This window comes from Psychromonas sp. KJ10-2, assembly GCF_047323255.1.
GTDB lineage: Bacteria > Pseudomonadota > Gammaproteobacteria > Enterobacterales > Psychromonadaceae > Psychromonas.
This window is the reverse complement of sequence record NZ_CP178827.1, coordinates 749,727-807,397: the sequence shown is the minus strand read 5'-3', so window position 1 is coordinate 807,397 and position 57,671 is coordinate 749,727. Positions and strand designations below refer to the sequence as shown.

General features: G+C 38.2%; 51 protein-coding genes and 8 pseudogenes (2 of these 59 cut by a window edge). 37 read left to right on the top strand and 22 right to left on the bottom strand.

Going from position 1 to position 57,671, the window contains the following annotated elements; genetic code table 11:
- The 10 genes and pseudogenes from ACLKL2_RS03870 to ACLKL2_RS03825 form a co-directional block, all read left to right on the top strand.
- Window positions 1-173, top strand: the 3' end of a protein-coding gene (locus tag ACLKL2_RS03870; protein ID WP_413693443.1) for an efflux RND transporter periplasmic adaptor subunit. It extends 1,168 nt beyond the left edge of the window; 173 of the gene's 1,341 nt are visible here — the last part of the coding sequence; the start codon falls outside the window, past its left edge; it ends in the stop codon at window positions 171-173.
- Window positions 170-3,300 (top strand): annotated as a pseudogene (locus ACLKL2_RS03865) (efflux RND transporter permease subunit). The gene ACLKL2_RS03870 and the pseudogene ACLKL2_RS03865 overlap by 4 nt, the downstream one beginning before the upstream one ends.
- Before the next feature lie 85 nt (window positions 3,301-3,385).
- Window positions 3,386-3,718, top strand: coding sequence for a hypothetical protein (locus tag ACLKL2_RS03860; protein ID WP_413693442.1), 333 nt, complete (start codon window positions 3,386-3,388; stop codon window positions 3,716-3,718).
- Window positions 3,700-4,146 carry a hypothetical protein gene (locus ACLKL2_RS03855; RefSeq protein ID WP_413693441.1) on the top strand — a complete coding sequence of 149 codons (447 nt, stop codon included), beginning with the start codon at window positions 3,700-3,702 and terminating at the stop codon, window positions 4,144-4,146. Before ACLKL2_RS03860 ends, ACLKL2_RS03855 begins: the two co-directional genes overlap by 19 nt.
- A 210-nt stretch (window positions 4,147-4,356) precedes the next feature.
- Window positions 4,357-4,902 carry a DUF1285 domain-containing protein gene (locus ACLKL2_RS03850; protein WP_413693440.1) on the top strand — a complete coding sequence of 182 codons (546 nt, stop codon included), beginning with the start codon at window positions 4,357-4,359 and terminating at the stop codon, window positions 4,900-4,902.
- Window positions 4,903-4,941: 39 nt separating this feature from the next.
- Window positions 4,942-5,103, top strand: coding sequence for a hypothetical protein (locus ACLKL2_RS03845; RefSeq protein ID WP_413693439.1), 162 nt, complete (start codon window positions 4,942-4,944; stop codon window positions 5,101-5,103).
- A gap of 670 nt (window positions 5,104-5,773) precedes the next feature.
- On the top strand, window positions 5,774-6,751 hold the full coding sequence (locus ACLKL2_RS03840; RefSeq protein WP_413693438.1) for a TAXI family TRAP transporter solute-binding subunit: 978 nt from the start codon (window positions 5,774-5,776) through the stop codon (window positions 6,749-6,751).
- An 87-nt stretch (window positions 6,752-6,838) separates the two neighbouring features.
- Window positions 6,839-7,360, top strand: a complete 522-nt coding sequence (locus tag ACLKL2_RS03835) for a hypothetical protein (RefSeq protein ID WP_413693437.1) — start codon at window positions 6,839-6,841, stop codon at window positions 7,358-7,360.
- On the top strand, window positions 7,357-9,435 hold the full coding sequence (locus tag ACLKL2_RS03830; RefSeq protein WP_413693436.1) for a TRAP transporter permease: 2,079 nt from the start codon (window positions 7,357-7,359) through the stop codon (window positions 9,433-9,435). The genes ACLKL2_RS03835 and ACLKL2_RS03830 overlap by 4 nt, the downstream gene beginning before the upstream one ends.
- A 139-nt stretch (window positions 9,436-9,574) precedes the next feature.
- Entirely contained in the window at window positions 9,575-9,865 is a 291-nt protein-coding gene (locus ACLKL2_RS03825; RefSeq protein WP_413693435.1) for a universal stress protein, read from the top strand.
- 80 nt (window positions 9,866-9,945) lie between these two features.
- On the opposite strand, the gene ACLKL2_RS03820 is transcribed toward ACLKL2_RS03825, so the two are convergent.
- Both ACLKL2_RS03820 and ACLKL2_RS03815 read right to left on the bottom strand, forming a co-directional pair.
- Window positions 9,946-10,854, bottom strand: coding sequence for a MurR/RpiR family transcriptional regulator (locus tag ACLKL2_RS03820; protein ID WP_413693434.1), 909 nt, complete (start codon window positions 10,852-10,854; stop codon window positions 9,946-9,948).
- An 87-nt stretch (window positions 10,855-10,941) separates the two neighbouring features.
- Window positions 10,942-11,817 (bottom strand): MurR/RpiR family transcriptional regulator, encoded by an 876-nt coding sequence (locus tag ACLKL2_RS03815; protein WP_413693433.1) that lies wholly within the window; start codon window positions 11,815-11,817, stop codon window positions 10,942-10,944.
- Window positions 11,818-11,962: 145 nt separating this feature from the next.
- On the opposite strand from ACLKL2_RS03815, the pseudogene ACLKL2_RS03810 reads away from it, so the two are divergent.
- From ACLKL2_RS03810 to ACLKL2_RS03760, 11 genes and pseudogenes are all read left to right on the top strand, one after another.
- Window positions 11,963-12,999, top strand: a pseudogene (locus ACLKL2_RS03810) (NAD(P)/FAD-dependent oxidoreductase); the annotation flags it as partial.
- Window positions 13,000-13,002: 3 nt separating this feature from the next.
- On the top strand, window positions 13,003-14,355 hold the full coding sequence (locus tag ACLKL2_RS03805; protein ID WP_413694242.1) for a glycine cleavage T C-terminal barrel domain-containing protein: 1,353 nt from the start codon (window positions 13,003-13,005) through the stop codon (window positions 14,353-14,355).
- Window positions 14,356-14,359: 4 nt separating this feature from the next.
- Entirely contained in the window at window positions 14,360-15,115 is a 756-nt protein-coding gene (locus ACLKL2_RS03800; RefSeq protein WP_413693432.1) for a 3-keto-5-aminohexanoate cleavage protein, read from the top strand.
- Between the two features lie 25 nt (window positions 15,116-15,140).
- A complete protein-coding gene (locus ACLKL2_RS03795) occupies window positions 15,141-16,466 on the top strand; it encodes an aspartate aminotransferase family protein (RefSeq protein ID WP_413693431.1) in 1,326 nt (441 codons plus the stop codon).
- A 40-nt stretch (window positions 16,467-16,506) separates the two neighbouring features.
- Window positions 16,507-17,267: pseudogene (locus ACLKL2_RS03790) on the top strand (electron transfer flavoprotein subunit beta/FixA family protein).
- Window positions 17,267-18,196 carry an electron transfer flavoprotein subunit alpha/FixB family protein gene (locus ACLKL2_RS03785; protein WP_413693430.1) on the top strand — a complete coding sequence of 310 codons (930 nt, stop codon included), beginning with the start codon at window positions 17,267-17,269 and terminating at the stop codon, window positions 18,194-18,196. The pseudogene ACLKL2_RS03790 and the gene ACLKL2_RS03785 overlap by 1 nt, the downstream one beginning before the upstream one ends.
- A gap of 99 nt (window positions 18,197-18,295) precedes the next feature.
- Window positions 18,296-19,180 carry a formyltetrahydrofolate deformylase gene (purU, locus tag ACLKL2_RS03780; protein ID WP_413693429.1) on the top strand — a complete coding sequence of 295 codons (885 nt, stop codon included), beginning with the start codon at window positions 18,296-18,298 and terminating at the stop codon, window positions 19,178-19,180.
- A 42-nt stretch (window positions 19,181-19,222) separates the two neighbouring features.
- Window positions 19,223-20,862, top strand: a pseudogene (locus ACLKL2_RS03775) (electron transfer flavoprotein-ubiquinone oxidoreductase).
- 541 nt (window positions 20,863-21,403) lie between these two features.
- Window positions 21,404-21,949, top strand: coding sequence for a DUF1285 domain-containing protein (locus ACLKL2_RS03770; RefSeq protein WP_413693428.1), 546 nt, complete (start codon window positions 21,404-21,406; stop codon window positions 21,947-21,949).
- 394 nt (window positions 21,950-22,343) lie between these two features.
- Complete coding sequence (locus ACLKL2_RS03765) at window positions 22,344-23,153, top strand: PDC sensor domain-containing protein (protein ID WP_413693427.1); 810 nt, start codon at window positions 22,344-22,346, stop codon at window positions 23,151-23,153.
- Between the two features lie 4 nt (window positions 23,154-23,157).
- Window positions 23,158-23,841: a GGDEF domain-containing protein gene (locus ACLKL2_RS03760; protein WP_413693426.1), complete on the top strand. Its 684-nt coding sequence runs from the start codon at window positions 23,158-23,160 to the stop codon at window positions 23,839-23,841.
- Between the two features lie 93 nt (window positions 23,842-23,934).
- On the opposite strand, the gene ACLKL2_RS03755 is transcribed toward ACLKL2_RS03760, so the two are convergent.
- A complete protein-coding gene (locus ACLKL2_RS03755) occupies window positions 23,935-25,353 on the bottom strand; it encodes an exonuclease domain-containing protein (RefSeq protein WP_413693425.1) in 1,419 nt (472 codons plus the stop codon).
- Window positions 25,354-25,636: 283 nt separating this feature from the next.
- Between ACLKL2_RS03755 and ACLKL2_RS03750 the strand changes: the two are divergent.
- Window positions 25,637-25,901 (top strand): annotated as a pseudogene (locus tag ACLKL2_RS03750) (DUF1285 domain-containing protein).
- Window positions 25,902-25,952: 51 nt separating this feature from the next.
- Window positions 25,953-26,237: a GNAT family N-acetyltransferase gene (locus tag ACLKL2_RS03745; RefSeq protein ID WP_413693424.1), complete on the top strand. Its 285-nt coding sequence runs from the start codon at window positions 25,953-25,955 to the stop codon at window positions 26,235-26,237.
- Window positions 26,238-26,378: 141 nt separating this feature from the next.
- On the opposite strand, the gene gpmI is transcribed toward ACLKL2_RS03745, so the two are convergent.
- The 4 genes from gpmI to ACLKL2_RS03725 form a co-directional block, all read right to left on the bottom strand.
- Window positions 26,379-27,896 carry a 2,3-bisphosphoglycerate-independent phosphoglycerate mutase gene (gene gpmI, locus ACLKL2_RS03740; protein WP_413693423.1) on the bottom strand — a complete coding sequence of 506 codons (1,518 nt, stop codon included), beginning with the start codon at window positions 27,894-27,896 and terminating at the stop codon, window positions 26,379-26,381.
- A gap of 334 nt (window positions 27,897-28,230) precedes the next feature.
- Window positions 28,231-29,043 (bottom strand): TauD/TfdA family dioxygenase, encoded by an 813-nt coding sequence (locus tag ACLKL2_RS03735; RefSeq protein ID WP_413693422.1) that lies wholly within the window; start codon window positions 29,041-29,043, stop codon window positions 28,231-28,233.
- Between the two features lie 377 nt (window positions 29,044-29,420).
- Window positions 29,421-30,335, bottom strand: coding sequence for a B12-binding domain-containing radical SAM protein (locus tag ACLKL2_RS03730; RefSeq protein ID WP_413693421.1), 915 nt, complete (start codon window positions 30,333-30,335; stop codon window positions 29,421-29,423).
- On the bottom strand, window positions 30,272-31,018 hold the full coding sequence (locus tag ACLKL2_RS03725; RefSeq protein WP_413693420.1) for a B12-binding domain-containing radical SAM protein: 747 nt from the start codon (window positions 31,016-31,018) through the stop codon (window positions 30,272-30,274). The genes ACLKL2_RS03730 and ACLKL2_RS03725 overlap by 64 nt, the downstream gene beginning before the upstream one ends.
- 385 nt (window positions 31,019-31,403) lie before the next feature.
- Between ACLKL2_RS03725 and ACLKL2_RS03720 the strand changes: the two genes are divergently transcribed.
- The 3 genes from ACLKL2_RS03720 (at window position 31,404) to ACLKL2_RS03710 (ending at window position 34,081) form a co-directional block, all read left to right on the top strand.
- Window positions 31,404-32,366 (top strand): 5'-nucleotidase, encoded by a 963-nt coding sequence (locus tag ACLKL2_RS03720; protein WP_413693419.1) that lies wholly within the window; start codon window positions 31,404-31,406, stop codon window positions 32,364-32,366.
- On the top strand, window positions 32,366-33,073 hold the full coding sequence (locus ACLKL2_RS03715) for an AraC family transcriptional regulator (RefSeq protein WP_113818861.1): 708 nt from the start codon (window positions 32,366-32,368) through the stop codon (window positions 33,071-33,073). The genes ACLKL2_RS03720 and ACLKL2_RS03715 overlap by 1 nt, the downstream gene beginning before the upstream one ends.
- Window positions 33,074-33,172: 99 nt before the next feature.
- Window positions 33,173-34,081, top strand: coding sequence for a DMT family transporter (locus ACLKL2_RS03710; protein WP_413693418.1), 909 nt, complete (start codon window positions 33,173-33,175; stop codon window positions 34,079-34,081).
- 57 nt (window positions 34,082-34,138) lie between these two features.
- Here ACLKL2_RS03710 and ACLKL2_RS03705 read toward each other — a convergent pair whose 3' ends face one another.
- The 3 genes from ACLKL2_RS03705 to ACLKL2_RS03695 all read right to left on the bottom strand — a co-directional run bounded on the left by ACLKL2_RS03705 (window position 34,139) and on the right by ACLKL2_RS03695 (window position 36,322).
- Window positions 34,139-34,750, bottom strand: a complete 612-nt coding sequence (locus ACLKL2_RS03705; protein WP_413693417.1) for a hypothetical protein — start codon at window positions 34,748-34,750, stop codon at window positions 34,139-34,141.
- Window positions 34,751-34,785: 35 nt separating this feature from the next.
- The gene (locus ACLKL2_RS03700; protein ID WP_413693416.1) at window positions 34,786-35,496 is read right to left on the bottom strand and encodes a M20/M25/M40 family metallo-hydrolase; all 711 of its coding nucleotides are present in this window, start codon (window positions 35,494-35,496) and stop codon (window positions 34,786-34,788) included.
- A gap of 70 nt (window positions 35,497-35,566) precedes the next feature.
- Window positions 35,567-36,322, bottom strand: a complete 756-nt coding sequence (locus ACLKL2_RS03695; RefSeq protein ID WP_413693415.1) for a transporter substrate-binding domain-containing protein — start codon at window positions 36,320-36,322, stop codon at window positions 35,567-35,569.
- 575 nt (window positions 36,323-36,897) lie between these two features.
- Between ACLKL2_RS03695 and ACLKL2_RS03690 the strand changes: the two genes are divergently transcribed.
- Window positions 36,898-37,194, top strand: coding sequence for a hypothetical protein (locus ACLKL2_RS03690; RefSeq protein ID WP_413693414.1), 297 nt, complete (start codon window positions 36,898-36,900; stop codon window positions 37,192-37,194).
- Between the two features lie 33 nt (window positions 37,195-37,227).
- On the opposite strand, the gene ACLKL2_RS03685 is transcribed toward ACLKL2_RS03690, so the two are convergent.
- Entirely contained in the window at window positions 37,228-38,460 is a 1,233-nt protein-coding gene (locus ACLKL2_RS03685; protein ID WP_413693413.1) for a multidrug effflux MFS transporter, read from the bottom strand.
- 312 nt (window positions 38,461-38,772) lie between these two features.
- Between ACLKL2_RS03685 and ACLKL2_RS03680 the strand changes: the two genes are divergently transcribed.
- The 6 genes and pseudogenes from ACLKL2_RS03680 to ACLKL2_RS03655 all read left to right on the top strand — a co-directional run bounded on the left by ACLKL2_RS03680 (window position 38,773) and on the right by ACLKL2_RS03655 (window position 44,615).
- Complete coding sequence (locus tag ACLKL2_RS03680) at window positions 38,773-40,683, top strand: RecQ family ATP-dependent DNA helicase (RefSeq protein ID WP_413693412.1); 1,911 nt, start codon at window positions 38,773-38,775, stop codon at window positions 40,681-40,683.
- Between the two features lie 52 nt (window positions 40,684-40,735).
- Window positions 40,736-40,894: an HAD hydrolase family protein gene (locus ACLKL2_RS03675; RefSeq protein ID WP_413693411.1), complete on the top strand. Its 159-nt coding sequence runs from the start codon at window positions 40,736-40,738 to the stop codon at window positions 40,892-40,894.
- Between the two features lie 11 nt (window positions 40,895-40,905).
- Entirely contained in the window at window positions 40,906-41,544 is a 639-nt protein-coding gene (locus tag ACLKL2_RS03670) for an HAD hydrolase family protein (RefSeq protein ID WP_413693410.1), read from the top strand.
- Window positions 41,545-41,605: 61 nt separating this feature from the next.
- A pseudogene (locus ACLKL2_RS03665) lies at window positions 41,606-42,263 on the top strand (NADPH-dependent FMN reductase).
- A 120-nt stretch (window positions 42,264-42,383) separates the two neighbouring features.
- Window positions 42,384-42,899 (top strand): methyltransferase family protein, encoded by a 516-nt coding sequence (locus tag ACLKL2_RS03660; protein ID WP_413693409.1) that lies wholly within the window; start codon window positions 42,384-42,386, stop codon window positions 42,897-42,899.
- A gap of 444 nt (window positions 42,900-43,343) precedes the next feature.
- Entirely contained in the window at window positions 43,344-44,615 is a 1,272-nt protein-coding gene (locus ACLKL2_RS03655; RefSeq protein WP_413693408.1) for an O-acetylhomoserine aminocarboxypropyltransferase/cysteine synthase family protein, read from the top strand.
- Window positions 44,616-44,673: 58 nt separating this feature from the next.
- Here the strand turns inward: ACLKL2_RS03655 and ACLKL2_RS03650 are convergent.
- The 6 genes and pseudogenes from ACLKL2_RS03650 to ACLKL2_RS03625 form a co-directional block, all read right to left on the bottom strand.
- A pseudogene (locus ACLKL2_RS03650) lies at window positions 44,674-45,632 on the bottom strand (SMP-30/gluconolactonase/LRE family protein).
- A gap of 178 nt (window positions 45,633-45,810) precedes the next feature.
- A complete protein-coding gene (locus ACLKL2_RS03645; RefSeq protein ID WP_413694241.1) occupies window positions 45,811-46,215 on the bottom strand; it encodes a hypothetical protein in 405 nt (134 codons plus the stop codon).
- Window positions 46,197-46,610, bottom strand: coding sequence for a hypothetical protein (locus tag ACLKL2_RS03640; RefSeq protein WP_413693407.1), 414 nt, complete (start codon window positions 46,608-46,610; stop codon window positions 46,197-46,199). The genes ACLKL2_RS03645 and ACLKL2_RS03640 overlap by 19 nt, the downstream gene beginning before the upstream one ends.
- 75 nt (window positions 46,611-46,685) lie before the next feature.
- Window positions 46,686-47,075, bottom strand: coding sequence for a hypothetical protein (locus ACLKL2_RS03635; protein ID WP_413693406.1), 390 nt, complete (start codon window positions 47,073-47,075; stop codon window positions 46,686-46,688).
- 16 nt (window positions 47,076-47,091) lie between these two features.
- Entirely contained in the window at window positions 47,092-47,709 is a 618-nt protein-coding gene (locus ACLKL2_RS03630; protein ID WP_413693405.1) for a PLP-dependent aminotransferase family protein, read from the bottom strand.
- Between the two features lie 108 nt (window positions 47,710-47,817).
- Complete coding sequence (locus ACLKL2_RS03625) at window positions 47,818-48,114, bottom strand: GntR family transcriptional regulator (protein ID WP_413693403.1); 297 nt, start codon at window positions 48,112-48,114, stop codon at window positions 47,818-47,820.
- A 436-nt stretch (window positions 48,115-48,550) separates the two neighbouring features.
- Between ACLKL2_RS03625 and ACLKL2_RS03620 the strand changes: the two genes are divergently transcribed.
- Complete coding sequence (locus ACLKL2_RS03620; protein WP_413693402.1) at window positions 48,551-49,159, top strand: LysE family translocator; 609 nt, start codon at window positions 48,551-48,553, stop codon at window positions 49,157-49,159.
- A gap of 57 nt (window positions 49,160-49,216) precedes the next feature.
- Here the strand turns inward: ACLKL2_RS03620 and ACLKL2_RS03615 are convergent, their stop codons facing one another.
- A complete protein-coding gene (locus ACLKL2_RS03615) occupies window positions 49,217-49,690 on the bottom strand; it encodes a peptide-methionine (S)-S-oxide reductase (RefSeq protein ID WP_413693401.1) in 474 nt (157 codons plus the stop codon).
- Window positions 49,691-50,133: 443 nt separating this feature from the next.
- Here ACLKL2_RS03615 and ACLKL2_RS03610 point away from each other — a divergent pair.
- A pseudogene (locus ACLKL2_RS03610) lies at window positions 50,134-52,934 on the top strand (bifunctional aconitate hydratase 2/2-methylisocitrate dehydratase).
- A 148-nt stretch (window positions 52,935-53,082) separates the two neighbouring features.
- Here the strand turns inward: ACLKL2_RS03610 and ACLKL2_RS03605 are convergent.
- The 3 genes from ACLKL2_RS03605 to ACLKL2_RS03595 all read right to left on the bottom strand — a co-directional run bounded on the left by ACLKL2_RS03605 (window position 53,083) and on the right by ACLKL2_RS03595 (window position 55,616).
- Window positions 53,083-53,721 carry a haloacid dehalogenase type II gene (locus ACLKL2_RS03605; RefSeq protein ID WP_413693400.1) on the bottom strand — a complete coding sequence of 213 codons (639 nt, stop codon included), beginning with the start codon at window positions 53,719-53,721 and terminating at the stop codon, window positions 53,083-53,085.
- Window positions 53,722-53,861: 140 nt separating this feature from the next.
- Window positions 53,862-54,404 (bottom strand): TetR/AcrR family transcriptional regulator, encoded by a 543-nt coding sequence (locus ACLKL2_RS03600; protein ID WP_413694240.1) that lies wholly within the window; start codon window positions 54,402-54,404, stop codon window positions 53,862-53,864.
- A gap of 213 nt (window positions 54,405-54,617) precedes the next feature.
- Window positions 54,618-55,616: an NADP-dependent oxidoreductase gene (locus ACLKL2_RS03595; RefSeq protein WP_413693399.1), complete on the bottom strand. Its 999-nt coding sequence runs from the start codon at window positions 55,614-55,616 to the stop codon at window positions 54,618-54,620.
- A 160-nt stretch (window positions 55,617-55,776) separates the two neighbouring features.
- Between ACLKL2_RS03595 and ACLKL2_RS03590 the strand changes: the two genes are divergently transcribed.
- Window positions 55,777-56,685, top strand: a complete 909-nt coding sequence (locus tag ACLKL2_RS03590; protein ID WP_413693398.1) for a LysR family transcriptional regulator — start codon at window positions 55,777-55,779, stop codon at window positions 56,683-56,685.
- Between the two features lie 27 nt (window positions 56,686-56,712).
- Window positions 56,713-57,561 (top strand): M50 family metallopeptidase, encoded by an 849-nt coding sequence (locus ACLKL2_RS03585; RefSeq protein WP_413693397.1) that lies wholly within the window; start codon window positions 56,713-56,715, stop codon window positions 57,559-57,561.
- Window positions 57,562-57,600: 39 nt separating this feature from the next.
- On the opposite strand, the gene ACLKL2_RS03580 is transcribed toward ACLKL2_RS03585, so the two are convergent.
- A protein-coding gene (locus ACLKL2_RS03580) for an MATE family efflux transporter (RefSeq protein ID WP_413693396.1) crosses the window boundary here: on the bottom strand, window positions 57,601-57,671 show its final stretch. Its footprint extends 1,279 nt past the window's final position; the window shows 71 of its 1,350 coding nt (coding positions 1,280-1,350); its start codon lies off the right edge, out of view; the stop codon is at window positions 57,601-57,603.

Here is a 57,671-nt window from a genome sequence, read left to right as displayed (position 1 = left end):
AATCAAGTATCAGTGCTGATTTTGAACGTATGTTGGAGGATCAAAATAAAAAAGAAGAACAAGAATACGATCCAAACAAAGAGGATGAAGATTTAGATTGGCTTGATTTCAGTGCGTTAGGTATTCATAACGTAAAGCCTTTTATGATTAATATTCAAGGGGAGGTTTTATGATCCCTAATATTATTAGCTGGTCAGTAAAAAACCGAATGCTTGTTTTATTGATCACCGTTGTGACTGTGCTCTATGGGGTGTATTCCTTACAAAAAACACCGATCGATGCAATACCCGATCTCTCTGATGTACAGGTTATTATTAAAACCACTTATCCTGGTCAAGTACCTCAAGTAGTAGAAGATCAAGTCACTTATCCATTAACCACTGCTATGTTGAGTGTGCCGGGCGCAGTGACCGTTCGTGGTTATTCGTTCTTTGGGGCTTCTTATACTTATATCATCTTTGATGATGAGACTGATATATATTGGGCTCGTTCTCGTGTTTTAGAGTATCTTTCACAAGTGGCTCCGGACCTGCCGGAACAAGCTAGATCCGCCTTAGGTCCCGATGCTACTGGCGTGGGTTGGATTTTTAGTTATGCCTTGGTGGATAAAAGTGGAAAGCATGATTTAAGCGAGTTGCGTAGCTTGCAAGATTGGTTTTTAAAATATGAATTACAAACAGTCGAAGGTATTTCTGAGGTGGCGACTGTAGGCGGTATGGTTAAACAGTATCAGGTGCGTGTTGATCCCAATAAATTACGGGCTTATAACATCTCTTTAAATACTGTTAGTGGCGCGATTAAAGCAGCAAATCAAGAGTCTGGCGCAAGTGTACTTGAAATGGCGGAAGCTGAGTATATGGTACGCACCACTGGTTATATCACTTCAATCGACGATTTACGGTTAATTCCATTACAAGTGAATGATAAAGGAACGCCACTTTTATTGGGGGATGTAGCAGAGATCCGTTTAGGGCCACAAATGCGTAGAGGCATCACAGAGCTTAACGGTGAGGGCGAAGTGGTAAGTGGTATTATTGTGATGCGTTATGGTGAGAATGCACAAGGGGTCATTTCAGCAGTCAAAGAAAAGCTCAATACATTGCAAAAAAGCTTGCCTGAAGGTGTTGAAATCATCCCTACTTATGATCGCTCAGAGTTGATCAACGCAGCGGTAGATAATTTATACGATAAGTTACTGGAAGAATTTATCGTAGTGGTGTTAGTGTGTGCCGCATTTTTATTTCATTTTCGATCATCTTTAGTAGTTTTACTCAGCTTACCTGTGGGTATCTTTGTTGCCTTCATTATTATGTCGTGGCAAGGGATTAACGCAAATATCATGTCACTCGGAGGAATTGCCATTGCTATCGGCGCCATGGTTGATGGGGCGATAGTAATGATTGAAAACGTACATAAACACATGGAGAAAACAGAGCTGACCGATGATAACCGTTGGCAGGTGATTGTGAAGGCATCAAGTGAAGTTGGGCCTGCCTTGTTTTTTTCATTACTTATTATTACCTTTAGTTTTTTGCCCGTATTTGCTCTGGAAGGTCAGTCAGGCAAGATGTTTTCACCATTAGCCTTCACTAAAACATATGCAATGGCAGCATCAGCTGGTTTAGCAATTACCTTAATACCTGTTTTAATGGGCTATTTCATTCGCGGCAAAGTATTACCGGAGCATAAAAACCCATTAAACCGATTAGTGGTTGCCCTCTATAAACCCTTTTTAACCTTTAGTTTACGTTTTCCTAAACAACTTATCATAATGGCATTAGTCCTGCTCGTGGTTGGATTTTATCCGATCAACAAAATTGGTAGTGAGTTTATTCCTCCACTTGATGAAGGGGATTTAATGTATATGCCGACTACCTATCCGGGTATTTCAATAGGTAAAGCAAGGCAGTTATTACAACAAACCAACAAGCTGATTAAAACAGTACCTGAAGTGAAAACTGTATGGGGAAAGGTTGGTCGTGCTGAAACGGCAACCGATCCCGCTCCTTTAACCATGATTGAAACGGTTATTCAATTCAAGCCTAAAGCGGAATGGCGAACAGGCATGACCAAGGTGTTATTAAAACAAGAGTTGGATAACTTAATTCAATTTCCAGGGTTAACCAATGCATGGGTGATGCCGATTAAAACACGTATTGATATGTTAGCAACCGGCATTAAAACGCCCATAGGGATAAAAATTGCGGGGGGCGATCTGGTTGAAATTGAAAGCATTGGCAAGCAAATTGAGCAGATATTAACCTCAGTGGAAGGAACTGCTTCTGTTTATGCTGAGCGAGTCAGTGGTGGACGATACATTAACGTGGACATTGACCGTCAAAAAGCAGCTCGTTATGAGCTGAGTGTGGCACAAATTCAACAATTATCTGCCGTCGCAATTGGTGGACAAGATATCACTGAAACCATTGAAGGTTTAGAACGTTACCCTGTCAATTTACGGTACCCTAACTATTACCGGATTCCGTATCGGCACTTAAAGCATTACCTATCATTACGCCATCTAAAATAGCGATCAGTTTAAATGACATCGCAGCGGTCACTATCGAAACAGGTGCTCCAATGATAAAAACAGAAAATGCACGTTTAAATGGTTGGATATTTGTTGATATTGAAGACCGTGATTTAGGTTCCTATGTAAAAGAAGCAAGGGAAATTGTTAATCAGAAAATTAACTTACCCGCGGGTTATTCACTGATTTGGTCTGGGCAGTATGAGTATATGGAAAAAGCCAACGCGCGTTTGGCGAAAGTGATCCCTATTACAATAGCCATCATTATTGTTTTACTTTACTTGGCCTTTAGACGTGTCGGTGAAGTCCTGCTGATTCTCTCGACCTTACCTTTTGCCCTGATGGGAGGAGTTTGGTTGATGTTCCTACTAGGGTTTAATTTCTCGATTGCCGTCGGCGTTGGCTTTATTGCATTAGCAGGCGTATCGATTGAAATTGGCGTTATTATGCTTATCTATTTAAATCAATCATTAGCCGACAAAAAATCAAAGCGTCTCAATCAATTTAATAGGCAAGACTTAAGAGATGCTGTCATAGAGGGTGCAGGTTTACGCGTTAGGCCTGTCATGATGACAGTGGCAACTGTAGTGATTGGTTTGGTACCTATTATGTATGGCGATGGAACTGGCTCAGAAGTGATGCAACGCATTGCTGCACCTATGATCGGGGGAATGGTCAGCGCCATCATTTTAACCCTATTGATATTGCCTGCAGTCTATTTCCAGTGGAAAAAGTTCTCAATGCGTCAACAGTTAATCAACCAAAAGTAAGCATTATTTAATCAGCTATATGATGTTTTATCAGCACATTAAATAGCTGAATATTTTTGTTACATATAATGAAAAAGGAAAAATCATGAATATTAAAAAAACAACGGTAGCCACTTTGATATCTGGCGTTTTATTGCTAGGTCTCCCAATTAGCTCAACAGTTGCACATGAAAATCACTGTGAAATTAAGGAGACTGAGCTAGGGCAGTTAATGAAGCATATGAAGAGTGAACTAAGGGGATATGTAAAGGGCTTCAAGAGTGAAGACCAAGCAAAGATGCAAGCACATCTCAATGAATTATTAACACTAGCTGAAAAGGCACATCAATTTATACCTGTGACTATCTCCAATTTGAAGGAGATGGATCATCCAAAAATGGCGGGGAAGAGGTGGAAGGCATGGTTCATAGCAATATGAACATGGCTGAAATGGAAGGCATGGATCATAGCAATATGAATATGACTGAGATGGAAGGCATGGATCATAGTAATATGAGCATGGCTGAAATGAAAGGCATGGATCATAGCAATATGAACATGGCTGAAATGAAAGGCATGGATCATAGCAATATGAATATGACTGAGATGGAAGGCATGGACCATGATATGTCGGCAATGAACAACATGAAAGGGATGGATACACAGCAGCACCAACAACATTTAAAATACATGCAAGGAATGGACGAACTACAACGTTTATTTAAGGCCCTAAATGAAACACAAGAGAGAGATGAAGTAAAAGTTATTTTAGGGAAAATAAAAGAGCATAGTAAAAGAGTCATCAGCAATTTCGTCAAGATTGCTCATGAATTGAGTAACATAATGAAAACATTTTTAATTTTTTAGTTGTATTAGTCCATATTTTAAGAGCCAAGACCCGTAATGCTATGTTAATTGAGGATTACGGGTTTTTATCATAGATCTATATAACTCTGATTTAATGCTTTTGTATTTTTTGTGATTGCATCTTATTAAAAAAATGTGTGTACTTAAGTCATACTATTTTTGATAAATTTGATATTTACTTATTAGCACATTAATGAGGCAGGAAGGGATATGTTAAAAGGTTTAGAAAGTACAAAGTATGATTCACTACCACCTGTTGATCAGTGGACGCCGCCTTTTTGTGGCGATATGGATTTGGTTATTAAATCAAACGGCGATTGGATCCATGAAGGCGGTAAAATAAATCGTCCTGCGATGGTGAAAATGTTCAGTCGTATTCTTTGGTTAGAGAAGGGTGAACACTTTCTCGTGACGCCGGTTGAGAAAGTACGTATACAAGTTGAAGATGCGCCGTTTATGATCACGCATTGGCAATGGATTGAAACGGATCGAGGAAGTGCAATTGAGTTTAGAACACATACCGATGATGTCATGACGCTTGGCACAGATTGCGATATTTGGATTGCGCCCTTTGAAGGTAATGAACGCCCATACGTTTCTATGCGCTATGGAATGAAAGCGATTATTGCTCGTCAAGTTTATTATGATTTAGCAAACCAATTAGAAATATTAGAGACGGTGGATGGAACTGGCTATGGCTTAACGAGTGCGGGTAAGCCTTATCTGTTAATGCTTGAAGACTCATCTTCCCGCTAATAATTGCTCTGGATTTTTTAATCGCTGATAGCTTTATCTGTGGGTGTTATTTATATCAGTTTGATAGTGCCTTTTTATGAATGTTATAAAGAAGATGAAATTGGTGACTTGATTGTTGGTTTTAAAGCCGCTATTGATATGGTTAATGACAGAAATGAAGCGCAAGAGAAATCCAATTCAGCTTTAGAATCCTTGTCGTAAATAGATAGATTAACTGAGGTTTATAATAGAAGATGGTTAGATAAAACACTCACCATTACAAAATGGGTAACTGTCAGAACAAGTCTGAGCTAGTACATCTTAAGTGTTGCTCTTCTGTATTTGCTTAAAAATATAACTAGACTGTTATTTTTATTAAGTACTCCAATTAACTTCTATTACACCTAGTTCATTCAGTCTTAATGTATTTTTTCAATGCTCTAACATAGTGCAGTAAAAATGAACAAAATAAGTATACGAAGGGGTTATTGCTTTAAAAATATGAACATTCTGTCTGTCTTCAATTGTATTGCTATCTTTCGTTATTAATAATTAAACGTGTCATTAAGTATAAATACTATACAAAACAAAGATGAATAATGCGGTTTTATTTTCATTATTTAACTAAACCTCTTCAAGCATAAATACAAAATACCAACGTATATTTACATTTTTATTGACGAACCATAATGGGGCTTAAGATTTGCTTTTGCACCAACTTTGGACACAAAAAAATTATTTAAATGTCTTCGTTGACACATTTGTATCGGTCGTGATATCTATTAATTACATTGATTTATCGATGACAAGGATGACACCATGGATTGATGCAGATAACTCTGCTCAACGTGATGTTTTTTATAAAACACTATACAAGTTAGGAGTTACCAGAATGTTGAAATTAAGTGTATTAGCAACAGCTGTGCTGTCTGTATCAATAGGATTAAGTGCTGCACTTCCTGCTCAAGCTGAAGAGCCTAAATTTATTACCATTGGTACTGGTGGAGTAACGGGGGTGTATTACCCAACTGGTGGTGCAATATGTCGTTTAGTAAATAAAGGTCGTAAAGACCATGGTGTACGTTGTTCTGTTGAGTCAACAGGCGGGTCTGTCTATAACACGCGTACTATTCGTGGTGGTGAATTAGATTTTGGCGTGGTTCAATCTGATGTTCAGTCTGCGGCAATTGATGCTACTCGTGCATTTAAAGACGATGAGCCTTATGCTGATTTACGTGCTGTATTTTCTGTTCATTCTGAGCCGCTACATGTAATGGTACGTGCAGATGCGGGTATCAACTCTGTTGCTGATATGAAAGGTAAGCGCGTTAATATTGGTAATCCAGGTTCTGGGCAACGTGTATTAGCAGATGTTTTATTAGATGCGGCTGGTATTACTTCTGATGATTTATCTCTTGCTGCTGAACTTAAATCGTCAGAGCAAGCAGCTGCTTTGTGTGATGGGAAGATTGAAGCTGCTATCTGGGCTGCCGGTTTACCGAATGGCTCTACCATGGAAGCTACATCGACTTGTGCGGTGAAAATTCTTGATTTAACAACATCTGGTACAGATAAAGTATTAAAAGCTAATCCTGCCTATGCAGCAGCAACTATTCCGGGCGGTTTATACTCTGGTAATGACGATGACATTGCGTCATGGGGCCCAAAAGCAACGTTTGTGACAGATGCAAATACTTCTGATGAAGTGGTCTATGTACTCGTTAAATCTATTTTCGATAACTTTGCTGCTTTCAAAAAGTTACATCCTGCTTTTAAATCCTTAAAAGAAGAAAATATGATTAAAGATGGGTTGAGTGCTCCACTTCACCCTGGTGCTATTAAATACTATAAAGAACGTGGTTGGTTATAGTTTTAGGAAGCAGTTTCATCACGCCTTATAAATGCCTGTCAGTCACCATATTGGCAGGTATTTTTTTAACTTTTTATAGGAAAATTTATGTCTGATAAAACCTTAGCTGATAACGATTTGGATGACATCATTGGTGATGCGGATACTGGCGGCCGAAAACCCCATGGTGCATTTAGTAAAGGTGTTTTATGGTATCTGCCACTTATCTGGGCGCTTTATCAATTATGGATAGCATCGCCGTTACCATATTTGTTGGGAGTAGGTGTTTTAAATGATACCCAAACCCGTGCTATTCACCTTGCCTTTGCTGTTGGTCTTGCATTTTTAGCTTTTCCTGCTTTTAAAAATAGCCCTCGACATCATATTAGAAAAATCACATGGCTCATTGCTATTGTTGCTGCTGTCAGTGCTTCATATTTATGGTGGGATTATAGAGGAATAGCGCAACGAACTGGTGCTCCTAATCTAACTGATTTGATTATAGCTGGTGTTGGTATTGTTTTATTACTAGAAGCTGCAAGGCGCTCTCTTGGTTTTCCTTTAATGGGAGTTGCGTTATTTTTCCTTGCTTATGTTTTTTTGGTTCATGGAGTGGCCTGCCCGAAATGATCCAATGGAAGGGCGCATCTTACGAAAAAGCGATGAGCCATATGTGGCTGACTAGTGAAGGGGTTTTTGGTGTAGCGCTTGGTGTGTCGTCTGGTTTTGTATTTTTATTTGTGTTGTTTGGTTCTTTATTAAACCAGGCTGGTGCGGGTAACTATTTTTTACAACTTGCCTTTGCTTCTTTAGGTCATTTACGAGGTGGGCCTGCGAAGGCTGCTGTTATTGCGTCTGCAGCAACGGGTCTTGTTTCTGGTTCTTCAATTGCCAACGTAGTCACCACCGGAACCTTTACAATTCCTTTGATGAAAAAGGTAGGGTTTTCTGCCACAAAAGCAGGTGCAATTGAAGTTTCATCGTCAATTAATGGCGTATTAACACCTCCTGTAATGGGAGCGGTTGCATTTTTGATGACTGAGTATGTTGGCATTTCATACGTTGAAGTGGTCAAAACAGCGATTCTTCCTGCTGCTATTTCTTATATTGCATTAGTCTATATCGTGCATTTAGAAGCCTTGAAAATGGGAATGAAAGCCACTTCAAAAACACATCCTGTTAAAGTAATTTTAGCGGCGATTTTAATTATTGCATTATCGATTATCTTTTTCGGCGGAGCTTTGTATTTAGCTGGATTAGCAGTGGGGGTATTAGGTAGTGTTACTGGCAGTGCTTCTATATGGATCATCGCAGCTATTATGTTATCTGGATATGTTGCTGCAGTGCGTTATGCAGCAAAGGGGCCTGATTTGAATATGAGTTTAGATGCCATTGAGCATTTACCACCGACCAAAGAGATCTTCAAAACGGGCATTCATTATTTAATGCCAATTATGTTACTCATGTACTTGTTGATGGTTGAGCGTAAATCACCTGGGTTATCTGCGTTTTGGTCAACCTTGAGTATGTTATTTATATTATTAACTCAAAATCCATTAAAAGCTTATTTCCGTGGTAAAGGAGAAATAAAGCGTCATGTTAAAGAAGGTATCGCTGATATTGCTGAAGGCATGATCTCTGGTGCGCGAAATATGATTGGACTTGCCGCTGCGATGGGTGTGGCAGGAATTATTGTTGGTGCTGTTACTTTGACGGGTATCGGGCAAGTTATGGCTGAGTTTGTAGAGTTTCTATCCGGTGGTAATTTACTCGCGATGTTATTTTTTGTTGCGCTTATCTCTATTATTCTGGGGATGGGCTTGCCAACTACAGCAAACTATATTGTTGTATCGTCGCTAATGGCTAGTGTCGTTGTTGAATTAGGTGCTCAGGGAGGATTAATTGTACCGTTAGTTGCTGTACATATGTTTGTGTTTTACTTTGGAATTATGGCAGACGTAACACCTCCCGTTGGCTTAGCTAGCTTTGCTGCCGCGGCTATCTCTAAAGGAGATCCATTAAAAACAGGCTTTCAAGCTTTCTTTTATTCCATTAGAACTGCTTTATTACCTTTCTTATTCATTTTTAATACTGATTTATTATTAATTGATGTTGGGCCGATACAAGCTATTTTTGTCTTTATTTTTGCGTTAATCGCTATGTTATTGTTTGCTGCTGGCACCATGAACTTCTTTGTCGTTAAGTCGAAAATTTGGGAAAGTGCGATGCTTTTATTAGCAGCGTTTGTTTTATTTCAACCTGGTTATTTCTTAAATAAATTTTCACCTGAGTTCGAAACACGTCCTGGTAGCTCAATAGTACAAATGGCTGAAGCTGCCGAAAGTAATACCTCACTTCGTGTACGATTAGTTGGTGAAAACCTTAATGGTGATCCTATTGATGCACGCTACTTATTACCCCTTGGTGCTAAAGGTGAGTCGGGAGAAAGTCGTTTATTAGATACAGCAGGTATTGTGCTTCGTGATGAAGACGGTCAGTATTTTATTGATGATGTAAGTTTTGGCGGAGCAGCGGAACAATTAGGTATCGATTTTGATTGGGAAGTCGTAGAATTAGACGTAGCAACAGAGCGTCCTCCAAAAGAGTTGTTTTATATTCCAGCGTTTTTACTTGTTGCAGTGGTTATTTGGTTACAGGTGGGCCGAAAACGTAAACAAGCATTAATGGTAGAGGAAACAATATAATGGCTAAACATATTCTCTGTTCAATCGATCTTACGCATATAGAAGATGCAAAAGGTTTGATACTTGAAGCTAAAAGACAAGCTAGTTTGGACGATGCGAAGATAACTATCATGACCGTAATCCCCGATTATGGCTCATCATGGGTCGGCTCTTTTTTAAGGAAGGCACATTACTAAAAGCAACAGAGGTAGCGAATCAAACATTAATTAAATTAATTGCTGAAGTGTTACCCGATAATCAAAATGTACATCGACGTGTGAAAGTAGGTGTTGTATATGAAAAAGTATTGCTTACCATTAAAAAGCTAGATGTTGATCTTGTTATTATTGGCGCACATAAACCCACTGTTATTGATCATTTAATGGGACCAAATGCAGCGAGAATAGTGCGAGTCTCTCCAGTATCAACAATGGTTGTGAGACTGAATTAACAACCATAAAGCCTATTTAATCATTACAAAAACCGACAATGATGTCGGTTTTTTTATCGCTATTATTTAACAATAATCAATTAATTTTTTGGTGCGTAATAACCGCCGAAATGACGAAGTGTCTCTTGGTATCGACTGATATTTTGTAATACTTCCTGACCTCCCATAGTCACACATTCAGATAATAATGCTTCAGCTAAAACAATAGTCGATGAGATAGAAGGGAAAAAGTGTGGGGTATCTGTTTCAACCACAAACACTTCATTTACGTTAGCTGCAAGTGGTGAGCGTAAATCATCAGTAATGGAGATAATTTGAGCTCCTTGTGTTTTGAGTAGTTCTATTGAGTTAATAGTATCAATTGCATAAGGATCAGAACCAAATACCACGACCACATCATTAGGCGTTATTTTAACTAACTCGCTCAACAAATTACCTTCATTACTACGGATTAAGCTAAAATTTGGGAAAGCGATATGCCCAACATAAGCAAAGTGGTGAGCGCAAGCAAACGCATCCAGAAACCCCAATGCGTATACTTTTTTTGCTTTTACAATTAATTGTGCAGCAGATTGTAGTTTCTTTAACGTTTCATTGTTAAATAAGTTTTCAAGGTCTTTAAACGAAGACTGCGCAAAGTTATGAAGTAATCCATTACTTGGGCTTGCACCTGATAGTGTTTGAAGTAATTGTGCTCGATTACCATAATTGACCGGTGCTTTAGTATGAACGGCTTTTTTAAACACATCTTTAAAGTGGTTATAACGCTCGAATCCTAGTTTTTTTGCTAGCCTAGTTAATGTTGAAGGAGTTACACCTGCTGCATCGCTACTTTTACGAATAGGTAAAAGAGCAATATCGACAGGGTTTTCTAACACGAAGTCAGCAGCCTTTCGCAGTTGAGGTGTTAGCGTCAAATAAAAATCCGAAATATTTTTATTTATTAACTCCACGTCAGTGTTTTCAAGTGTTAGCGGCAATAAAGACATATTAGAAAAAGCACTCCTAGTAAATTACACTCAATAGCATAAATTTATTTTACCGAATTGCCACATAAATAAAAACTAATGTTTTTTTTAGCCAATCCAATAAGCATTTGTTTCTTTACGAAGTGCTTCATAAGAAGCGATCCGTTTTTGTGCATCCTCTGCACCTTGAGCGACTAATACTGCTAATAAAGTTTCAATAACAGCCATCATTCCCGTGTAGCAACCAAAATGATGAGTAGAAAGTACAGACGCAATTAATGTTTCATCTGCACTAAAGTCCGGTGAAATAATCTCACTATCCGAGATCAGTACAAGCTTGATCCCTTTTCGTTGTGCAAATTGACAAGCCTCAATCGTTTCACGTGAATAAGGCGTTAAAGTAATGGCAATTAACACGTCGCCCTTACCGGCCATGTGCAAATCATCGATGGCACTGGCCATGTTTCTAGGGATGAGTTGCATAGAAGGTAGCGCCATTCTTCCTACGTAATGTAAGTAAAATGCCATGCCGTAACTTGCGCGAACAGCGGTTAAATAGACATTATTAGCATTTAATAATAAGTCTACGACACGTTGCATTTTTTCTTGGTTAAGGTGCTCTAATGAGCGTTGTACAATCGCCATGCTATTAATGGCTGAGTCAGCCTGTATTTGTCCTAATTCTCCACAGGATCTTAAGCCTGCTATCCATTCCGGTTGGTCGACACTGGCAGCTGCTGAAACTAAGGAAAGCCTGAAGGGTTCCCTTAATTCATCATAACTACTAACGCCCATTCTTTCAGCTAAACGAATCAGAGTATAAGTACTTACACTCGCTTTTTGAGCGGTTTCACGAATAGGATCTAATCCAAAATCAGAGGGATGATCAATAATGTATTTAGCTGCGGATCTTAACCCTTTCGGAAGTTCAGGGATTGCCTCTTTTAAGTGCATTAAAATTTTATTTTTTAACGTCGGGTCCATCAGCTTTTTTCCTTAATATTGAGATTACAAATAATTACATTTGTTATTTTTTGTTATTATTGACTATAAATGTAATTGGTGCAAAATAAAATCACAAATAAATAATTTTCACTTATTTAACTGCTTACATTTAGGGAATATAAACATGTCCGATACTCTTCCTTCTCACGCTTCAGTCGTCGTTATTGGCGGCGGTATTATGGGATGTTCTACGCTTTATCATCTTGCAAAAATGGGGGTAACCGATGCAGTGTTAGTTGAACGAAATGCATTAACATCTGGTACAACATGGCATTCAGCCGCTCAAGTACGTGCTCTCCGAAACTCGCGTAATTTAACGCAAATGATTCAATACTCAGTGGATTTATATTCTCAACTAGAAAAAGAAACGGGACAATCGGTAGGTTGGATACAAGAAGGGTCATTATCTATCGCGACTAACCCTGGCCGTCTCAGTCATATTAAACGTCAAGAAGCGTTAGCACATGCCTACGGCATTGATGCTACTTCTATTTCTGCTGATGAAGCCAAAGAGCGTTGGCCATTAATGAATCACAAAGATGTATTAGGTGCTGTTTGGTCCCCTGATGATGGTCGTGTCTCTCCTTCTGATGTTTGTTCTGCTTTGGTTAAGGGGCTAAATCCTTAGGCGCTAAAATCTTTGAACAAACAGGTGTAACAGGCATCTTAACTGAAAACGGTAAAGTGAAAGGGGTTGAAACTAGTCAAGGCACCATTATGTGTGATGCAATTGCTGTTTGTGCGGGTCTTTGGTCACGTGAAATTGGCGAAATGGCCGGTGCTGAAGTGCCTGTACTTGCTTGTGAACACTTTTACTTATTAACTAAACCTATTGAAGGCATTAATGGCAATATTCCTACCTTATCAGACCATGATAATCACCTTTATATGCGTGATGACTCAGGTGGTTTGTTAGTGGGTTGTTTTGAGCCAATGGGTAAACCTATTGCACCTGGAGTATTGACTGAGTCATTTGAATTTGGCTTGTTACCTGAAGATTGGGATCATTTTGAACCTATGATGATGAACGCGCTTCACCGTCTACCTGCTTTAGAAACTGCTGAAGTTAAAATGCTACTTAATGGTCCTGAGAGTTTTACGCCTGATGGTACTTTTATGTTAGGTGAAACGGCTGAAACTAAAGGTTTATTTCTCGGTTGTGGCATGAATTCTGTGGGCATTGCCTCTGGTGGCGGTGCTGGGATGAACTTGGCGAAACTAATTGTGGAAGGGCGAACAGAGTACGACCTTGGTGAAGCTGATGCAAAACGCTTTGCACCTATTTTTAACAGCGTAGAGCACTTAATGGCACGTGCTCCTGAGATTTTAGGCACACATTACGATATTGCTTATCCAGGTAAACAACTTAAAACTGCACGTAACTTACGTAAATTACCTTTAGACAGTGAATATCGTGAAGCAAAAGCACATATGGGACAATTTTATGGATGGGAACGCCCACTTTATTTCAATAAAGCCTGTGAACCAGAATTAAGATTTGAACGTCCAGATTGGCATGAAAATGTACGTGATGAAGTAATGGCTGCACATACACTTGCTGCTATTTTTGATGCATCTCCGTTTGGCAAAATTGAAATTGAAGGCCCTGATGCTGAAGCTTTTATGCGCCACGTTTGTGCCGGACAAATGGGACGAGCTCCGGGCTCTGTTATCTATAGTGCGTTATTAAATGACCGTGGCACGTTTGAGTCTGATGTGACTGCTCAACGTATTAGTGATGAGCATTACCGTTTGTTTGTAGGTACAAATGCCATTAAACGTGATCTAACTTGGTTACAACGTCACTCTGACGATTTTAAAGTGACATTAACTGACAGTACTGAAAAATATGCCGTACTCGGATTAATGGGACCTAGAGCGGCTGAGTTCGCATCAAAATGTGGTGCCGAAGGGCTTAATGAAATTGCTTACTTTAAACATGCTGAAGCTAAACTTGCTGGTAAAAAAGTTCGCGCTGCACGTATGTCATACGTTGGTGAAGCAGGTTGGGAAATCACTTGTGATATTGCTGATGTTAAAGAAATCTATGCAGCTTTAACTGCGCAAGGTGCACAACCTGCAGGTATGTTTGCACAGAGTTCAATGCGTATTGAGAAAGGTTTCTGTGCAATGGGTCATGAGTTAGATGGTGACGTAACTCCTATTACAACGGGTCTTGATTTCGCAACACGTAAAGCCGGAGGTTTTATTGGTGCAGAAGCATTAGCAAAATCGCGTGCAGCTGGTGATACGTGTCATATTGTTTCATTAGCATTTGATGACGAGTCTGCTGTGCCGCTAGGTCATGAACCAATTTATTTTAAAGGTAAAATTGTAGGGCAAACGTCTTCTTGTGCATTTGGATTCCGTATTGGTAAACCTGTTGCATTAGGGCACAGTGAAGTGACATTAAATAATGGTGACCGTATTCAAGTCGACATTGCACGTACTCTTCACGATGCAACAGTGACTATTGGACCGCTATTTGACCCAACTAGCTCGCGCATGAAGGTTTAATTCAATGACTCGTCCTTTTATTATGGTTGCTCCGAATGGGGCTAGACGTGGCAAAGCGGATCACGATGCTTTGCCAATTTCAGTCCCTGAGATCATTCATACAGCGACTAGCTGTTATAACGCAGGTGCGAATGGTTTACATCTTCACGTGCGAGATGAGCAAGGTCTGCATTCGTTAGATGTTGGTCTTTATAAAGAAGCTACTAGTGAACTAGCACTTGTACTACCGAAATTAAAGGTACAAGTGACAACGGAAGCGGCGGGTATATTTGATGTACCTGAACAATTAAAATGCTTACAAGAATTGAAGCCCAAGTGGGCTTCAATCTCTATCCGAGAAATGGCAAGGGATTTAAGCCTGGCTCCTCAAGTTTATGATCTTTGTGCTGAAAGTGGCACTGAGGTTCAACACATTCTTTACAACACTGACGATATTCAGTTGCTACATGAGTGGCAACAACAAGGCATTGTCAAAGCAACTCAAGGTAGCGTGCTGTTTGTGCTTGGCCGTTATACACAAGGGCAAATATCATCACCAGATGACCTAATGCCATTTCGCGAAGCAATGCCCAATGTAAAAGATTGGATGGTTTGTGCTTTTGGACCCCAAGAACATGCTTGTTTAGCTAATGCTGCACAGCAAGGTGGCTCTGTAAGAGTTGGCTTTGAAAATAGTTTAGTGACACCAGAAGGGATGCAACATGCCGATAATGCTGCATCTATATCAAGATTAATTAAAACGATTGATCAACTTAAATAAGATTAGTGATACAGGGGTATTTTGTATGAGCCATATTTTTCCAAGACATTGTCATGTTTCTCTTCCCACCGCGGTTGCAGGTGATGGTTGTTATTTGATCGACAAAAATGGCAAACGTTATTTTGATGGGTCTGGTGGTGCAGCTGTTTCTTGTCTTGGTCATTCTAACCAACGAGTGATCAACGCTATTCAAGAGCAAGCTGGTAAATTGGCTTTTGCGCACACTGGTTTTTTCACTTCAAACCCTGCTGAAGCACTTGCGGATTTATTAATTGAGAATGCACCTGGCGACCTTGATCGCGTTTATCTTGTCTCAGGTGGTTCAGAAGCAGTTGAGTCAGCTATTAAATTAGCTCGTCAATACTTTGTTGAGCGTGGTGAAACACAACGTCGTCATATTATCGCTCGTCGTCAAAGCTATCATGGTAATACATTAGGTGCTTTATCTGCTGGTGGTAATGCATTACGTCGTGAAAAATTTGCCCCGATCCTCGTTGAAATGAGCCACGTTGCACCTTGTTATGAATATGCCGAACGTCCAAGTGATGAAAGCCTTGAAGCTTATGGCTTAAGTGTTGCTAATGATTTAGAAAATGAAATTAAACGCCTTGGCGCAGAGTCGGTTATAGCCTTTATCGCAGAGCCTGTTGTAGGAGCTACATTGGGCGCTGTTCCTGCTGTGCCGGGATATTTTAAACGCGTTCGTGAAATCTGTAATGAGCAGGGCATTCTACTGATTCTTGATGAAGTGATGTGTGGCATGGGCCGTACAGGTTATTTATTTGCACATGAAGCAGAAGATATTACTGCTGACATTGTGTGTATCGCAAAAGGGTTAGGAGCAGGTTACCAACCGATTGGTGCAATGTTATGTACTAGCCATATCTACGATACGATCAAAGATAACTCAGGTTTTTTCCAGCATGGGCATACTTATTTAGCACACCCTATTGCAGCAGCGACAGGTTTAGCCGTCGTCAGTGAAATTATTGAAAACGGTTTAGTTGACCAAGTTAAAGCGCGTGGTGAATTTCTTGGAAAAGCATTACAAGCTAAGTTCGGAGACCACCCTCATATTGGTGACTTACGTGGTCGCGGTTTATTTCGTGGCATTGAAATTGTTGCCGACCGTGAGACAAAAACACCATTTGCACCAGAGTTAAGTATTTCTGCGAAGTTTAAAAAAGCCGTATTAGCTGAAGGATTAATTTGCTATCCGGGAAGTGGTACTCGTGATGGCAAGCACGGAGATCATATTTTATTAGCCCCTCCATTTATTGCATCAGAAGAGCAGTTGACTGAAATGGTTGAAACGTTAAGCCGTGCTTTAGAAGCTGTTTTACCTAAATAACTAGATATTTTAAAAGTATATAACTTAAAAAGGATTGACCATGAAAGTTTTAGTACCTGTAAAAGGGTGATTGATTACAACGTAAAAGTACGAGTTAAATCGGATGGTTCAGGTGTTGATTTAGCCAATATTAAAATGTCTATTAACCCATTTGATGAAATTGCTGTTGAAGAAGCTATCCGCTTAAAAGAGAAAGGTATTGCTTCTGAGGTTGTTGTTGTATCGATAGGTGTTAAGCAGGCTCAAGATACGCTCCGTACCGCACTAGCAATGGGGGCTGACCGCGCTATTTTAATTGTGGCAACAGACGATGTTAATCAAGATATCGAACCGTTAGCCGTTGCTAAATTACTGAAAAAAGTCATTGAAGATGAAGCGCCAGGGTTAATTATTGCTGGTAAACAAGCCATTGATAACGATATGAATGCAACAGGTCAAATGTTGTCTGCATTATTAGGTTGGAGCCAAGCAACTTTTGCTTCTGAGCTAGAAGTTAATAATGATATCGCTCGTGTTACACGTGAAATCGACGGTGGGTTACAAACAATTGAAGTGAAATTACCATCAATTATCACTGTTGATTTACGTATGAATGAACCTCGCTTTGCTTCTTTACCAAATATCATGAAAGCAAAACGTAAACCATTAGAAGAAAAAACAGCAGCAGATTTAGGCGTTGATATCACCCCTCGTTTAACTATTAAATCAACAACTGAACCAGCTCCTCGTGCAGAGGGCGTTATTTTAAATTCTGCTGCTGAGTTACTTGATAAATTAAAAAATGAAGCGGAGGTAATCTAATGTCTATTTTATTATTAGCTGAAATTACAGATTCAACACTTTCATTAGATATCACAGCTCGCGCAGTTGCTGCAGCAAGTAAACTAGGTGATGTTACTTTATTATGTGTTGGTTCATCGGTTGCTGATGCTGCTGCAGAAGCGGCTACAATTGATGGTGTCTCCAAAGTGATCACTGCTGAAAGTGATGCGCTTGCATATCGTATAGCAGAGCCAACTGCCTCATTTATCGTATCAATTGCTGATGGTTATAGTCACATTATTGCCCCTGCAACAAACGATGCAAAAAATATATTACCGCGTGTTGCAGCCTTACTTGATGTGATGGTAATTAGTGATGTTATTGAAATTGAAAGTGAAGATACTTTCCAACGTCCTATTTATGCTGGTAATGCAATTCAAACGGTTCAATCGTCTGATGCAACAAAAGTATTAACAGTGCGAACTGCTTCTTTTGAACCTGCACAATTAACAAATTCCGCTCCAATTGAAGCAATCAATACACCGACTTTACCAACACTTTCAACTTGGGTTGAAGATAAAGTTGAGGTAACTAAAGGACCTGAATTATCGTCAGCTAAAATTGTTGTTTCAGCAGGTCGACCCATTGGTTCTCTTGACAACTTTGATATCGTGAAAGCATTAGCTGGTAAGTTAGATGCCGCTGTTGGGGCTTCTCGTGCTGCTGTTGATGCGGGGTTTGCACCGAATGATTGGCAAGTTGGTCAAACAGGCAAAGTGGTTGCTCCAAATTTATATATTGCTTGTGGTATCTCAGGTGCAATTCAGCATTTAGCCGGCATGAAAGGTTCTAAAGTGATTGTTGCAATCAATAAAGACCCTGATGCACCGATTTTTAAAGTAGCTGATTACGGCTTAGTAGGGGACTTATTTGAGATTGTTCCTGAATTAACAGAACAGCTTTCATAAGCATATTTTGATGGCCGATAAGGCAATATTCATTGCGAATCGGTCATTCACTTTTATTTAGCTAACAGCAAATTAACTCTCTTTTGGAGCCATTTTAAAATGTCTAAGTATTGTTTAACAATTACCTGTTCTTCTCGTCGTGGCGTAGTTGCTGCGGTATCAGGTTTTTTGTCTGAAAAAGGTTGTACCATCATAGATAGTGCTCAATTTGATGATACAAATACGAATCGTTTTTTCACACGTATAAGTTTAATAAGTGAAATGGGGGCTGAACTAGCAGATCTTGAAAGTGATTTTACCCAGATAGCTGCAAATTTTGATATGCAATGGGACCTTCGCGGTGAAGAAGAAAGAATGAAAGTTATGATCATGGTCTCTCGTTATGGGCATTGTCTTAATGATTTGTTATACCGAAGTCGCATTGGTACTTTACCAATAGAAATTGTCGGTGTGGTGTCGAATCACTTAGATTATCAAAAGCTGGTGGTAAATAACGATATACCATTCCATTACGTTAAAGTAACCAAACAAAATAAAGTAGAAGCTGAAGCCAAACTATTAAGTTTGGTAGAAGAAAGCGAAGCTGAGTTAATTGTACTCGCCCGTTATATGCAGATCCTTTCCGATATTTTATGTCAAAAAATGTCCGGACGTATTATCAATATCCATCATTCATTTTTACCTTCTTTTAAAGGGGCTAATCCTTATAAGCAAGCCTTCGATAAAGGTGTGAAGCTAATTGGCGCTACCTCGCATTATGTTACCGCTGATTTAGATGAAGGACCGATCATTGAGCAAGAGACAATACGTGTCACACATGCTCAGTCGATAGAAGATTACGTCAGTATCGGTCGCGAAGTTGAAGCGTCAGTATTGGCTCGAGCAGTCCATGCACATGCACGTCGCCGTGTTTTTCTAAATGATACAAAGACAATTGTTTTCCCTGCTTCACCGGGTAGTTACTCTGCAAAATTTATGGGTTAAGTAATAAAAAATTGGGCAAAATAAAGTTTAAGGAAAAGAATCATGATTGAACGAGAAAGTATGGACTACGACGTAGTCATTGTTGGTGGTGGGCCATCCGGGTTATCAGCAGCTATTCGCATAAAGCAACTTGACTCTGACATGTCTGTTATTTTATTAGAAAAAGGCTCTGAAATTGGTGCTCATATTCTCTCGGGAGCGGTGATTGATCCATCAGGACTTGATGCGTTATTGCCTAATTGGCGAGATATGAATGCGCCTATCAGTACTGAAGTCACAGAAGACAACTTCCTAATGTTAACTGAGACAGGTAAAACTAAACTGCCTAATGCAAGCATGCCTAAGTTAATGAGTAATCATGGGAACTATATTGTTTCAATGGGAAATGTTTGTCGTTGGTTAGCTGAGCAAGCTGAAACGCTTGGCGTGGATATTTTTCCTGGCATGGCTTGTTCTGAACTCATCTATGATGGTGAACGAGTGAGCGGTGTTATTGCTGGTGAGTTTGGTTTAAATAGTGACGGTACACAAGGTCCAGCTTATGAACCGGGTATGGAATTACGTGGTAAATATGTTTTATTAGGTGAGGGCGTTCGTGGTTCGTTATCTAAACAAGTGATCAATAAATACAATTTATCTGAAGGGCACGAACCACAAAAATTTGGCCTTGGATTAAAAGAAGTATGGGAAGTTGATCCTGCCAATCATAAAGAGGGCACAGTTACTCATACGATGGGGTGGCCGCTTAATAATAATGCAGGTGGTGGTTCTTTTATTTATCATGCTGAAAACAAGCAAATATTCATTGGTTTTGTAGTACACCTCAACTATGCAAATCCTTATTTATCACCCTATGAAGAATTTCAACGCTTTAAACATCATCCTGAAGTTGCAAAGCTACTAACCGGCGGTAAACGTGTTGCGTATGGTGCACGTGCTATTTCAGAAGGTGGTTATCAATCTATTCCTAAAGTGACTTTCCGGGTGGTGTGTTATTGGGTTGTTCTGTAGGTTTAGTGAATGTGCCTCGTATCAAAGGTAATCATAATGCTATGTTGTCTGGCAAAGCTGCTGCAGAAGCTGTATTTGAAGCTATTAACGCAGGCCGCGAAGGTGATGAGCTTGTAAGCTATGAAAAAGAGTTAAGAGAAGGGCCAGTAGGTCAAGATTTAAAACCAGTACGTAATGTTAAACCACTTTGGTCTAAATACGGCCTTTGGATTGGTATGCCGTTAGGTGGCTTGGATATGTGGTGTGCTAGCTTAATGGGCAAGCCACTATTTGGTACATTAAAACATGGTAAAACAGATGCTGAATCATTGAAACATGCTGATAAGTTTGAGCCGATTACGTATCCCAAACCCGATGGTGTATTAAGTTTTGATAGGCTAACTAGCGTCTCATTTTCTGCAACAAATCATGACGATAATCAGCCTTGTCATTTGCAATTAAAAGATACAACAGTACCCATTACCATTAACTTAGCTAAATTTGCTGAGCCAGCACAACGCTATTGCCCAGCAGGGGTTTATGAAATTGTAGAACAGGAAGAGAAACCACATCTTCAGATTAATTTCCAAAACTGTGTACACTGTAAAACCTGTGATATCAAAGATCCAACACAAAATATTAATTGGCATACACCTCAAGGTGGCAACGGACCTAATTATCCCAATATGTAGATAAAATCAATTAAGCTGTAGTTTTCACGGTAATAAAGGCAGTGCAAAAATTTTAGTAAGTAATGTCTTGTGGATTTTCGGTAACCTATTGATAAAAAATAACTATGCAGGGTGCCGCCACTCTCCCAACTGTTAAGTAGTGAAAAGCAAGCTTATCAATATATCATTGTTTAATATGAGATTTAGAGAGCATAGCGATTTATACCAATTGTATTAAATAACTGATCTAAATTTTGCGCCTGAAAAATGGCTTAGTTTGAGGCGTAAGTTGATGTAAATGGTTGTTCCCTATACGAAACTTACAACGAAAAAATAAGTTGTTTTAACAAGTAAAATAGATCAGTTACTTACTATGATTGGTATTAGTTGGTTGCATGATGAATTAACGTTTCTTAATTTAGAAAGGCTAGCAATATATTTTTTAAAACAATAGGAACTGATTGTATCGTTTTATTGTGATTGCATCTCCTCAGAAAAGTTGCTGTACTGTTTTATAAATCAATTGTTAATTCGTTAGTATGTATACAAGGAAATAACGGTTATGTTAAAAGGTTTAGAAGGTACAAAATATGACTCTCTGCCACCCGTGCACAAGTGGACGCCGCCTTTTTGTGGCGATATGGATTTGGTTATTAAATCAAACGGCGATTGGATCCATGAAGGCGGTAAAATAAACCGACCTGCGATGGTGAAAATGTTCAGCCGTATTCTTTGGTTAGAGAAGGGTGAACACTTTCTCGTGACGCCGGTTGAGAAAGTACGTATACAAGTTGAAGATGCACCGTTTATGATCACGCATTGGCAATGGATTGAAACGGATCAAGGACGTGCAATTGAGTTTAGAACAGATACCGATGATGTCATGACGCTTGGCGCAGATTGCGATATTTGGATTGCGCCCTTTGAAGGTAATGAACGCCCATACGTTTCTATGCGCTATGGAATGAAAGCGATTATTGCTCGTCAAGTTTATTATGATTTAGCAAACCAATTAGAAATATTAGAGACGGTGGATGGAACTGGCTATGGCTTAACGAGTGCGGGTAAGCCTTATCTGTTAATGCTTGAAGACTCATCTTCCCGCTAATAATTACTCTGGATTTTTTAATCGCTGATAGCTTTATCTGTGGGTGTTATTTATATCAGTTTGATAGTGAATTTTTATAAATAAATTCTTTTAACACCTCTTTTGACATAAAAAATCTTATATGAGACTTATTTTCATTAAAAAATAATCAAAAGGCTAACTTTTAATTGATAAAAGCGCTATGTTTATCTTATCTGTTAACTAATAAATTATGAGTGCATGATAAGTCTTTTACATAAAATGAAACCATCGCGTATTTCTACCAAGTTATCCTTCTATATTTCGGTGTTTATCATCGTCGCTTTTATGCCGCTTCAAATTTATAATTTCTTAATACTTAAGTCTGAAATTACAAATCAAATTAATAAAGAACAATATACACAAGCTCAATTTATTGCAGAAGATATTCAAAAAAATAACAATACGTACAAAATTCTTGGCAGCTCTAGCGGATAAAATACCTGTACAAAAGATGCAATCAGAAGACTTTATTAAAGAATTGTTGAAAACTAATATTTCATTTACTGACTTTTTTCCGCAAGGATTTGCTGTTATAAGAGCAAGCGGAGATGGTGCTATCGCTGAATATCCAGTTATTCCTGGCAGGAAAAATGTAATCTTTGCTGAATCTGAATGGATGATAAAAGCTAAGAATAGCGAAGGCGTTATTATAAGTTTACCTTTTCGTTCTCGAGTTATTGATGAAATATTAGTTGTTATTGCAATTGCTTTAAGAGATGAAAGTGGTGAGGTATTAGGTGTTTTAGAAGCGCCAATTTTTTTAAATCGGCCTGGATTTATAGAATATATATTTGATAAAGACTTTAGTAAACAAAGCGATATCTTTGTCGTTTCAAGAAAAGAGCGAAGGTTTCTAGCTGCGAGCGATCCAAATTTTATATTTAAAACAACGCCAATAAAAGGGCAGGATGTATTTTTCGATCAGGTAATGGATGGCTTTAATGGATACAGCTCTACTGCAACTTCAGCGAATGACCAAATGTTAGCTGCAGCTGCTGATGTTAAATCCTCGGATTGGTTTGTTATGATAAGAACTCCTGTTGATAAGGTTTATCAAGTTATTAATGACAGTTTACGAGCTACAATTATTAATGGGCTCATTGTAGGTGTTACTGTGTTTTTGGTTATTATGTTTTTTAACCTTCTTTTTTACTCCATTAAGAAAGGCCGCTGCGTCGGTTAGGGAGATGGTATTACAAAATAAATCATTAAGTCATATTGAAGGCTACAAAGAAGATGAAATTGGTGACTTGATTGTTGGTTTTAATGCCGCTATTGATATGGTTAATGACAGAAATGAAGCGCTAGAGAAATCCAATTCAGCTTTAGAATCTTTATCGCAAATAGATAGCTTAACTGAGGTTTATAATAGAAGATGGTTAGATAAAACACTCAACCATTTGTGGATGGTGAAAGTACGCAGCCAACAACCGTTAACGTTATTACTGATAGATATAGACCATTTTAAAAACTTCAATGATACTTATGGACATATCGCTGGGGATGATTGTTTAAAAGTCGTTGCTCAAACCATTCAAAAAACAGTTAAGAGACCGACTGATTCTTTATTTCGATATGGAGGTGAAGAGTTTGTTATATTGTTAGAAAGTACCCTCAAAGAGGGGGCGTTAGTTGCAGAAAAGGTAAGGCTTGCTGTTAGTAACTTAAACGTTCCGCATATTGAATCATCATACAAGCATGTCACCATTAGTACTGGAATCGCATCAGCCATTCCGCAATTAACTATTGAACCCGTTGAGTTAATTAAACGAGCCGACCTTGCTTTATATCAAAGTAAGGAACATGGTAGGAATCGTAGCGAGTGCCACAATGACATAGAAATAGTGAGTGTCATGAAACAAATCTCATGAAGACTCAGCTAGGCAATTAAATTGGCATTGTGTCTTTTAGTTATTCCTCACCAGTTTCTTATCAATCAAGATCCGGCTTTATAATCATGTAAGTTATTGGTTAAGGTTGGCTAAGTTAATAAAGCGATGGCTCTTTTGTAGTTGCGAAATACATATTTTATAAAAGTCTTGATCCAGTTTAGCTGTCACATCAAAATTGAAATCTACTAACTCACTTTCATTGTTCACTTTGCCTAGATACAACCAATGGGAAATAATATGAATACAGCTTATATCGCTTTGTTCATTGTATTCTTTAATGCCAATGGCTCCTTTATAAGGCCAACCTTTAATTTTTATCGGAGCTAATGCTTGCTGCATTCTTATCTGGTAAGCGATGGTTGTTTCTTTACCACAACAAATCCCTTTACATTTTTTCAGCTGGTAAGAAAAACAAGGTCCTTTACCTTTTTCTAAGCCCAATTGAATGCCACAGAGTTGATTTTCATCTTTAAGTTTACGTAGAGTCTCAGTGGCTGTCCGTCGGTTTTTGAAAAGCCCATAGGTATTCTTTAATGATGACTTTTTGGACTGAGTGTTTAACGTATTGATATCGATAACGCTTGGTTGAGCAACTGTTTTATCAAGACTATTGTCCCAATAGATGGTAAACAATGATTTTTGTTTGCGAAGTTGCCGATTGAATAAAGGCGCTCGCGACTTAACCAATTCAGACTCTAACACCAATGCGCTAAATTCACCTGCTGTGATTATCCATTCAATATCATGGACTTGTTGTGCCATGCGCATTTCACGATCATGACTATGGTCACTGGAAAAGTGCGAAATAACTCGCGCTCTAATTTGCACACTTTTACCTACGTATAATAAGTTACCTGTTTCACCGTAAAATAAATACACACCTGGTTCATTAGGCATAGTCGAGAATATGTCAGGATTGATATGGGGTGGTACGCTAGAAAGCTTTTGTTGAGAAGCCATCGCTTGTAGTACTTTCTGCTGGTTAAAGTCACTTTTCATACGCGCGACTATTTCTGGAAGGATAGCGGCATCGTCCATGGCTCTGTGTCGGCTTTCACAAGTTAAACCAAAGCGTTTAATAATGCTGTCAAGGTTATGCCTTTTAAAAGTTGGGTACATCTCACGTGAGAGTTTTACGGTACATACCACTGGGTATTTAAATTCTATGTTGTTTTGTTTAAAGGCATTACGTAAAAAGCTCACATCAAAGCGTGCGTTATGTGCAACCAGCACATGATCAGCAAGTTTTTCTATGATGACTGGGATTATTTTATCAATGGTAGGGGCGTCTATAACCATATCAGGTGTTATTCCTGTTAACTGCTGAATCATTGTAGGAATAAATGTATTTGGACAAACAAGTGATTGCCATTTATCAATGATTTTCCCATTAAGAGTTTGAACGATAGCAATTTCAGTGATTTGATCTCGTGTGGGTTTTGTACCTGTTGTTTCAATATCAACATAAGCCAGTCGGCTAAAATCAACCATAGTTTTTTGTTATCCATTTATTCATATAGTAAGGATCCAGTGTTAAGGCTAATCCATGATACCGGCTAGCACTTACTAGGAAGTTATAATCTCCTTTTTTAAGGAGTACGAATAATTAAGTTTCTACGATCATTACAAGTTTGTAGATTGTTGTTTATTTAATCAAATAAGGCTAATGCTAACTCATTATTTAGTCGATATTAATGTTTGATTGTGTTGCATCTATCTAGAAAAGTGACTGTACTGTTTTTACAATATTATCTACTGAATACAAACACAGGGAATGACCATTATGTTAAAAGGTTTAGACAGTACCAAATTTGACTCATTACCTCCTGTTGAAAAGTGGACTCCTCCTTTCTGTGGCGATATGGATTTAGTTATTAAATCAAATGGTGATTGGGTACATGAAGGGGAAGATTAATCGTCCTGCGATGGTTAAAATGTTTAGCCGTATTTTATGGTTAAAGGACGGAGAGCACTTTTTAGTGACCCCCGTTGAGAAAGTAAGAATACAAGTTGAAGATGCGCCACACAAAGTTAATTGATAAGCATATAGTAAAATATGAAGGTAACATTGTTGGTTTTTTTAATTAGATTTGGGCTATTCAAAAAGCCACGAGTTTTGTTCTGATTCGAGTATCGGCTTAAAGTCGTTAGCTATAGATAGTCGCTATCAAGTCAAAGGTATTGGTGCTCAATTTATGAAAGTACTACCTAAATATTTAAGTGAGAATTATGCTGATAATGCGTTCATTTATCTAACCGTTAATTGTAAAAATCATGGAACAATTAATTGCTATAAAAAAGCTGGTTTTGAAGATACAGCTAAATTGTATTTAGGTGGTTTGGTTGGCCCTCAACATATCATGCGTAGAAAATAGCTTAGTTGACTAGTGCATGAAGGGCGATGATTCAGATGATGAACTTCAGCTTTTTCAATCCCTCTTCTAAGATCAAATATGCTATTTAAGTTAATAGTAGGGCAGTTTTCTGCCCTACTAATCTAGTCGTTTATAGTGATCCTAAACCAACGAGTGTCTGGTCATTGCAGCTGGTTGTTCTATGCCGATTAACTTAAGTATAGTCGGAGCCATATCACCTAACACACCATTTTCGATCTTCTTCAGATCTTTATCCACTAGAATCACAGGTACTGGATTCGTTGTATGCGCCGTATGTGGGCTACCATCTGGGTTCATCATGGTTTCACAGTTACCATGGTCGGCGATGATTAGTGTGGTGTAATCATTTGCTAGCGCAGCGGTGACAACATCTTTAACACATTCATCTACTGCTTCGCAGGCTTTAATTGCTGCATCCATCATACCTGTATGACCGACCATATCACCGTTGGCAAAGTTAAGGCAAACAAAGTCAGCTTCACCTTTGTTTAACTCTGGAACAAGTGCGTCACGCAGTTCGTAGGCACTCATCTCAGGTTTTAAGTCGTAGGTTGCCACTTTAGGTGAGTTTTTAAGGATACGTGATTCGCCTTCAAAAGGTTCCTCTCGACCACCAGAAAAGAAAAATGTCACATGTGGGTATTTTTCTGTTTCTGCAATTCGTATCTGTTTCTTACCGTGTTTTTCTAATACTTCACCCAAGGTTTCACTGATGTTATCTTTGTCGTAAATTACTTTTACATTTTCAAAGTCATCACTGTAGTTAGTGATAGTTACGTAGTACAAATCAAGTTTAGTGGTATTTTGCTCAGGGAAGTCTTGCTGACTTAACATTTGAGTTAATTCACGGCCTCGGTCGGTACGGAAGTTAAAGAAGATAACCACATCATCTTTTTTAATGGTGGCCTTAGGTTGTGCTTGATCGTCAGTTAAGATAATTGGTTTAACAAATTCATCGGTAACATCCTCTGCATAACTTTGTTCAATTGCAGTAATTGGATCCGTTGCTTTTATACCAACACCATTTACCAGTGCATCATAAGCTAGTTGAACTCGTTCCCAGCGATTGTCTCGATCCATTGCGTAGTAACGACCAGTGATCGAAGCTATTTGCGTATTGGTACCTTTAATGTAATTTTGTAAATCTTGAATCGATCCTTTACCTGATTTAGGGTCTACATCGCGGCCGTCAGAAAATGCATGAACGTAAGAATGTTCAACACCAGCTTGTTGAGCGGCATCGATAAAGCCTTTTAAGTGGCTTGAATGTGAATGTACGCCACCGTCACTTAATAAACCTAAAAAGTGCACGTCTTTATTATTGTCTTTCGCGTATTGTAGTGCATCAACCAGTACTGGCTCTTGAGCAAGCGTGTTATCCGCTACGGCCATGTTAATTTTTGCTAAGTCTTGATAAACGATGCGACCTGCACCAAGGTTCATGTGTCCAACTTCACTGTTCCCCATTTGTCCTACAGGTAAACCAACATGTTCACCGTCAGTACGTAGTGAAGCATTAGGGTAATCTTTGTATAAAGAGTCTAAAAATGGAATGTTCGCATTGTCTGGTGCTGATACTTTAGGGTCTGGAGAAGTGCCCCAGCCATCTAAAATCATTAGGATTGTTTTCTTATTCATAATTCGCCCAATTTAATGTTTAGTTCTTATGTTCTGTTTTCTATTTTTCTTATGCCACTAACAATAAGTCTAATAGGGTAATAACACTATTTAATGATAATAGTTATTATTAAGATATGTTTAATTTAAGCTTAATTGATAGGTTTGTCTATGACATTTCTTGTTTTTGCTATGGTTATTTCCAATCAAACTGATAGGTGCAAAAGGCTATGTCAATATTAAAGGACCTTATTGAGCTGTAATGGGGGAGCTCTGAGAGGAAATAAAAAAGCACGAAAGCAAGTTCGTGCTTGGCGTTATCATGATTCATTATTAATGAGATGATCAGTAAAAATTAGTTAGGTAGTTGTGAGTAGATACCTCTGATCATGGTTCTAGGTTTTGTCGGACAGTCTGTATAAGCCGCACGACCGTGGCAGATCCTGCTGTTATCCATCACCATCAAGGTATCGCTTTGTAATTGAAATTTAGCGGTATAAGGTGAACCTTCTTCGGCCATAGCAATGAGGCGATTAATGGTTCTCTCTAAGCTAGGGACTTTATTAAATCCTTCTTGCCACTGGCAGGTAATGTTTATTGCAAATCGGGCAATCAACCTCTTTGTTTCTGGATGGTAGCCTAGGATAGGACCAGTATGACTCTCATTGATGCCTTCATAGGTCGATGCTCTTTTTAGTGCGTTTGGATCAAATAAAGGTTGAATAAGGGATAAGTCATTTTTTGCTAAATCATTAATGGCTCCCATGAGGTTGAACACAATACTCTCACCTCCGATTTTTGCAGGTTGTTTACAGTATAAGAGCGATGTTTGGATCGACCCTAAGGGTTCAATCGTGCCATCTACATGTAATCCCTGTGCGTTATTGCTTTCAAAACCTTCATGATTGATTTTACCTTTTCTATTGGGCAAATCACCAATCACCGCCATATTGTCTGTTGTCAGTTTGTAGTCGAAGTATGTTTTGTTGTAATACGTTGTCGCAGCATTACCTAAGTTTAATGCAGTAGCAACGGGGGATATTTTATCTTTACCGTTAATGGAGCTGGTATCTATTAATACGAACCCTTGTCGATAAAATGTGGCCTTTATGTCGGTTAACTCATTTAAGGTATATTTGTTTAAATTTAGTGCGTTAAAAGTAATCATCTTTCTTCCTTTCATTTTGTTATTTAAGGTAAGAAGGGCTATGCGGAAAGTTATCAATCCGTTATATGCCGATCAGAAGTTGCAAACTAAGTTGCAGCGTTAACGTACTGTTTTTATGGAAGATAGACAAAAAGGTTAGAAGACATAAATAAGGGCTAACAGATGTTTGTATACTGAGAATTAGTTTTAATTTTTCGGGAAGTGAATATAGATTTAAAAAATTGAATGGATTGATGGCGTTGTTGAATTTGATAATAGGGAAGACTGTTGGAAGCTAATAACTTTAGGAGAACGTTTACAGTAAGGTGCGTTAAATAATCGGTTAAAGTAGATTAAACCAATTATTCAATAGCACCTTATGCCATTTTTGATCAGTATTAACTCATATGTTGCTTTTGACGCTGCAGCAATTTACTGGGTTTATTGGTGTCTTTGATTTGTGCTTGATAAAGGTTAAGTGTATTGAAAATGCTTTTTAATCCTGATGCTTGGTAATCTTTTTCAAGCTGCGGTAAGACCACTGCATGTTGCTCTGGGAAGAGCGCGACTACTGATTGAGATATCAATTCATACAAACGTTTTAAATTGATTTTGTGTGTCTGTCCGGTTTCATCAAATATCCAGTTAGAGATCGCCATAAAATTATCGAAGGGTTTATCGGCTAACAAAAGGTCTAGTGTATGTTTGAATCGACCAGAGTTACCTATCATGTCCCAGTAACGTGCAAAACGATTAACTAACTGCATAGTGGCAAAATCGACTCTGTCTGTACTTAAAATGTTAAACGGTGGTAATGGATTAAAACGTAGGTCAAACTCTTCAGTATGTCTGATGATTGGACTACCTTTCAGGCGTTTTAAGATGCCCATTTGAATTTCATGTGGTTTACACGCATACAGTTGATCAAAGCTATCTTTGAATGTTTCAAAAGTTTCGCCTGGCAATCCAAAAATTAAATCAGCATGAATATGTGCCGTGGTATGTTCTTTTAACCAGATTAAGTTTTCTTTTGATTTTGGGTTATTTTGCTTACGACTAATATTGGTTTGCACTTGTTGATCAAAGGTCTGTATTCCGATCTCAAATTGCAGGGTATTTTCAGGGAATAATGCGAGCATCTCTTTGAGTTTTCTTGGTAGATGGTCTGGTACTACTTCAAAGTGTAGGTAAAGATCATCGGTCATTCTATCTAAGAAAAACTGCATAATTTGCAATGAGGTTCTGATATCTAAGTTAAAGGTTCTGTCAATAAACTTAAAGTTACGCGCCCCACGTTGATACAAGGTTTCCATCTGCTGTAAAAAACGGTTAGCTCGTAAGGGTTGGATTTAGTATCTAACGAAGATAAACAAAATTCACATTTAAAGGGGCAACCACGTGAAGCTTCTACGTACAATAATCGATTCTTTAAATCTTCATCACTGTAATACTGGTAGGGCATTGCTAAGTCTTTTAAGTCGACAGGTTTAGACTTCATTATTTTAGTGGTGGGTGCATTATCACTTAAAATATCTCTACAAAGATCATAGAAACTGATATCAGCTTCACCCGTTAAGACATAATCAGCCGTTTGTACGATTGGTTGTGATTCAGATTCATAGCTAACTTCTGGACCGCCCAATACAATTTTTACCTGTGGTGCAATAACTTTTAATAGACTTACAACATTTGTCGTTTCAATAATATTCCATATATAAACGCCAAAACCTACTATGGTCGGATTTGCTGCCAGTATCTGCTCTACAATATCTAACGGGCGAGTATGTATAACAAACTCTTTCACTTCACAATTCGGTTGCAGGTCCTTTAAATTAGCATATAAGTAACGTAGCCCTAAACTAGAGTGAATATATTTAGAGTTCAGCGTTGAAAGTACGATGCTAGAGGAAGATAAACCCTCAATAACAGGCGCAATGACTTCTGTGTTTGCCGTACGCATAATCGTGAGTTCATTATCGAATTGTTGAGTAGCCATGAAAATTCTTTTATGTCGGGGGAAGATATGCGCGACATAATACAGTAATCGCTTCAAAGATTCAGCGCTTGATTGAAGGTAAGTCTCCGCAATAACCTTCTTATACTTGTTGTTTTAACTAGTTTGAATAATATGACTGTATCAAGGTGCTGATTTACGGTTAAATAGTCGCTAGTGTTATACCAATTGTATTAAATAACTGATCTAAATTTTGCGCCGGAAAAATGGCTTAGTTTGAGGCGTAAGTTGATGTAAATGGTTGTTCCCTATACGAAACTTACAACGAAAAAATAAGTTGTTTTAACAAGTAAAATAGATCAGTTACTTACTATGATTGGTATTATACCTTAATAATCAATGATGTTGTCTTACTTGGAGTGTTGAAATGCCCTATGAATTAGGTAGTCGTTTAGTGATTGGTGTTGCTTCTAGTGCTATGTTCGACCTAACAGAGTCGGATACTGTGTTTCGCACTAAAGGTGAAGAAGAGTATCGTAAATATCAAACAAAACATGTGGATGTGCCATTACCTAAAGGCCCTTCATTTTCATTTGTTAAGCGTTTATTATCGCTCAATAATCTAACGGACGATCCTAAGTCTGATCCATTGGTTGAAGTGGTGTTGTTGTCACGTAACGATCCCGATACGGGTTTGCGAGTGATGAAGTCTATTAAACACCATAATTTACCGATTTCACGCGCCATTTTTATGCAAGGTAAATCGCCCTATGATTACATCCCAGCATTAAGTATTTCATTGTTTTTATCGGGTAACTCTTTCGATGTTAAAGAAGCGATTCGCTTAGGTTACCCAGCAGGGCATGTGATGAAATCTGCAATTATCGATGAAGACGACGATGATTTACGCATCGCCTTCGATTTTGATGGCGTGTTAGCCGATGATGAGTCAGAAACCGTGATGCATAATACCAATGACTTGAATCAGTTCCATGAACACGAAACTAAGAATGTATTACAACCACATAATCCCGGACCTTTGAAAGAATTCTTAGTGAAGGTGTCTGCCATTCAAAAAATTGAAGAGAACAAAAAGAAGCATGATCCCGCCTATCGTAATCGTTTACGTGTATCCATTGTCACTGCGCGTAATGCGCCTTCCCATGAAAGAGCCTTAAATACCTTAAAAGAGTGGGGCGTGATGACCAACGATGCCTTTTTTCTAGGAGGTGTTGATAAAGGCTTGATCCTTGGTGTGTTAAAACCGCATATTTTCTTTGATGACCAATCTGGTCATTTAAGTTCAACAAGCACGGTTGCGCCTTCTGTACATATTCCCTTTGGTGTCAAAAATGCCGTTGATAGCAATGAAGTGGAAGTGAGTGATTAATGCAAGATAACCTGAGTATTCGCGCTTACAGTAAACAACAAAAAGGGCATGTCCACTGTTATCATCAGTTAGTTCTACCTATTATTGGAACAATTATTATTGAGCTAGAAGGGTATACAGGTAAGGTATCGGTAGGTGAATGTGTGGTAATACCCGCACAAGTTTTTCATCTGTTTAAAGCCGATGAAAGTGCTCGTTTTATTGTTGCTGACCTTAATCAACTCCCGGATAATTTATTGAGTATGAGCTCTTCTGTTTTTGCTATGTCTGCACCGTTACGCAGTTATTTGTTATTTATTGAGCAACAATTACAACATAAAGTTGATCAATCATTAGAGAAAATGATGATTGAAATGTTTAGTAAATTGTTATCAGAACAAATAGCTGGAGAACAAATAGACCCTAGAGTTCGAGCTGTTTTGCAGACTATTTCTGATGATCTTTCTCAGCCATTACATGTCAATCAACTTGCACAGTTGGCTTGTCTTAGCCCAACTCAATTTAAAAAGGTATTTAAACAGTGCATCGGACAAAGTGTATTGCAATACATTACCGAACAAAGAATGGAAAAAGCTAAAGCTTTGTTAACGCATACCGATATCCCGGTACAATTGATATCAGAACAGGTGGGTTACAGTGATATCTCGGCTTTTAGTCGACGATTCTCTCAATTTTATCAACTCTCTCCGCGCCAAATAAGACGTTAACTAAGTCTTTAATGTCAAACAAAGCGTCTTAACTGCAAACTAATAGTTAAATGAATACTTTATGATTTGATACTAATCTATCAGAGGAGGAAGTTAACATTGAGCCAATTAAGCGTGAGTACCAAGGCAAGTAAACAGGGCGTATTTGCCATTTTATTTGCCTCATTACTGTGGGGCACAACAGGAACAGCTGCTTCCTACGCATCTACTATTAGCCCTTTAGCCATTGGATCTTTCACCATGGGAATTGGTGGATTATTGTTGGCTATTAACGGCGCTAAACATATTCGCTTAGACATGAAAAAACTGAGCGAGTCCCGTTATACTTTATTGATTGGCGCCATTGCATTAGCTATTTATCCATTAGCTTTTTATAGTTCGATGCGGTTATCTGGTGTAGCTATCGGGACTGTGGTCTCAATTGCTAGTGCGCCGTTTTTTGTTGCGATTATTGAGCGCCTTTTTAGCAAAGAAAATAATATTGATGGCTATTGGTTAATTAGCTTGTTAATTGGGACTATTGGTATTGCATTGTTAGCGACCTCAGAAACCGGTGTGTCGAGCAATGAGATTGAAGCAAGCAGTAAATATCTAGGTGTTGTATTAGGCTTGGTTGCTGGTTTCACCTATGCTTTATATTCATGGGCGGCTAAAGCCTTAATCAATCGTGGGGTTAGCTCTAAATCTGCCGTTGGCAGTATATTTGGGTTAGGTGGCTTATTGTTAGTGCCGGTGTTTTTGTTAAACACTGATACTCATAGTATTTCGTCAGTCAACACCATCGTACTTTTTTATATTGCCATTATTCCAATGTTTATCGGTTACCTATGTTTTGGTTTTGGCTTAAAAACCATTCATGCTAGTAAAGCCACGTTATTAACCCTTTTTGAGCCTGCCGTTGCCGCCTTATTTGCGGTGTTTATCGTTGGGGAATCAATTTCATTATTAGGTTGGTTTGGATTGTTTTTGATTATGGTCTGTTTGTTATTACAGTCATCGAGGCATTAACGTCCTTATTAAATTGCATTTGAAGGTATAAAACTGAGCCATGCTGAGCTTTATACCTTATAAATAAGTAATTGTAAGGATGAGTTTAATTAGATTTTTTTCTAACAACACACATTGAATAAACTCCCAAAGTATATCCACACCGTAAATTAACATATCTTCATCAAAGTCAAATTCAGGATGATGGTGCCCAGCAAATGTAGGTGAGCCAAGGCATAAATAACTCGCAGAGCCTTTATTGTTATTTACTTGGTTCATTAAAAACGGGGCATCTTCACATGCTGAAGAGAGGTGTCTATCAATGATCATCTCTTCTTTAAGACCTGAGTTCAAAGCCGCTTGTTTAAGAAAGGAAATCACCGAGTTTGCATTATCTGCATTTACATATTTACCATAATCTTCGATATTCGGTTCCACACCATACATAAGCGCGGCACCTTTAATAATATCATTGGTTTTGTCATACAGGTATTGACATATATGGTTGTTTTCACCTCTTAATTCTAATTCAAATTCAGCATAATCAGAAATAACATTGGTAGGGTTATCAGAAGTAAATTTACCAGTATTGATTCGTGTAATACCATCGCCATGTCGAGAAATGCCATGCAGATTAGTCACCGCCATACAAGCAGCCTGAAGGGCATTGTTACCTTTTTCAGGACTCACCGCCGCATGTGCATTTTTACCTTTAAAGGATACTTTTAAACTCTGTAAACTAAGAAACGCAAGTCCGCATACCACTTTACGTGTATCAATGATACCGATATGTAATGGAACGAGATAATCAAGTTGTTTGAAAATATCGAATTTTGAAAAACTTCTCCTCCTGAAGGCCCTTCTTCAGAAGGTTGAAATACAAGAATAAATTCACCTAATAGTTGCTCTCGGTTTTCTGCTATTTGCTTAGCTAAAGCAAGACCAATAGCAGTATGACCATCATGACCACAGGCATGCATATTTTGGTTTTTCGATGTAAAGTTTTCAATTGACGGCTTATGTGTATTATTGTTTGATTCTTTTATTGGTAACCCGTCAATATCAAAACGAAAACCTATCTTTGGACCTTTATCAGAGCATGATAAACGAGCAATCACACCGGTAAAGCCACCTTGCATATCTGGGAGCCATTTATCATCTGAAATGCTTTCCATTGCTGATTGGTAGGCATTGTCTATCTTGTTTTTATCTAGGTTTACCAACTCAGAAATATGGTTAATATCTGGGTAAGCGGCTTCATAAAGTGCTTTACCATAGCTGATTTCATAACCAAGCTCTGATAAATATGAACATATTTCATTGCTTGTCCAATATTCTGTGAACCCTGTTTCTGGATATTGATGAAGATGTCTTCGCAATCGAACAACTTCATGCTGTTGTGCATTTTGGTGATAAAGGGGAATTGGTCCGTTCATTTTTTATCCTAGTCAGTCGAGAAAAATAATACAGGCAAATAATGAACGACACCACTATCTGCCGATTTGATTATGGCGCGATATTTGTTCCAAAATATTTCATTGATAAAGCTTCATAATTTTCACTCTTCACAACTGAATCGATGGCTTTACTTAATGTTTCTTTTAGTTTTGTATCATCGAGTCGTACACCACCTGCGACACCTTCACCAAGCACTGGGTCGTATTCCACTGTGCCGTATGACTGAAGGCCTTCTTTGTTATTTTTAAAGAATTCAGCAGCCATGATATTATCGGAGATCATAAAGTCTATGCGACCAGCCAGTAAGTCTGCATTTACTGCATCCTGTGTATCATAATGACGGATAGAACGAGATCTCCCGATTTTTTTCTCAATGTAAAAAGCAGACACAGTTGAAGTTTGCACGCCAATTATTTTATTTTTCATTGCTTCTTTGGTTAATTCAAAATCTTGCCCTTCCTGGCCAAGTACCAGAGGAATTGAAGAGTAGTATGGGCTAGTAAAAAGCACCTTTTTAGATCGCTCGTCAGTGACTGACATTGAGGAAAAAATAACATCTATTTTTTTACTTTGTAGTGATGGAATAATACCGTCCCAAGCAATATCTTTAATTTCACAGGTTAGTTTTGCTTGTTTACAAACCTGATGAATCAGGTCTATCTCAAAACCACTCCACGTCCCATCGGCTGATTTAGTCGAGAAAGGCGGATAGGGTTCAGCGGCTACACCAATTTTAGTGACCGTTTGAGCTTGTGCTGAAAAGATCGTAGAAACTATTGATAAAACTAATAATGCTTTTTTCATTTTCTTCTTCCTTGTAGTTAAGTCTCAATCTGGCAGTTAAGTAGATAATTGTGATAACGATATTTCCCTCATCAGAGTGGATATAATTTCAATATGCTCATCAATAAATCAATGGGCTGGTTGTTTTTTTATTAAGTTAACCTAAAAATGTACGATCGTTCAATAGTGTTTTTTATTTAATTTTTTACTCTTTTTTATATTCCCTAAAACAGTGCGAAAAATTACTTGATAGGCTAATTTGGTGCAGTGATGAGTAATTGATTTAACATGTTTTTTAAATTTATATGGTGAAGAGGTTAAATTATATGAACTAAATCAGTGCATAAAAAAGGTTAATGTTTTTGTTTAGTCGGTTAAAAAATGAGTATGTAAAGTTTTATGGTGGCTACACTCACAGTGATTTGTGTTGTTAATTAACCATTATCGTCGAATGAATATTTATTTTTAATGCCTAGGCTGAGCATGCTGTTCCGATTGAGCGGAAAAATTGTTCCGAAAATTTATTGCAGGAATTGCTTTATCAAAAAAAATTAGAAAGACTGTGCTCTTGAAGATGTTCAATAAGAGTAAAAAATATGAGTTTATGTTCTGAAGTTGCAATTTTTAAAGTCACCAAACACAATATCCCTGAGGTTATGCGTGTAAGTCTATTAATATTTCAAGAGATTAACCGCCATGATCAGTTGATTTCATCCTATGATATTTTGCAAAGTACTGCTCGCGAAGATGAAGTTTGTTGGCAACTGACTTGGACAAGTGAAGAAGCTGTAAAGCAAGCCGCTGAACTTTGGCATGACTTGCCAAGTCGTGAAGCATTAGAAGCATTGGTGGGAGAAAAGCTTTATTACGGGCATTTCACTAGTATGCTGTAAGGGTTAACAGGTAGTTCTGATACCTTGATGAAATTATAGGTTATCAGCCTCTAAAGCTTCGGCTATTCTCACTTGTTTATTACTGTGGATCACCGCTGTTAATGCCACCGTTGAAGAAAGTAGCATGATCAATACAACGGGTTGTAAATAACCCATACTAATAAATGCTGCAAAAGCACTCACTATTGCGCCCATCGCACATTGGAAAGCCCCTAACACCGCAGAAGCTGTACCTGCATTCTTACCAAAATACTTTAAAAAACACGCATTACAGTTTGCCATTATTCCTCCATTTGCACTGATCATGAGCATAAACCCTATTACGGTAAGGGTTAAGTTATCAGGTGCAAACCAACTAGCCACTACTAATAATATACCACCTGAAAATTGCATGGTTAAAAAGCACCTTGCTAGTGTTGAAGGTTCAAAGCGATTTAATAGTAGGGTGTTGAGTCGGTTAATGAAGATTAAGCCACCAATATTTAAAGCGAATAGCTGAGTGAAGGTCGTGGCGCTAACCTCATAAATAGATAAATAGATCATGGCTGAGTTAGCGACAAAGGTCATCATGACAGCAAAAGCAAAAGCTTGTGCCAGCATGTAACCTATGCCTTGCTTGTGCTTAAACACTTCTATAAATTTAATACCTTTTTTACGCTCAATAGTGATTGCTAATAGCTTTTTTTGTTTTGCAGATTGGTGCGGAACAAACATTTTAGCCATTAACATGGCAACACATGAGAACCCAGCAGTAAAATAGAAAATCCAATGCCAAGACTGCAAAGAGAGAATGAAATTACCTATGGTCGGAGCTATTGATGGTGCGATCATCATAATTAAAGCCACTAAGGCAAACAATTTGGCCGCTTCTTTTCCATCGGCATTATCACGAATCGTGGCTGGTACGCCAACAATGGCGATACCACCGCCAATGGCTTGCATTAAACGCCACCCCCACAACCAACCAATATGATGGCTGGTGGTGAGTAGTAGGCTTGCCGATGCAAAGATACTTAAGCCTAGTAACATGATTGGCAAACGGCCATGTTTGTCTGAAAGGGGGCCGCCAATTAATTGGCCGATGGCTAATCCTAAAATATATAAACTGACTGTTACCGATAGTAATGAAATATCCACTTGCATCTCATTAGCGATTAATGGAATAGCCGGTAAATAACTGTCGATAGCAAAAGGGGAGATAGCATAGATAGATGACAATGTAATAATTAATCGTTTACTGACTTTATTAGGCTGTGCTGTTGTCATCTTGACCTCTAATTTATATTTTCAGAGGATGATAAGGGGCTTTTAGATGGCAGGCAAGGTTTGTTGTATAAAGATCAGAAAATTATCAAATAATTAAACCTAAAAGTAAGTAAATTCAATAATATAATATTTATATTCCATCGTAATTAGGGGCTTAAACTGAGCGATAAATCTGATTCAAACAGGTTGAATCAGATTAGGTTTAAGTATTTTTTGTTGATGTAAAATAATCAGGTAACTACAAAACTTAGATAACTATGATATAAATGACTATTCACCTAGTTTTCGGTCACTTAGTTTTCGGGTTTATATATGTATTCTACTTTGCAGCAATATTTTGGGTTCGATCAGTTTAGACCTGGACAAGAGCCTGTCATTCAAGCTTTGATAGAGGGGCATAGCGCTGCAGCTATTTTTCCAACGGGCTCAGGCAAAAGCCTGTGTTATCAATTGCCCGCATTACATTTACCGCATTTAACCTTAGTAGTTTCTCCTTTGTTAGCCTTGATTCAAGATCAATTAGATTTTTTACAAAGCAAAGGGATTCAAGCAGCGAGCATACAGTCGATGCAAACTGCCGCAGAAGCTGCTGACGTTTATAAACGCGTTAGTGAAGGTCAGATAAAGATTTTGTTTATCTCTGTGGAACGTTTGAACAGTGAACGTTTCAGAACGTTTTTACAGAAGGTGCCTATCTCATTAATGGTGGTTGATGAAGCGCATTGTATTAGTGAGTGGGGGCATAACTTTAGACCTGATTACTTAAAACTAGCTACGTACAGAGAGCAGTTCTCCATTAAACAAGTGTTATTACTGACAGCGACGGCCACCGATAAAGTGATCCAGGATATGGCCCATAAATTTCGTATTAATCCTGAACATATTACCTTAACGGGGTCCTACCGTTCGAATTTAAATCTGTCTGTGTTAGGTGTTGATGAGCAGAATAAATTGCCTTCATTAATACTTTGGTTACATAACAAATCAGGGCAGGCGGGTGTTATTTACGTTACTTTGCAAAAAACCGCTGAGCAAGTCGCTAATGCGTTAAGTGACGCGGGTATAAAGGCAACCGCTTATCATGCGGGGTTAGGCAATGAACAAAGGCAACACATTCAACAGCAATTTATGAGTGGTCAGCTACCATTAATTGTCGCTACTATTGCCTTTGGAATGGGCATTGATAAAAGCGATATTCGCTTCGTGGTGCATTATGATTTACCTAAGTCGATTGAAAACTATGCGCAGGAGATTGGGCGTGCAGGACGTGATGGTAAAACATCAGAGTGTCTAGTATTAGCTAATAAAAATAACCTTAATGTATTAGAAAACTTTGTTCATGCAGATACCCCAGAAGCCAGCGCGATAGCGTTTATTATTGAAGAGATAAACAAAACTGTATCGCAATGGGAAGTGGTGATGAACAGTTTATCCACTCAATCCAATATTCGTTTATTAGCATTAAAAACATTATTGGTTTATCTCGAATTAGAAGGTGTGATCGAGCCTGCTTATAGCTATTACGCGGAATACAAATATAAACTATTAGTACCCGAGGTGGAGTTAGTGGGGCGTTTTCACGGAGAGCGGGCTCAGTTTGTACAAACTATTTTAGCTACATCGGATAAAGCACGTACCTGGCATTCATTAAATTTAGAGCGGTTACAATCTAAGGTACAATGTGAGCGAAGTAGAATATTAACCGCTTTAGACTATCTTGATCAACAAGGGCTCATTGAACTGCAAACAAAACAGATGACCCAGGTTTATAAAGTTGATAAAACTAATATTACAAGAGAGTTAGGTGAGCAGTTAATCAATCGATTTTTACAAAAAGAGCAGAGTGAGATTCAACGTATCCATCACCTGTTAGACTTTTTTGCGAGTGATGCCTGTTTAAATTGGCAATTAGCCTATTATTTTTCTGATCATCGTTTACAAACTCATTGTGGTCATTGCTCTGTCTGTGCAGGGCAACCTGCTGTAATGCCACCGGTACCAGATTTACCACCATTACAGGAGTATGACCGAGTACAGCTAACTCAGCCGATTGCAGCTAAGTTAGGTGAACACGATAGCTATATATTAAGAGCACGGTTTTTCTGTGGATTAACCACGCCAATATTTACCCGCTTAAAAGTGCGTCAATTAACGGGTTTTGCTCAGTTCGAAAACTATCGATTTGCAGATGTGCTGGAATGGGTAAGGGCTGATAATACATAACAGCGAGATTTTTAATGAATGACTATTTTTACCTAATACGAGAGGAATTTATATGTACAAACTGATTGCCCTAGATATTGATGGCACATTAATGACACCGGACAAGAAAATTACCACTGAAAATAAAGCGGCTATCGATGCCGCTCGCGCTAAAGGTGTGCGTGTTGTATTAGTTTCTGGACGTCCAACGAGTGGTATGAGGGGGCATTAGAAGAGTTAGGCATGACGAGCAATGATGATTATGTATTAAGCTTTAATGCTTCTGTCGTGCAACAGGTAAAAAGTGGTGAGATTATTCGTAGTCAAATTTTAACCGGTAAAGATGCCAAGCAAGTTGCTAAATTAGCCGATTTGATGGAGCTAAATGTGCATGCCTTTTGTGCTAAACGAGGTTTGGTCACACCAGCACATAATGAATATACCGATTTAGAGTCTCGTACTAATGGTGAATTAATTACCTTATTTGATTTTAATGAATTCGCCGATGACGACGATATTCTAAAAGTGATGATCATTGATCAACCAGAAAAGTTATCAGCGGCGATTGAGAAGTTACCTGCTGAACTATACGAGCAGTTTACTATTTTAAAAAGCGCACCTTTCTTTTTAGAGTTTTTGAACAAAGAGAGTAATAAAGGGATTGGTGTTAAAGCCCTAGCCGATTATTTCTCAATTCCTGCTGAGCAAGTGATGTGTGTGGGTGATGCTGGCAATGATTACCATATGATCAAGTATGCTGGTATGGGAGTGGCGATGGGCAATGCCACTGACGATATTAAAGAGATCGCTGACTATATAACATTATCTAATACTGAAAGTGGTGTGGCAAAAGCAATTCAAAAATTTGTGTTAGACGTTTAAGGTTTATTGACTTTTGGTAAAGCATTAATCGCTGTTATTAGCCAATAGTGAGTGAGGATAAATGAAGTTTTTAGTATTTTTAGGCTCGGTGCGCGATAGCACACCACCTAGACCGGCTAGGTTAGGTGAACGCGTTGCTAAGTCTTGTATGGCCTGCCTACAAAGCCGTTATAGTGACCATGAATTTGAACTAGTGGATGCTATCGATTACCCAATGGATACCGTGTTCAAGCCGCATTTTTCCTATGCCAAAAGCCAGGTGCCTGCTGATTTAGATTGTTTAGCCAATAAGATTCAACAGAGTGATGGTTATATCATGGTCAGTCCTGAATATAACCATTCAATGAGCCCTGCGTTAAGTCATTTGTTAAACCACTTTGGAAGCTCTTTATTTTCGTATAAACCCAGTGCCATTGTGACCTATTCTGCAGGGCAATGGGGGGATGCGTGCGGCCGTTGGTATGCGTACTTTCTTATCGGAATTAGGTTGTTTATCTGTTTCATCAATGATTCATGTGCCCAAAGCTCAAGAGGTGTTGACGGACGATGGTTCGATGCAGGAAACACAAGATAAAAACACCTGGTTTAATTATTTTGCACAAACCTTTAATCAACTTATATGGTGGGCGGAAGCAACTCATCAACAACGTCAGCTAGTTGATCCGTTAAGTATGGGGCGAACCTTTAAGCGTTCACCTACAGAAAGAGATGCACCATAAAAAGAGTGTTAAAATAAAATAGTATTGTCAGTTAATGCAATATCGATTTTTTCTATAAGTACTTCTATTTATAATGCATATATCAATAAGAAGTTCGAGAAACCATAAGGGAAGTAAGTGATGGAACTCTTTAATGTTGACCAAAAAGTGGTTGATTTTACCCGTGTTTATCTCGCGGTTTTTTATTCTTTTGTGGCTTTATTCTATACTGCTCGCATTATCATAAAGCACAAAAAATCAGAAACTAACTCAGTGGTTTTTCCAGGGCAACGCTTTTGTAATACTTGGTGGAACCACATGACTTTTAGAGTGTTTAGAGCAGCTATTTGGCTGGTTTGTTTGACTCGTTTAGTCTTTGTAGAGTTTGATAATTATCTAGGTCTTTTTTCATGGTTGAATAATGGATTGGTGATTGTTCTAGGTGATCTGTTATTAACACTAGGTTTTGTCTCTACTATTTTTATCCATTTATCCTTAGGTAAAGATTGGCGAACAGGTATTGATCCGAGCGGCCCTATGCACCTTAAAACAACGGGTATTTATGGTTATTCCCGACATCCAATGTTCGTGAGTATTATGCTTTCGCAACTGGGTTTTTCTTTGCATTGCCTTCATTATTTTCATTTATTTGTTTAGTTATCGGTGTGGTCGCTTTATACCGTCAAAGTGTTGCTGAAGAAACACATTTAACATCCATATTTCCAACTGAATATCCTACTTATCAAGCACAAGTCCCTAAATGGTTATAGTGTGTGGTTTTGCAGATAAAAATCATTTGTTTATGCAAGCTAGCTCATAGTTTTGATTTGGTTACTGATGGGGATTGGTGATAACTTAGAGGCCATAACTGACAAATTAACCTCTTTATAATACCAATTATATTAAATAAGTGATCTAAGTTTTGCGTAGGAAAAATGACTTAGCTTAAGGCGTAAATTGAGCCTATTGATGATTAACTTCGTTCATTCTTTAATAGCTGTTGCCTTTACGATATTTACAACGAAGAAATAAGTTATTTTAACAAGTAAAATAGATCAATTAATTAGTTTGATTGGTATAACAACCACATTAGGAATTGATATGAAACTAGAATCATTAGCTTTACACCATGGTTATGAGTCTGAAGCAACGACTAAGTCCGCTGCAGTGCCTATTTACCATACCTCTTCATATACCTTTGATGATACCCAACATGGCGCAGATCTGTTTGACCTAAAAGTTCCAGGCAACATCTATACACGTATTATGAATCCAACTAATGCGGTCCTTGAACAACGTATTGCTGCGATGGAAGGTGGAATCGGAGCATTAGCAGTGGCTTCTGGTATGGCAGCAATCACTTATGCTATTCAATGCTTGTGTGAAGTAGGGACTAATATTGTTAGCACTAGTCAGGTGTATGGAGGCACTTATAATTTCTTTGCTCATACTCTGCCGCGTCAAGGCGTAGAAGCGCGTATGATTAAAGCCGATGATTTTTCTGCTTTTGAAGCGGCGATTGACGATCAAACCCGCGCGGTATTCTGTGAGTCTATTGGTAACCCTGCAGGTAATATCGTTGATATTAAAAAACTGGCTGAAATCGCACATAACAAAGGTGTCCCGTTAATTGTTGATAATACAGTGGCAACCCCTTATTTATGTCGTCCATTTGAGCTAGGTGCAGATATAGTTGTGCACTCATTAACTAAATATATTAATGGTCATGGCACAGCAATTGGTGGCATGATTGTTGACTCAGGTAAGTTTGATTGGAAAGCAAATGCAACACGTTTTGCAATGCTCAATGAACCTGATCCTTCTTACCATAATGTTGTTTACACTGAAGCTTTTGCTGAAGCTGCTTATATTGGCCGTTGTCGTGTTGTCCCATTACGAAATACAGGTGCTGCATTAGCGCCTAAAAATGCCTCTGACATTCTTATTGGCTTAGAAACATTAGGGTTAAGAATGGAGCGTCATTGTGAAAATGCATTAAAATTAGCAGAGTATTTAGAGCAGCACCCAAAAGTATCCTGGGTTAATTATGCAGGCTTAACATCAAGCCCTTACTTCGAAACTTGCCAAGAGATCACTTCAGGTAAAGCATCTGGTATTTTAAGCTTTGGGATTGCTGGTGGACTTGAAGCGGGCACGCGATTTATTGATGCATTAAACATGGTATTACGTTTAGTGAATATTGGTGATGCTAAATCATTAGCTTGTCACCCAGCATCTACTACACACCGCCAATTAAATGATCAAGAGTTAGCCAGTGCTGGTGTTAGCAGAGATTTAATTCGTCTTTCAGTGGGGATTGAGAGTATTGAAGATATTATCGCAGACGTTAGCCAAGCGTTAGATAAAGCATAAGCACAGTAAATAAGCAGCGCCAATTGCCGACTTGAAATGTGGTTAATTGGCGCTTTGGTTATTCTGTCAAGGCAGGTAATGTCACCGCGTATAAATCACCGCTACGATTAGTGATGTACAAGGTATTCATCTCTTTACCACCTAAAGCACAGTTGGTGGTGCGTATTGTATTGGGCAAGGTTATTTTCCCCAGCGCTGTCCTGTTGCTGAAAACACTTCAATCCCAGTACGAGTCGCAACATATAAATTACCTTTTTTATCAATGCTCATCCCATCGGCATTTTGTGCATAAACAAATTCACGCTCATTAAGTAGCATTCCCTTTGAATCAACGTCATAAGCTAAAATTGGCCCAGATTTATCATCTGAAATTGCCACATATAAGATGTTTTGTTGTGCATTAAAAATGATGCCATTGGGTTTCACGTCTAAGGGCATTTTTTTGATTAAGTTAATTTTTCCACTTGGGTAGCGAACATAAATTCCATTGAAACCTAAGTCAGAGGTTTTTCCTCTTAATCCAAATGGTGGATCAGTAAAGAACACGCTACCGTCTTTAAATACTGCAATATCATTGGGCGAGTTAAACTTTTTAGAGGCTGCATCAACTTCAAAGCGGCTAATAAAAGGCACGACCTCTGAACTACTAAGATCCATACGCGATATGATTCTAGTTTTTTGTTCTGCTGCGAGTAAAAAACCTTGGTTATCTAATGCTAGACCGTTTGAGGCATTACTGGGGTTGCGTAAAACCGACAAAGTGTTTGTTGAAGTTTCTAACGCATAAATGGTGTCACCAGGAATATCACTGAAGATCAACGAGTTAGATTTTTTATGCCAAACAGGGCCTTCTGTAGAGATAAACCCACTGGCCACTACTTTCACTTCTCCGATGTTCTGTAATGGATTTTCATTGGCTTGTGTTTGGGTGCTTTGTTGTGCCTGCGAAGCAGTTAATGTAATGCTCAAGGTTAATAAACTTAAGGTGATCCATTTTATAGGGCTAACAATCGACATGATTAATTCCTTTATCATTTATCTATGATTATTTTATAACAAGTTTATTGGGATTTTGTATCATATAAGTGAGTAGATAGCGACGTTTGTCTTAACCGTAAACGATTCAATCCCTTTAATTTACAGACCTAGTTTACTGTTAAGAGTTCACAAAGAGTTTGCATTGTTTGTTAACCCATTAGCAAGTATGCTCATGACAATTTAATGACTTCAAATAAAGTGAATTCTCAAAAATAGTGGGGTTGTTAATTTGCTTAAGCATCTGTTGGCTAGGTAAACAGTCATCATCAACATAATCAACAAAGTCGCCGGAAGAGTCAAAAACCAAGGTGTCGAAGGCTAATCTATCTTGACCATATAAGCCACGGTGGATCATATCTGCGGAAAACACTAATAAATCACCCACGTTCAATGGAATTTTTTTACCTGTTGAGAGTTCATCACTGCTGAACTTGCGTTTTCTTGCTAGGCGTACATCCAACTCTTCTTGGGTATCCCAACGAGTATGTGATCCTGGTACTAGCTCCATACCAGGTTCATCAAACAATGGAACACGAAAATGCACTACCTGGGTTTCTTTAATGGCTTGTTGTTGCCCCGCAAGATCATGATCGTATTGGCAATCGCGATGCCAAAATTCTCCTGCTCTTTAGTACATGGATTAAAAAACAGTTGAGTATTCATAAAGGCTGGTTTATGAGGAATAATCGCTTCGATTATCTGGCTCATTTTAGGCGAGCTGATAAAATTAAACAGCTGTAATCGCTCAGTGTTTGCTAGGTATTGTGTGCCGGTAATTAAAGATGAGTTAAATGCTTCCCTTTGATAGAAATAGTGATTATCTTTTTGCCAGTTCTCATGAAACAGTAATACAGTTTGCTTTAATTGCATTAGTTCATCTGCGTTGAAATAATCTTTTAATACAAAGTAACCCTGTTGGTCATAAGTTACTTTTAAATCATTTAACGTACCGTTCATATTACTGCGTTCACCTTAAGTCTATGTTGAGCGGGAATAGTTGAGCGCGAATAATAGCGGAATCATCAATAAAGCTTAATCATTATCTTGCTGTTTAATCAAACTCGCTAATTCTATAATTCCTTGCGCTCTTTCAGATGCTGTTTTTTCACTAAAGTTAAGGCGCATACAATGCCTAAATTTTCCTGTTGCAGAAAAGAGTGTGCCTGGTGCGATACTGACGTTGCTTGTTTTACTTTGAGCATATACTTTAACTGTGTCGTAGCGTTTATCGAGCTCAACCCAAAGTATATAACCACCTTGAGGAAAGCTAATTCGGGTGTCTGCTGGGAAATGCTGTTTAATGCATTGAATTAAATGATCTCGACCTTGTTTATATAACAATCGAACTTTACGTGTATGGCGTGCATAACCGCCAGATTGAATAAAGTCGGCTATCGCTAATTGCGGTAAGGTAGGGCACATGGAGCTACTTACATATTTAATGTGAGTCACTTTGTCGCGATAACGGCACTGGGGCAATCCAACCAACTCGTATGCCAGGAGCGACACTTTTAGAAAAAGAGCTACATAATAATACGCGGCCATCTTCATCAAAAGATTTAATGGTTTTAGGGCGTGGTGATTGGTAACTGATATCACCATAGATATCATCTTCAATAATACTAATATCATAACTCTGCGCCAGTTGATAAAGGCGCTTTTTGTCAGCGACGGACATGCTATAGCCCATTGGGTTATTAACCGTAGGAGTGACTAATATGGCTTTAATCGGCCATTGCTCTAGGGCTAATTCTAGTGCTTCTAAGCTCAAACCATTTTCAGAATTAGTTGGTATTTCAATGGCTTTTAAATTTGCTGCTTTAATGGCCTGCATTGATCCGTAAAAACTAGGTGATTCAACGGCAACAATATCTGATGGTTCTGTCACCGCACGTAAACAAACAGATAGGGCTTCTTGGCAGCCTGATGTGATCACTAAATCATCGGGGTGAAGTACACATCCAGAATAAGTTGCAAGTTCTACTATCTGTTCTCGTAATGCTAATGTTCCTTTTATATCGCAGTAGGGCAAACTTAATTCTGCTTGTTGGCGCATTAACCAGGACATTTTCTTGAAGTAATGGCGATAGGCTAGGGACTTTCATATTGGGCATTGCATGTTGAAGTTGTACTTTCTTTTTATCCTCTTTCGCTAACAGTACTTCTAAAACATCTTGCCATTGCGATACTTCAATAGGGCGCTGTGCGGGTCTTGAGGTAAAGGTAAGCTCGGTGATTCCATTTTATGTGCAACGAAGTAGCCTGATTTAGGGCGTGCCTCTATCAAGCCTTCCATCTCTAATTGATGGTAGGACTGTTGTACAGTGGAAATACTCACTTCAAACTCTGTCACTAACTGACGAATGGAAGGTAACTTGTCTCCTTCTACAAATAAGCCTGTCTGTATATTTTCACGTAATGTATTGGCAATTTTTTCGTATAGCTTGAGTGCCGTCTCCATTGTTTACCTCCTTGAAAGCAAGTCTATTTTGCCTTAGTCACTGTATACTAGATTAAAAGCGTATGACTTAACCATACAGAAGCGATAACTTTTAAGCATACAGAGTGCATTTTTATTGAACTGTATTGATAAAATAACATTTTTTGCATCTGTATTGAGTTTTCTAGTTATTTACAATCATTAGGTATTCAAAAGTTGAATTAATAAATGAGATGATAAGTATCAGGAGGCGCGATGCAGTATTTAAATAGGTTATTAATATTTTGTAGGCAGTATCAAACACGGCAGCAATTAAACCATCTACCACGGTCTGTGATCAAAGATATTGGTAAATCACATTATCAAATTGATAAAGAGTTGAGTAAAAACAGTATTAAACACATTGTTTGCAAAGGGGTTAACACATTATTTCTGTTTATCACTGGGAGGTTGTAATATGGATATCTCTACATTATTAGCTATTTCATTGTTTGCTTTTGTAATGTCTGTAACGCCAGGGCCAAATAATATTATGTTGTTAGCCTCGGGGGCGCAGTTTGGTTATCAAAAAACCTTACCCCATGTGTTTGGCATTATTGTTGGGATAGCATGTTTGTTAACGTCTATCTTGCTAGGGTTAGGTGTGGTACTAGAGAGTTTTCCTTCCTTCTATGACATTTTAAAAGTATTAGGCAGTGTGTATCTGTTTTGGTTAGCGTGGAAAATAACGACTGCTTCTACAGAAGGTGCTGCAATAGGCACGAAGCCAGAAAAAAATAAACCTATGTCATTTATAGGCGCGGCTGGTTTTCAATTTGTAAACCCTAAAGCTTGGGCAATGGGTATAGGCAGTATCAGCACCTTTACTTTAACAGGTGATCAGTACTTTGTTTCTGGTTTATGGATCATGTTGTGCTTTGCAGTAAATGGCTTTGTGGCTATTAGCCTTTGGGCTTACTTAGGGGTTGGTATCGCACAATGGTTAACTACTACTAAACGTAAACAGCGTTTTAATTACACCATGGGGGCAATGACGGTAGGGACATTGTTTTTTATATTAAATTAGCAAACGAGAGGTTGTTTACAACCTCTCCATTTTAATGACATTAAATAGGTGTAATGGCTATTGTTTATATTTATGTAAAGTTGCTGGTGGGATATGACAATAATCATCCGGATAGTGTTGTAATCTATCTTGATGTTCCTCAGCACTTTTAATGTAATTACTTAAAGGTAATATTTCTACGGCTATTTTAACACTATCTTCACGGCTGTTAATAAACTGTTTGGCAACAACTAGGTGCTCTGCTTGTTTAGAGTAAATACCTGTTCGATACTTTTCACCTTCATCAATACCTTGTTTGTTGATACTGTAAGGATCGATGATCTCAAAGTAACGTGTAATTAGCATGTCTAATGAAATAATGCTTGGGTCAAAATGGGTTTTCACACATTCAGTATAACCATCATAATCGCCATCCAATGTCTGCGTTGTGCCATTGGCTCGACCTACTTCAGTAAAGATCACCCCGGGTAGGTGTCTTAGGTATTCTTGCACTCCCCATAAGCATCCGCCAGCTAAATAAATCTCTTGCACTGTATATCCTATTGTTCATTGGTTACCTTGTAGTAAGAAGTCTAAATAAATCACGGTAAATTTGCTATTCGTTTTTAAAGACTCGACACTGACAATTTTTACTAATAGCGGTTATTTGTATCTTGTATTGACCAACGCGAATTATTTCTATTGAAAAGCGTAGTATAAAGAGAGATTATCCATGCATAACTAATGGTTATTAATAAAATAGAGCAAATTGAATGTTTTAGTGCTTAATCCAATAAATGTAAAATACTGCATGAATTGTGAACAATTTTGTTAAATTTCAGCTCGCTACTGATAATGATAATCATATGGGGCTATTTTAGTCTCATTTTATTGAATTATATCGTTTTATCTGCGAGTTGAGTTGCTATCTATTTTTTATGTTTATAGTATATAATGTTACGTATGTTAAATTATTGTTATTATTAGAGGTATAAATGAGCCTGTATTTAGATTACTTAAATGAAATAGAAGACCGTAAAGTTCAAGGATTACATCCATTACCAATTGATAAAGGTGAGCTATTAGCTGAAATCATCGAGCAAATCAAAGATACTGGTAACGAACATCACAAAGACTCTCTACACTTCTTCATCTATAACACATTGCCGGCACAACCAGTGCTGCGGGTGTTAAATCTCAATTTTTAAAAGACATTATTTTAGGTAAATCAGTGGTTGCTGAAATCACGCCTGAATTTGCTTTTGAACTGCTTTCTCACATGAAAGGTGGTCCATCAGTTGAAGTATTATTAGATTTAGCTTTGTCTGATGATGCATCTGTTGCTAAACCAGCTGCAGAAGTATTAAAAACACAAGTCTTCTTATATGAAGCGGATACTGAACGTCTTGAAGTTGCCTTTAAAGAAGGTAATGAAATCGCTAAAGATATTCTTGAAAGTTATGCTCGCGCAGACTTCTTTACTAAATTACCTGACATTCCAGAAACTATCGATGTTGTGACTTATATTGCTGCAGAGGGTGATATCTCTACGGATTTACTATCTCCAGGTAACCAAGCTCACTCTCGCTCTGACCGTGAACTACACGGTAAATGTATGATTTCTCCAGAAGCGCAAGATGAAATTCAAGCGTTGCAAAAACAGTACCCTGGCAAAAAAGTGATGTTAATCGCTGAGAAAGGTACCATGGGTGTAGGTTCATCTCGTATGTCAGGTGTAAATAACGTTGCACTTTGGGCTGGTGAACAAGCAAGTCCTTATATCCCATTTGTTAACTTTGCACCTGTTGTTGCTGGTACTAATGGTATTTCACCTATCTTCTTAACAACCGTTGGTGTAACTGGCGGTATTGGTTTAGACCTTAAAAACTGGGTTAAGAAAGTAGATACAGATGGTAAAACTGTTTTAAATGACAATGGTGATCCAGTACTAGAGCAAAAATACTCTGTTGAAACGGGTACAGTATTAACCATTAATACTAAAGAGAAAAAACTATACAACGGCGATAAAGAGTTAGCTGATGTTTCTTCTGCATTTTCTCCACAAGCAGTTGAGTTCATGAAAGCGGGCGGTTCTTACGCGATTGTATTTGGTAAAAAACTACAAACATTTGCTGCAGAAACATTAGGTGTTCCACTAGAGCTAGTGTATGCACCATCAAAAGAGATTTCACATGAAGGTCAAGGCTTAACAGCCGTTGAAAAAATCTTCAACAAAAACGCAGTAGGTGTAATGTCTGAAGCAGCACTTCATGCGGGTTCTGATGTACGTGTTCAAGTTAATATCGTTGGTTCGCAAGATACAACGGGTCTAATGACTTCTCAAGAACTAGAGTCAATGGCTGCAACAGTTATCTCTCCAATTGTTGATGGTGCTTACCAATCAGGTTGTCATACGGCATCGGTTTGGGATGCTAAAGCACAAGCTAATATTCCTAAACTAATGCAGTTTATGAATAAGTTTGGTTTGATTACAGCGCGTGATCCAAAAGGTGTTTATCGCCCAATGACTGACGTTATTCATAAGGTATTGAATGATATTACAGTAGATGACTGGGCTATCATCATCGGTGGTGACTCACATACGCGTATGTCTAAAGGTGTCGCATTTGGTGCCGATTCAGGTACTGTTGGTCTAGCATTAGCAACGGGTGAGGCAACAATGCCAATTCCTGAGTCAGTTAAAGTAACCTTTAAAGGTGATTTAAAAGACCACATGGATTTCCGTGATGTAGTACATGCAACACAAGCACAAATGTTAAAACAGTTTGGCGATAATGTTTTCCAAGGCCGTGTAATTGAAGTACATATCGGTACCTTATTATCTGACCAAGCATTTACCTTTACCGATTGGACTGCGGAAATGAAAGCAAAAGCGTCTATCTGTATCTCTCAAAATGAGACACTAATAGAGTCGCTAGAAATTTCGAAAAGCCGTATTCAAATCATGATTGATAAAGGTATGGATAACGAAGCACAAACACTGAAAGGTCTGATTGCGATTGCTGATAAACGTATCAGTGAGATCAAATCTGGTGATAAGCCTGCTTTATCTCCAGATAACAATGCAAAATACTTTGCTGAGTTAGTGGTTGACCTTGACCAAGTTGTTGAGCCAATGATTGCTGACCCTGATGTTAATAATGAAGATGTTTCTAAGCGTTACACCCACGATACTATTCGCCCAATCTCTTACTACAAAGGTGAGAAACAGGTTGATTTAGGATTCGTTGGTTCTTGTATGGTTCATAAAGGCGATATGAAAATCATCTCGCAAATGTTAAGAAACCTTGAAGACCAAAATGGTCAAATCCAATTTAAAGCACCGCTAGTTATTGCGCCACCAACATACAACATCGTTGATGAGTTAAAAGCGGAAGGTGATTGGGAACTGTTGAAAAAATACGCAGGTTTCGAGTTTAACGATGACACACCTAAAGAAGCTGCTCGTACTAAATATGAAAACATCATGTATTTAGAACGTCCTGGTTGTAACCTATGTATGGGTAACCAAGAGAAAGCTGAAAAAGGTGACACGGTAATGGCGACATCAACGCGTTTATTCCAAGGTCGTGTTGTAGAAGATACTGAAGGAAAAAAAGGTGAGTCACTATTATCATCAACACCTGTGGTCGTTCTTTCAACAATTCTAGGTCGTACACCAACAATGGAAGAGTACAAAAATGCAGTGAAAGGCATCAAGCTAACTGACTTTGCTCCACCATTAGACGAAATGACTAGTGAGCCAGTTGAGTTTATTCCGGTAAGTAACGTTTAAACAACACACTACTCAGTTATTAATTTTAAAAGAGCTGCTCCTGAAAAGGGCAGCTCTTTTTTGTTAGTAAAAAGTATAAATAGGAGGAAAGTAAAAATTAAAAGAAATATTTACTTGTGATCTGCTTCGATAATCTTTTCAACCACAGTCAGCATATCTTGCTCATGAATGGTGGGGTTAAATATTGTGGATTATATGGTGTACCAGCACGGTCAATGTAAGCCGCTAACATGCCAGCAGACATCGCGCCATGTGTATCCCAATCATGCGTTGCTACTAAACGAAGTTCGTTAATTGTTTTATTCAAATGGTTTGCTGCAAACTGATAAACCTTAGGGTCAGGTTTAAAACTACCGGTTGATTCTACTGACAATACTTGATCAAAGTAGTCATTCAGACCAGCATTGTTAATCTGTTTTTCAATCAATGCCTGTGATGAGTTAGAAAAAGCAATCGTTTGATAGCCATGGTCGCGCAACTTTGCTAATGCAGGTTTGATATCATCATGTGCCGACAAACTTGAGAATGTGGACAGGATATCATCTCGTGCTTCTTTGCTCAGAGTCACTTGAGTCCGCGCTGCAATATTATTTAAAACATCACCAGCCAGTGTCGCAAAGCCAGTTCTTAACCCAGTAACGGCACATACAGTGGATGTATGTAATAGGGTAGAAAACCACAAACCCATTACAGATTCATCACCAAAAGCGTGTGCAAATTTGGGCTTTAACAAATTTAAATTAAGCACGGTTTCATTGATATCAAATAAGATAGTATTACGTGTCATGTTGATTCCTTATGTTGCGCCAATCAAACTTACTTTTACTTGGGCGGTTTATGAATTTAACCTCGATTAAAACTAAACGATTGGTTAGATAATAGATGAATAAATACTGTTATATGTCCATTTATATTTTAAATAAGAAACTAATTAAGTAGCTTTGCATTGACTGCATCGAAGGTGATCTCTATAAAATTATGTACTTGTTCAATAGGGTGTACTTTTGAAGCAGCGGATACGGACTGTTTAGCAATAATTAAATAGTCGGCTATTCTTAATGCTTGTTGCTCACTGACATTCTGTTCCTGAAGCTTTTTGCTAAACAGTTGACGTTGATAATCCACAAAAGACTGAATTTCATTGATGATTAGGGTCTCTTCTTCGCTGTTAATTTGCAAACGTGTATTAGTCATCAAGCAACCTTTACTAGTATCTTGGGCACCATAAATGGTTAAGCAATCGTAAAAAAATTGTTTGATATCTGCTACACCTGCTTGGCTATATTTAAGTTTAATTAAGGCTGAAGAGTGTTGGTCTCTGTAGGCCTTTAAGCTCGCAAGAAAAACCCCTTGTTTACTACCAAAACTGGCGTAAATAGAAAACTTATTAATGCCCATGGTGGATTCAAGTAAGCTCATCGACGTATTGTGATAACCATTTCGCCAAAATAGTTCTGTGGCTTTGGCGATAACTTCACTGTCTTCATAGTTTTTTTACGTGCCATCTTCCTTACCTAAACGATCGGTTAGTTTTAGTTTATGATAAATATCTTAGATAAATTTACAAGTGGATTTTTAGAAAAGCAGGAATTTTACGCAAGTAAAATGGATTTGAAAAAAGCACTAACGAGTTGAAAGTTAGTGCTTAGCTGTGAAATTAATCTTTATATATGTAATAAATGATTACAATTTAACGACTAATTTTCCTTTATTGCCACCAGTCGCAAATAAGTTGAGTCCATCAATAGCTGACTCTATTCCTTCTAATACATGTGTTCTATGCTTGATTTTTCCTGCCATCACATAAGGAGTGAGTTTTTCTAATAACTCTGGCACTTTATGAAAGTGATCAGGCATAGTGAAACCTTGAATAGTAATACGACGTTTGATGACATTTAACCAGCTTGGACCTGGTGCAGGTGTATCACTGTGATAATCTGAAATTAAGCCACACACCACAACACGACCATGTGCATTCATTTTATCTATAATCATATTCTGAATAGGGCCGCCGGTATTTTCAAAGAAAACATCAATACCGTCTGGTGCTGCTTTTGCTAATTGCTCAGCTAAATCATCGCTTTTGTAATTAATCGCGGCATCAAATCCTAGTTCGTTGACGATCCAATCTGCTTTTTCTTGGCTGCCAACAACACCAATTACACGTAAACCATCAGCTTTTGCTAATTGCCCAACAATAGAGCCAACCGAGCCTGCAGCACCGGTTACGATTAAGGTTTCGCCTTTTTGTGGTTTACCTACGTTAAATAAACCTTGTGTAGCAGTTAAACCTGGTAATGCAAAGACAGACAAAATACTCTCATCTGGTAAGTCAGCGGTGACTTTATTTAAACCTTTGCCATCACCTAAATAATATTCTTGCCATCCCATCATTCCCATGACGCGATCACCGACGGTAAAATCAGGGTGATTACTGACAGTCACTTCACCAATGCCAGAGCTGCGCATTACGTCGCCCAAGGCAACTGGCGGAATATAGCTGTTCATATCTGGAGTCATCCATCCAAACATTGCAGGATCAAGTGACATATAATTTTGTTTTACTACGATTTGGCCTGGTGCCACTTCGGGTATCGTTTTCTCAACTACTTCAAAAATAGATGGATCCACATGACCACCTTGATGGTGTTTAATGAGGTTAATTGCTGTATATGTTGTCATGTTATTTTCCTCGTTATTAATATAAAAGAGTATGTTGTGAACCAACGGAGATCAGTATGACAACTGTTAATAATAGAATATATACCTTAAAATGAGCTTCTTTATTGTTATAAAGACAATAATAGAAGGTTTGATTCTTAATTACTTAAAAGGGCTAAATATGGATCAGTTACGCGCACTCAAGTATTTTGTGCAAGTGGTAGAAACGGGTAGTTTTACTAAAGCCGCTGAGATGTTCTCTGTTCCTCCCTCCTCGCTATCGAGGAGAGTCGCAGATCTTGAAAAAAGCCTAGGGGCCACCTTATTAAAACGCTCTACACGCATAATGTCTTTAACAGAAATAGGACAACAATATTATCAGCAAGTTAGTGAGGTATTGCGTAGCCTTGAACTCAGTGATGAATCGGTGCGAGCTTATCAAACCATACCGATGGGGGTACTTAACATAAGCTCAACCGTAGGCTTCGGTGAGAAAGTCTTATTACCTTTATTAGATGAGTTTTATGATTTATACCCTCAAGTTACTTTGAATGTTACCTTAAGTGATGAATTGTCTACGTTAGCAAGAGATGAAGTCGATTTGGCGATACGTGGCGGTTATGCTCCAGATGAGCGGGTTGTGGCAATTAAACTGATGGATAACGATTTTATTACAGTTGCATCGCCAAGTTATATGGCGCATATAGGCGAAATAACTGATGTGATGCAACTTAAACAACATCAAGGTTTATTCTTTAAAACACCCGCTGGTCCAACACCTTGGTTGTGTGAAATTAATGGACAATGGCATGATGTATCGGCAAAACCCTATTTGATAACCAATAATGGCGACTGGCTATTAAGACAAGCCATTGCGGGTAAAGGGATATTAATGATGCCAAAATGGGCCTTATATAACTGTTTAAAAACCGGTGAATTGATTGAATTAGATATTAAACCTGCATTAACGGTCACACAAAATCCTAATTTAGGTATTTTCTTGTTGTATCAAAAGCAGCGTTATCAGGTACCAAAATTAAAAGCCGCGATCGACTTTATAGTGGCAAGAATCAATGCCCTTAATCACTAAGTATATGATCTAATAAAAGGAACTACATTGGACTTATCAACACAATTAAGCCTTTTACCCAGTGTCGTAGATAATAGCTTTGATCTGCTGATTGAACAGACGTTGAGTGCGTTCAATCATCTTAGTCTGTTTATTTTGTTAGTGACGGTATTATTTTTATTACAGCGCTTAGTATTTAAAACCAGTATGCAACTGTTTGGTGGTAAAGCCATCTATATCAGTGCTTGGATAGGCACTCCCATTCATGAATTAAGTCATGCTTTTGCTTGTATTGTTTTTGGCCATAAACTTAAACAAATCTTATTATTTAGCCCAGATCAAAAGGGCACTTTAGGTTATGTTACACACTCCTATAATAATCGTAATCTATGGCAGGTAATGGGAAACTTCTTTATTGCCATTGCACCACTATTAGGAGGATTATTCGCTTTATACCTAGTTACTTGGCTTTGTTTAGACAATGCTATTGCGTTGTTTAACTTATTGCAGAATGGACTCGTTAATGGTTTAAGTGAATTACAAACTGGCAGTCTACTCAATCTAACCCATGATCTGGCATCGATTATTCAACAAGCTTATATTGATGATCCCCTTAAATTAGGGATATGGGTTTATTGTTGTGCAGCTATCAGCTTACACCTTTCCCCTTCAGCAGAAGATATTAAGGGCATTAGTGGCGGGCTATTCACTTTTGTTGTGGTGTGTATTCTGTTGATGTTGATCAATCAATATTTAGAATTAACTTGGTTTTCTGAAGTGGGGGCAATGATTAATACTGTGTCCATGGCTTATTTGATAGGCATAGTGTTAGCGAGTATGTTGTTATTACCTCTGTTATTTACCCGTTGTTTGTTGTTAGTGATGAGTATCAAATGACGCCATTAACTTTTCTACTGTTATTAGCGCCAATCATTATTAACTAACGGCAAACTTTTTACCTTGAATGCTGTGTAAACGGTGACCTAATAAAATTGCAGCAGTGGTTA

What these genes read in the sequence shown, in the direction of transcription:
- ACLKL2_RS03860 (WP_413693442.1), top strand. Translation starts at nt 3,386, where the DNA reads ATGAATATTAAAAAAACAACGGTAGCCACTTTGATATCTGGCGTTTTA.
- ACLKL2_RS03855 (WP_413693441.1), top strand. Translation starts at nt 3,700, where the DNA reads ATGGTTCATAGCAATATGAACATGGCTGAAATGGAAGGCATGGATCAT.
- ACLKL2_RS03850 (WP_413693440.1), top strand. Translation starts at nt 4,357, where the DNA reads ATGTTAAAAGGTTTAGAAAGTACAAAGTATGATTCACTACCACCTGTT.
- ACLKL2_RS03840 (WP_413693438.1), top strand. Translation starts at nt 5,774, where the DNA reads ATGTTGAAATTAAGTGTATTAGCAACAGCTGTGCTGTCTGTATCAATA.
- ACLKL2_RS03835 (WP_413693437.1), top strand. Translation starts at nt 6,839, where the DNA reads ATGTCTGATAAAACCTTAGCTGATAACGATTTGGATGACATCATTGGT.
- ACLKL2_RS03830 (WP_413693436.1), top strand. Translation starts at nt 7,357, where the DNA reads ATGATCCAATGGAAGGGCGCATCTTACGAAAAAGCGATGAGCCATATG.
- ACLKL2_RS03825 (WP_413693435.1), top strand. Translation starts at nt 9,575, where the DNA reads ATGGGTCGGCTCTTTTTTAAGGAAGGCACATTACTAAAAGCAACAGAG.
- ACLKL2_RS03820 (WP_413693434.1), bottom strand. Translation starts at nt 10,854, where the DNA reads ATGTCTTTATTGCCGCTAACACTTGAAAACACTGACGTGGAGTTAATA.
- ACLKL2_RS03815 (WP_413693433.1), bottom strand. Translation starts at nt 11,817, where the DNA reads ATGGACCCGACGTTAAAAAATAAAATTTTAATGCACTTAAAAGAGGCA.
- ACLKL2_RS03805 (WP_413694242.1), top strand. Translation starts at nt 13,003, where the DNA reads ATGAATTCTGTGGGCATTGCCTCTGGTGGCGGTGCTGGGATGAACTTG.
- ACLKL2_RS03800 (WP_413693432.1), top strand. Translation starts at nt 14,360, where the DNA reads ATGACTCGTCCTTTTATTATGGTTGCTCCGAATGGGGCTAGACGTGGC.
- ACLKL2_RS03795 (WP_413693431.1), top strand. Translation starts at nt 15,141, where the DNA reads ATGAGCCATATTTTTCCAAGACATTGTCATGTTTCTCTTCCCACCGCG.
- ACLKL2_RS03785 (WP_413693430.1), top strand. Translation starts at nt 17,267, where the DNA reads ATGTCTATTTTATTATTAGCTGAAATTACAGATTCAACACTTTCATTA.
- purU (WP_413693429.1), top strand. Translation starts at nt 18,296, where the DNA reads ATGTCTAAGTATTGTTTAACAATTACCTGTTCTTCTCGTCGTGGCGTA.
- ACLKL2_RS03770 (WP_413693428.1), top strand. Translation starts at nt 21,404, where the DNA reads ATGTTAAAAGGTTTAGAAGGTACAAAATATGACTCTCTGCCACCCGTG.
- ACLKL2_RS03760 (WP_413693426.1), top strand. Translation starts at nt 23,158, where the DNA reads ATGGTATTACAAAATAAATCATTAAGTCATATTGAAGGCTACAAAGAA.
- ACLKL2_RS03755 (WP_413693425.1), bottom strand. Translation starts at nt 25,353, where the DNA reads ATGGTTGATTTTAGCCGACTGGCTTATGTTGATATTGAAACAACAGGT.
- gpmI (WP_413693423.1), bottom strand. Translation starts at nt 27,896, where the DNA reads ATGAATAAGAAAACAATCCTAATGATTTTAGATGGCTGGGGCACTTCT.
- ACLKL2_RS03735 (WP_413693422.1), bottom strand. Translation starts at nt 29,043, where the DNA reads ATGATTACTTTTAACGCACTAAATTTAAACAAATATACCTTAAATGAG.
- ACLKL2_RS03730 (WP_413693421.1), bottom strand. Translation starts at nt 30,335, where the DNA reads ATGGAAACCTTGTATCAACGTGGGGCGCGTAACTTTAAGTTTATTGAC.
- ACLKL2_RS03725 (WP_413693420.1), bottom strand. Translation starts at nt 31,018, where the DNA reads ATGGCTACTCAACAATTCGATAATGAACTCACGATTATGCGTACGGCA.
- ACLKL2_RS03720 (WP_413693419.1), top strand. Translation starts at nt 31,404, where the DNA reads ATGCCCTATGAATTAGGTAGTCGTTTAGTGATTGGTGTTGCTTCTAGT.
- ACLKL2_RS03715 (WP_113818861.1), top strand. Translation starts at nt 32,366, where the DNA reads ATGCAAGATAACCTGAGTATTCGCGCTTACAGTAAACAACAAAAAGGG.
- ACLKL2_RS03700 (WP_413693416.1), bottom strand. Translation starts at nt 35,496, where the DNA reads ATGAACGGACCAATTCCCCTTTATCACCAAAATGCACAACAGCATGAA.
- ACLKL2_RS03695 (WP_413693415.1), bottom strand. Translation starts at nt 36,322, where the DNA reads ATGAAAAAAGCATTATTAGTTTTATCAATAGTTTCTACGATCTTTTCA.
- ACLKL2_RS03690 (WP_413693414.1), top strand. Translation starts at nt 36,898, where the DNA reads ATGAGTTTATGTTCTGAAGTTGCAATTTTTAAAGTCACCAAACACAAT.
- ACLKL2_RS03685 (WP_413693413.1), bottom strand. Translation starts at nt 38,460, where the DNA reads ATGACAACAGCACAGCCTAATAAAGTCAGTAAACGATTAATTATTACA.
- ACLKL2_RS03680 (WP_413693412.1), top strand. Translation starts at nt 38,773, where the DNA reads ATGTATTCTACTTTGCAGCAATATTTTGGGTTCGATCAGTTTAGACCT.
- ACLKL2_RS03675 (WP_413693411.1), top strand. Translation starts at nt 40,736, where the DNA reads ATGTACAAACTGATTGCCCTAGATATTGATGGCACATTAATGACACCG.
- ACLKL2_RS03670 (WP_413693410.1), top strand. Translation starts at nt 40,906, where the DNA reads ATGACGAGCAATGATGATTATGTATTAAGCTTTAATGCTTCTGTCGTG.
- ACLKL2_RS03660 (WP_413693409.1), top strand. Translation starts at nt 42,384, where the DNA reads ATGGAACTCTTTAATGTTGACCAAAAAGTGGTTGATTTTACCCGTGTT.
- ACLKL2_RS03655 (WP_413693408.1), top strand. Translation starts at nt 43,344, where the DNA reads ATGAAACTAGAATCATTAGCTTTACACCATGGTTATGAGTCTGAAGCA.
- ACLKL2_RS03640 (WP_413693407.1), bottom strand. Translation starts at nt 46,610, where the DNA reads ATGAACGGTACGTTAAATGATTTAAAAGTAACTTATGACCAACAGGGT.
- ACLKL2_RS03635 (WP_413693406.1), bottom strand. Translation starts at nt 47,075, where the DNA reads ATGTGCCCTACCTTACCGCAATTAGCGATAGCCGACTTTATTCAATCT.
- ACLKL2_RS03630 (WP_413693405.1), bottom strand. Translation starts at nt 47,709, where the DNA reads ATGCGCCAACAAGCAGAATTAAGTTTGCCCTACTGCGATATAAAAGGA.
- ACLKL2_RS03625 (WP_413693403.1), bottom strand. Translation starts at nt 48,114, where the DNA reads ATGGAGACGGCACTCAAGCTATACGAAAAAATTGCCAATACATTACGT.
- ACLKL2_RS03620 (WP_413693402.1), top strand. Translation starts at nt 48,551, where the DNA reads ATGGATATCTCTACATTATTAGCTATTTCATTGTTTGCTTTTGTAATG.
- ACLKL2_RS03605 (WP_413693400.1), bottom strand. Translation starts at nt 53,721, where the DNA reads ATGACACGTAATACTATCTTATTTGATATCAATGAAACCGTGCTTAAT.
- ACLKL2_RS03595 (WP_413693399.1), bottom strand. Translation starts at nt 55,616, where the DNA reads ATGACAACATATACAGCAATTAACCTCATTAAACACCATCAAGGTGGT.
- ACLKL2_RS03590 (WP_413693398.1), top strand. Translation starts at nt 55,777, where the DNA reads ATGGATCAGTTACGCGCACTCAAGTATTTTGTGCAAGTGGTAGAAACG.